At 74.2% G+C, this 47,382-nt stretch carries 40 protein-coding genes, 1 tRNA gene and 1 pseudogene (1 of these 42 cut by a window edge); 17 read left to right on the forward strand and 25 right to left on the reverse strand.

What is annotated here, in order from left to right:
• The 3 genes in view from MXD62_RS38455 to MXD62_RS38465 are tightly spaced (at most 3 nt apart) and all read right to left on the reverse strand, a layout consistent with a single transcriptional unit that may run on beyond the window.
• A protein-coding gene (locus MXD62_RS38455; protein ID WP_248834215.1) for a PP2C family serine/threonine-protein phosphatase crosses the window boundary here: on the reverse strand, positions 1-57 show its beginning. The gene continues 1,347 nt to the left of window position 1, outside the view; the window shows 57 of its 1,404 coding nt (coding positions 1-57); the start codon lies at positions 55-57; its stop codon lies beyond the left edge, outside the window.
• Positions 54-593 (reverse strand): FHA domain-containing protein, encoded by a 540-nt coding sequence (locus tag MXD62_RS38460; RefSeq protein ID WP_248834216.1) that lies wholly within the window; start codon positions 591-593, stop codon positions 54-56. Before MXD62_RS38460 ends, MXD62_RS38455 begins: the two co-directional genes overlap by 4 nt.
• Before the next feature lie 3 nt (positions 594-596).
• Entirely contained in the window at positions 597-2,183 is a 1,587-nt protein-coding gene (locus MXD62_RS38465) for a DUF3662 and FHA domain-containing protein (RefSeq protein ID WP_248834217.1), read from the reverse strand.
• A gap of 160 nt (positions 2,184-2,343) precedes the next feature.
• Between MXD62_RS38465 and MXD62_RS38470 the strand changes: the two genes are divergently transcribed.
• Together MXD62_RS38470 and MXD62_RS38475 are read left to right on the forward strand one after the other, a co-directional pair.
• Positions 2,344-2,426: transfer RNA gene (locus MXD62_RS38470), tRNA-Leu, on the forward strand.
• Between the two features lie 732 nt (positions 2,427-3,158).
• Positions 3,159-3,491 carry a DUF6458 family protein gene (locus MXD62_RS38475; RefSeq protein WP_248834218.1) on the forward strand — a complete coding sequence of 111 codons (333 nt, stop codon included), beginning with the start codon at positions 3,159-3,161 and terminating at the stop codon, positions 3,489-3,491.
• A gap of 70 nt (positions 3,492-3,561) precedes the next feature.
• On the opposite strand, the gene MXD62_RS38480 is transcribed toward MXD62_RS38475, so the two are convergent.
• Entirely contained in the window at positions 3,562-4,296 is a 735-nt protein-coding gene (locus MXD62_RS38480; RefSeq protein ID WP_248834252.1) for an HNH endonuclease family protein, read from the reverse strand.
• Between the two features lie 303 nt (positions 4,297-4,599).
• Between MXD62_RS38480 and MXD62_RS38485 the strand changes: the two genes are divergently transcribed.
• Positions 4,600-5,403: a TetR/AcrR family transcriptional regulator gene (locus MXD62_RS38485; RefSeq protein ID WP_248834219.1), complete on the forward strand. Its 804-nt coding sequence runs from the start codon at positions 4,600-4,602 to the stop codon at positions 5,401-5,403.
• 90 nt (positions 5,404-5,493) lie between these two features.
• Here MXD62_RS38485 and MXD62_RS38490 read toward each other — a convergent pair whose 3' ends face one another.
• On the reverse strand, positions 5,494-7,503 hold the full coding sequence (locus MXD62_RS38490) for a protein kinase (RefSeq protein ID WP_248834220.1): 2,010 nt from the start codon (positions 7,501-7,503) through the stop codon (positions 5,494-5,496).
• 344 nt (positions 7,504-7,847) lie between these two features.
• Between MXD62_RS38490 and MXD62_RS38495 the strand changes: the two genes are divergently transcribed.
• The gene (locus MXD62_RS38495) at positions 7,848-8,012 is read left to right on the forward strand and encodes a hypothetical protein (RefSeq protein ID WP_248834221.1); all 165 of its coding nucleotides are present in this window, start codon (positions 7,848-7,850) and stop codon (positions 8,010-8,012) included.
• Positions 8,013-8,028: 16 nt separating this feature from the next.
• Here MXD62_RS38495 and MXD62_RS38500 read toward each other — a convergent pair whose 3' ends face one another.
• On the reverse strand, positions 8,029-8,427 hold the full coding sequence (locus tag MXD62_RS38500) for a cold-shock protein (RefSeq protein WP_012157590.1): 399 nt from the start codon (positions 8,425-8,427) through the stop codon (positions 8,029-8,031).
• A 393-nt stretch (positions 8,428-8,820) separates the two neighbouring features.
• Here MXD62_RS38500 and MXD62_RS38505 point away from each other — a divergent pair, with 393 nt between their 5' ends.
• Positions 8,821-9,048, forward strand: a complete 228-nt coding sequence (locus MXD62_RS38505; protein WP_248834222.1) for a hypothetical protein — start codon at positions 8,821-8,823, stop codon at positions 9,046-9,048.
• A gap of 22 nt (positions 9,049-9,070) precedes the next feature.
• On the opposite strand, the gene larE is transcribed toward MXD62_RS38505, so the two are convergent.
• On the reverse strand, positions 9,071-10,531 hold the full coding sequence (gene larE, locus MXD62_RS38510; protein WP_308301396.1) for an ATP-dependent sacrificial sulfur transferase LarE: 1,461 nt from the start codon (positions 10,529-10,531) through the stop codon (positions 9,071-9,073).
• Between the two features lie 58 nt (positions 10,532-10,589).
• On the opposite strand from larE, the gene purS reads away from it, so the two are divergent.
• The gene (gene purS / locus MXD62_RS38515; RefSeq protein WP_012157592.1) at positions 10,590-10,853 is read left to right on the forward strand and encodes a phosphoribosylformylglycinamidine synthase subunit PurS; all 264 of its coding nucleotides are present in this window, start codon (positions 10,590-10,592) and stop codon (positions 10,851-10,853) included.
• 50 nt (positions 10,854-10,903) lie between these two features.
• Here the strand turns inward: purS and MXD62_RS38520 are convergent, their stop codons facing one another.
• The 5 genes and pseudogenes from MXD62_RS38520 to MXD62_RS38540 all read right to left on the reverse strand — a co-directional run bounded on the left by MXD62_RS38520 (position 10,904) and on the right by MXD62_RS38540 (position 15,617).
• Positions 10,904-11,254: a rhodanese-like domain-containing protein gene (locus MXD62_RS38520; RefSeq protein ID WP_012157593.1), complete on the reverse strand. Its 351-nt coding sequence runs from the start codon at positions 11,252-11,254 to the stop codon at positions 10,904-10,906.
• Between the two features lie 49 nt (positions 11,255-11,303).
• Positions 11,304-11,510: pseudogene (locus tag MXD62_RS39020) on the reverse strand (zinc finger domain-containing protein); the annotation flags it as partial.
• 1 nt (position 11,511) lies between these two features.
• Positions 11,512-12,393, reverse strand: a complete 882-nt coding sequence (locus MXD62_RS38530; RefSeq protein WP_248834223.1) for a 1,4-dihydroxy-6-naphthoate synthase — start codon at positions 12,391-12,393, stop codon at positions 11,512-11,514.
• Between the two features lie 38 nt (positions 12,394-12,431).
• Positions 12,432-13,373, reverse strand: a complete 942-nt coding sequence (gene mqnB / locus MXD62_RS38535; RefSeq protein ID WP_248834224.1) for a futalosine hydrolase — start codon at positions 13,371-13,373, stop codon at positions 12,432-12,434.
• A 243-nt stretch (positions 13,374-13,616) separates the two neighbouring features.
• Positions 13,617-15,617: an MFS transporter gene (locus MXD62_RS38540; protein WP_248834225.1), complete on the reverse strand. Its 2,001-nt coding sequence runs from the start codon at positions 15,615-15,617 to the stop codon at positions 13,617-13,619.
• A gap of 358 nt (positions 15,618-15,975) precedes the next feature.
• Between MXD62_RS38540 and MXD62_RS38545 the strand changes: the two genes are divergently transcribed.
• Positions 15,976-16,890 carry a DUF3027 domain-containing protein gene (locus MXD62_RS38545; RefSeq protein ID WP_248834226.1) on the forward strand — a complete coding sequence of 305 codons (915 nt, stop codon included), beginning with the start codon at positions 15,976-15,978 and terminating at the stop codon, positions 16,888-16,890.
• Positions 16,891-17,154: 264 nt separating this feature from the next.
• Here the strand turns inward: MXD62_RS38545 and purL are convergent, their stop codons facing one another.
• From purL to MXD62_RS38565, 4 genes are all read right to left on the reverse strand, one after another.
• A complete protein-coding gene (purL, locus tag MXD62_RS38550; RefSeq protein WP_248834227.1) occupies positions 17,155-19,464 on the reverse strand; it encodes a phosphoribosylformylglycinamidine synthase subunit PurL in 2,310 nt (769 codons plus the stop codon).
• Between the two features lie 151 nt (positions 19,465-19,615).
• Positions 19,616-20,641, reverse strand: a complete 1,026-nt coding sequence (locus MXD62_RS38555) for an ABC transporter substrate-binding protein (RefSeq protein WP_248834228.1) — start codon at positions 20,639-20,641, stop codon at positions 19,616-19,618.
• Between the two features lie 172 nt (positions 20,642-20,813).
• Positions 20,814-21,500 carry an ABC transporter permease gene (locus MXD62_RS38560; protein ID WP_248834229.1) on the reverse strand — a complete coding sequence of 229 codons (687 nt, stop codon included), beginning with the start codon at positions 21,498-21,500 and terminating at the stop codon, positions 20,814-20,816.
• Positions 21,501-21,507: 7 nt separating this feature from the next.
• Positions 21,508-22,245: an ABC transporter permease gene (locus MXD62_RS38565; protein ID WP_248834230.1), complete on the reverse strand. Its 738-nt coding sequence runs from the start codon at positions 22,243-22,245 to the stop codon at positions 21,508-21,510.
• 130 nt (positions 22,246-22,375) lie between these two features.
• Between MXD62_RS38565 and MXD62_RS38570 the strand changes: the two genes are divergently transcribed.
• Positions 22,376-23,356 (forward strand): ABC transporter ATP-binding protein, encoded by a 981-nt coding sequence (locus MXD62_RS38570; protein ID WP_248834231.1) that lies wholly within the window; start codon positions 22,376-22,378, stop codon positions 23,354-23,356.
• Between the two features lie 27 nt (positions 23,357-23,383).
• Here MXD62_RS38570 and purQ read toward each other — a convergent pair whose 3' ends face one another.
• The 3 genes from purQ to MXD62_RS38585 form a co-directional block, all read right to left on the reverse strand.
• Positions 23,384-24,103, reverse strand: coding sequence for a phosphoribosylformylglycinamidine synthase subunit PurQ (gene purQ, locus MXD62_RS38575; protein ID WP_248834232.1), 720 nt, complete (start codon positions 24,101-24,103; stop codon positions 23,384-23,386).
• Positions 24,104-24,236: 133 nt separating this feature from the next.
• Positions 24,237-24,941 carry an ATP-binding protein gene (locus tag MXD62_RS38580; protein WP_248834233.1) on the reverse strand — a complete coding sequence of 235 codons (705 nt, stop codon included), beginning with the start codon at positions 24,939-24,941 and terminating at the stop codon, positions 24,237-24,239.
• A gap of 99 nt (positions 24,942-25,040) precedes the next feature.
• Positions 25,041-26,000 carry an NAD(P)/FAD-dependent oxidoreductase gene (locus MXD62_RS38585; protein WP_248834234.1) on the reverse strand — a complete coding sequence of 320 codons (960 nt, stop codon included), beginning with the start codon at positions 25,998-26,000 and terminating at the stop codon, positions 25,041-25,043.
• A gap of 589 nt (positions 26,001-26,589) precedes the next feature.
• Here MXD62_RS38585 and MXD62_RS38590 point away from each other — a divergent pair.
• Both MXD62_RS38590 and MXD62_RS38595 read left to right on the forward strand, forming a co-directional pair.
• Complete coding sequence (locus tag MXD62_RS38590; protein ID WP_248834235.1) at positions 26,590-27,555, forward strand: DUF5926 family protein; 966 nt, start codon at positions 26,590-26,592, stop codon at positions 27,553-27,555.
• A 7-nt stretch (positions 27,556-27,562) separates the two neighbouring features.
• Positions 27,563-28,741 (forward strand): geranylgeranyl reductase family protein, encoded by a 1,179-nt coding sequence (locus MXD62_RS38595; RefSeq protein ID WP_248834236.1) that lies wholly within the window; start codon positions 27,563-27,565, stop codon positions 28,739-28,741.
• 120 nt (positions 28,742-28,861) lie between these two features.
• Here the strand turns inward: MXD62_RS38595 and MXD62_RS38600 are convergent, their stop codons facing one another.
• The 4 genes from MXD62_RS38600 to MXD62_RS38615 form a co-directional block, all read right to left on the reverse strand.
• Entirely contained in the window at positions 28,862-31,273 is a 2,412-nt protein-coding gene (locus MXD62_RS38600) for a MinD/ParA family protein (protein ID WP_248834237.1), read from the reverse strand.
• A 547-nt stretch (positions 31,274-31,820) separates the two neighbouring features.
• Positions 31,821-32,618 carry a nickel pincer cofactor biosynthesis protein LarB gene (gene larB, locus MXD62_RS38605; RefSeq protein ID WP_248834238.1) on the reverse strand — a complete coding sequence of 266 codons (798 nt, stop codon included), beginning with the start codon at positions 32,616-32,618 and terminating at the stop codon, positions 31,821-31,823.
• A 155-nt stretch (positions 32,619-32,773) separates the two neighbouring features.
• Complete coding sequence (locus tag MXD62_RS38610) at positions 32,774-33,715, reverse strand: aminoglycoside phosphotransferase family protein (protein WP_248834239.1); 942 nt, start codon at positions 33,713-33,715, stop codon at positions 32,774-32,776.
• Positions 33,716-33,758: 43 nt separating this feature from the next.
• On the reverse strand, positions 33,759-35,147 hold the full coding sequence (locus MXD62_RS38615; RefSeq protein WP_248834240.1) for a hypothetical protein: 1,389 nt from the start codon (positions 35,145-35,147) through the stop codon (positions 33,759-33,761).
• A gap of 1,024 nt (positions 35,148-36,171) precedes the next feature.
• Between MXD62_RS38615 and MXD62_RS38620 the strand changes: the two genes are divergently transcribed.
• From MXD62_RS38620 to MXD62_RS38650, 7 genes are all read left to right on the forward strand, one after another.
• Positions 36,172-37,161, forward strand: a complete 990-nt coding sequence (locus MXD62_RS38620) for a GNAT family N-acetyltransferase (protein ID WP_248834241.1) — start codon at positions 36,172-36,174, stop codon at positions 37,159-37,161.
• Positions 37,158-38,072 (forward strand): dihydropteroate synthase, encoded by a 915-nt coding sequence (folP, locus tag MXD62_RS38625; protein ID WP_248834242.1) that lies wholly within the window; start codon positions 37,158-37,160, stop codon positions 38,070-38,072. Before MXD62_RS38620 ends, folP begins: the two co-directional genes overlap by 4 nt.
• Entirely contained in the window at positions 38,069-39,082 is a 1,014-nt protein-coding gene (folK, locus tag MXD62_RS38630) for a 2-amino-4-hydroxy-6-hydroxymethyldihydropteridine diphosphokinase (RefSeq protein WP_248834243.1), read from the forward strand. Before folP ends, folK begins: the two co-directional genes overlap by 4 nt.
• Positions 39,079-39,516, forward strand: a complete 438-nt coding sequence (locus MXD62_RS38635) for a DUF3180 domain-containing protein (protein ID WP_248834244.1) — start codon at positions 39,079-39,081, stop codon at positions 39,514-39,516. Before folK ends, MXD62_RS38635 begins: the two co-directional genes overlap by 4 nt.
• A 1,074-nt stretch (positions 39,517-40,590) precedes the next feature.
• Complete coding sequence (locus MXD62_RS38640) at positions 40,591-40,974, forward strand: hypothetical protein (RefSeq protein WP_248834245.1); 384 nt, start codon at positions 40,591-40,593, stop codon at positions 40,972-40,974.
• Positions 40,975-41,117: 143 nt separating this feature from the next.
• Positions 41,118-43,736, forward strand: coding sequence for a helicase C-terminal domain-containing protein (locus MXD62_RS38645; protein ID WP_248834246.1), 2,619 nt, complete (start codon positions 41,118-41,120; stop codon positions 43,734-43,736).
• Positions 43,737-43,905: 169 nt separating this feature from the next.
• Positions 43,906-45,543, forward strand: coding sequence for a DNA repair helicase XPB (locus tag MXD62_RS38650; protein WP_248834247.1), 1,638 nt, complete (start codon positions 43,906-43,908; stop codon positions 45,541-45,543).
• Positions 45,544-45,583: 40 nt separating this feature from the next.
• On the opposite strand, the gene MXD62_RS38655 is transcribed toward MXD62_RS38650, so the two are convergent.
• Positions 45,584-46,177 carry a Uma2 family endonuclease gene (locus MXD62_RS38655; RefSeq protein ID WP_248834248.1) on the reverse strand — a complete coding sequence of 198 codons (594 nt, stop codon included), beginning with the start codon at positions 46,175-46,177 and terminating at the stop codon, positions 45,584-45,586.
• Positions 46,178-46,917: 740 nt separating this feature from the next.
• The coding region (locus tag MXD62_RS38660; RefSeq protein WP_285224324.1) for a TCP-1/cpn60 chaperonin family protein at positions 46,918-47,382 on the reverse strand (465 nt) is incomplete at its 5' end.

The raw sequence follows: 47,382 nt of genomic DNA on the forward strand, positions 1-47,382 counted from the left end.
CCCTTCTCGGACGTGCCCGACATCCGAGCGGACGGCGAAGTGAAGCCTGAGGCTCACCGGTGAAGCTCCAGGACCGTCTTCCCGATCCTGACCGGCGCGCCGAGAGGTACCGGCATGGGACTCGTCACCTTCGTGCGGTTGAGGAATGTGCCATTGGTCGAGCCGAGGTCCTCGACGAACCACTGTCCGTCGTGAGGAACGAGTCTCGCATGCCGTCCTGACGCGAAGTCATCCTCGAGGACCAGAGTCGAGTCCGGTGCCCGTCCGATGGTGATTGCCTCGGGACCTAGTGGGATTGTTGTGCCGGCAAGATACCCTTTTGTGACCACGAGCCGGCTCGGAGCCGGGTTGGTGGGTGGCGCGGGGGCTGGGCGTGGGCTCTGGCGTGGCGTTCTGACACGTTCGGGACGCCCCCCGGGGGTGGGGGACGGTGCCCTCGCGACTACTGGCTGGCGTCGCTGCTGGCGCTTGGTCGGCCCGAACATGTCCAGGCGGACAGCTCGGACGGCGACCAGGACGAACCCCCAGAGCAGTGCCAGGAAGCCGATCTTCACCAGCAGGAGGACGAGCTCGCTCGGCGCGGTCGGATCCATCGGCTACCAGCCCCTGCGGCGGCGGTCGTCGCCGGGATGGTTCGCCGCCCGGCTGGGCAGGCGGGTCTCGGCGTCGTCGAAGCCGTCGAGAGGCTCCAGCGCCTCGAGGCCGTCGTCGGCGCGAGCGGGCGGGCGCTGGCGTGGATCGGTGGACGAGCGGTACATCTCGTCGGCGGGACCGCCCGCGCCGCGCGCGCCAGCACGCGGTGGCTCCCCGCGGTGACCGCGGCCCGGATCGGGCCTGCCGGCCCGCCCGTACTCGGGCCCCCGGCCCGGCCCGGGGGCCCGCCGGCCGCCGTCACCCCGCTCCCCGCCCTGGCGCGCGTTCGGCGGCGGCGTCGGCCCGGGGCGGCCCCGGGCGGGAGCCCCGTCGTCGCGGAAGCGGGGCGAGGGCCCCTCGCGGTAGCCGTCCGGCCGGGGCCCGGCCGGCGGCCGGGCGGGCGGGTCGTCCCGGAAACGCGCGGACGGCCCCTCGCGGTAACCGTCGGGCGGCGCGCCCGGATCGTCGCGGAAGCGGGGCGACGGCCCCTCGCGGTACGCGTCCGGCCGGGGCCCGGCCGGCGGCCGGGCGGGCGGCTCGTCCCGGAAACGCGGAGACGGCCCCTCGCGGTAGTCGCCATCGCGCGGATCCCGGCCGGGGCGGTCGCGGTAACCGGGCTCGCGGCCGCCCGGACCACCCGGCTCCGGGCGGGCATAGCGGTCGTCCGGAGCCGGAGTACCCCGGCGGGTCGACGGAGTCGGCTGGCGCGGGTCGAACGGCGGCGGCGTGCGGTGATCCGCCGGAGGCGGGGTCGGGCGGCCTGGCGGCGGTGACGAGCGCGCCGGGACCGGCGTACGCGGCCCACGTGGGCCGGTTGCGCCGCGGGCCTCCTCACGCCGGAACTCCACGACCGCGGTCCCCAGCTCGATCCGGTCGCCGTTGACAAGCTTCACCTGCGTCGCCGCGCGCCCGTTGACCAGGCTGCCGTTCGTGGAGCCGGCATCCACGTACAGGAACTGCCCGTCAGGCAGGCGGCGGATCTCGCCGTGCCGCCTCGAGACACCCGTGTCGTTCAGCCGGATGTCGCACTCGACGCTGCGCCCGATCACCGTGGTCTCCGCGTCCAGCGGGTACTCCCGCTCGCCGCTGCCCGACCCGCCCGGCGCGCGTGTCGTGATCAGTAGATGCGGGGTACCCGGCACCGCCGGCCGCGGCCGGCGGCCACCGACCACCGCGGGATCCGCGGAGGCCACACTGCTGCGGATCCGGAAGACGCCGATGTCGAGATCGGCGGCCTCCGCCAGTCGGACAGTCACCGGGCCGACGAAGGTGTAGCGCTGCTCCGCGGCATGCTCACGGACCATCTCCGCCAGCTCGTCACAGAGCGCCCGGGTGTAGGGGGCCAGCCGGGTGAAGTCGCCACCAGCCAGCTCGACGGCGAACTCGTTCGGGACGAGGACACGGTTCGAGCTGTTCGCACGCCGGTCGTCGGTCTCGCGAGCCAGGGCGCTGGCGATCTCGACGGGTTCGACCCCGCCTTTGAAGACCTTCGCGAACGCACCCTCGACGAGGCCGCCAAGGCGCCGTTCGAAGCGCTGCAGCACGCCCATGCCCGACCTCCCTTCTCCCGGTCTGTGAGATCGTATGCCCCCAGGCCGGTCCAACCCTCGGCTCGGCAGCTTGACATGCCCCCGCGGCCGGCCGGGGGGCGGCGCAAGCTACCGTCTCCGGCGTGATAGCGTGTCCCACGGCAAGGAGATAGTCCCACTCGGGCGAGTGGCGGAATGGCAGACGCGCACGGTTCAGGTCCGTGTGTCCTAACGGACGTGGGGGTTCAACTCCCCCCTCGCCCACGAGCCGGCCCGTCGTGCTTGCCAGCCCCTTCGGGTTGGCTGCGCGGCGGGCCGCGACGCTTTCCGGGGGGGTGACCCCCGAAACCCCCCCAGAGGGCTGGGGTGTGGTGGTCCCGAACGCTTCGGCTTCTTGTGCGTGGGGCCCAAAGGCTGGTTTTTCGGTTGGGGGCTGGCCGGGGGGCTCGGTCTCGCTTCGCTCGATCTCGGGGGCGTGGGTCTTGCTCCGGAGCGTGTTGTTTCAGCCTCTCCCCGCTGGTCTGGAAACATGCTTGGCATCCCGGCCTGCCAGCTCGAGCCGGGGCTCGGGACAGAGGCCGACGCGGCCAGCCGGCCGGCCACGGGTGGCGGGCGTGAAGCCGGGCACCGCTGATCCCGTTGCCGCCTCTGCGGCGTGCGGAATGGCTGGGGCTGCGAGCAGCGACTCAAGTTGACGGCCCGGCTCAGTGGCGCGCTTCACCCCGGAGAGGTGGCTGACGCCCCGATGCCCGGTTTTAGGCGAAGCAAACCCCCGAGATCGCGCTAAGCGGGATTCGGTCCCTTAACCAGCGCAAGCCAGGGTCAAAACCGTGGTCAGGGCGGGCGGCCATGGGGGGGACCGATGGTGGTCCGGAATGTCTCCCACATCGGGATGAGTACCGGTCGGCGCACCGGGTACTCCGACCCCGATCACGAAGGTCGGAGGTCACCTCGTCAGCGTCCTCCGCCGGACAGGCCCTCGGAGGGAGCAACGCAATGGGAATCGGTGCCGGAGTATTTCTGATGGCGCTCGGCGCGATCCTCACGTTCGCGGTCGACGTGACGATCTCCGGGCTCGACATCGCGGTCGTCGGGATCATCCTCATGCTGGCCGGGGCTGTCGGGCTCGTCCTGGAGCTCGCGGTGTTCGCGCCCCGGCGGCGGCGCGCCCTCGTGACGCGGTCGAATGTGGACGTCTACCCCGAGGCCGGGGCGTACGAGGAGCCCCCGGCCCAGGCCCTGCGGGTGCACCGCCGCACCACCCGGCAGGTGGACGTCCCGGCCGACTATGACGTGGACGGGCGCGCAGGGTACCCGCCGGTGCGTTGACCGGAGTCGTTCGCCGTCCGGCCGGTGGCCCGCGCAGTGGCGGGTCGCCGGCCGGACGGGTGTTCGGTGTTCAGCCGGAGGCCGCGGCCATTCCGAGCGGTGGCTGCTGCGGGCAGGATTGCAGCACCTGCCGCATGGCGTCCGCCTCGGCCTGTTCGACCCAGAGGCCGTAGCGGGATTTCAATCCGACCTGGCGCGCGATGTAGGCGCAGCGGATTCCGGGGCTCGGCGGGAGCCATTCGGAGGCGTCCTGGTCGCTTTTCTGCTGGTTGGTCGGGCCGTCGACGGCCAGCAGGTTCTCCGGGTCGTTCGCGAAGCCGAGGCGTTCCTTCGCGGTCCATTCCAGTGCGCCGGTGCGCCAGGCGTCGGCCAGCGGGATCACGTGGTCGATCTGCACGGCCGACGAGTTGCGCCCGCGGTCGAACCGGATGATTCGGGTGGTGTACGGGTCGCGCAGCTCGCCGGTCAGGACGATGCAGTCGTCGTTGCTGCGGGTGGTGATGCTGCGCAGGTCGCGGTGCAGGATGTCGTTGCGGGTGTCGCAGCCGTTGTGGTCGACATCGCTCCAGGCCGTCCCGAACTCATTGCGTTTGTAGGGCGGGGAGTTGTCCTCCGCGCGGATCGGCAGCGTGCCGAGCACCTGGAGGGCCGAGCCTGCGCCGGGCGGGGCGCCCGCGCCGCTCACCCCGCCGCCGGGTGCGGGCGCGGCGGTCGGGTCTCCCGCCGTGGCGTCGAGGACCTCGTCGCACCCGCCGACCAGCAGGATGATCGCGACCGCGCACAGGGCGCCGGCGGCGCGGACCAGTCGCCCGCGTCCCGCGCCGAGGCCCGCCCCGCCGAGGCCGGCTCCGCCACGGCCCGTTCCGCGGCGGCGCCTGGCGCCAGTGGCGCTCGTGGGCCCCGCGCCGGCCGTGCTCTCGCCCACTGTCGTCCCCGATCTGCTCGGCGTGGCCGGCCCGCTTCGCACGTCCGGTTCCGTCCGTCTACGGCCGTTTGCGTCCGTGACGGCCACCGTAGCCTGCGCCGATGCGGATCAGTGTCCGGTCCCGTCAGCTGGGCTCCGGGAAAGGGCCGGATGGGCGGGCCGATGCCCATACAGTGTTCTGGCATGTACGGCGGGCCAACCGGTGGCGGGACGACTGACCATGATCTGGGCCGGCCGCGTGCCGAGCCGGTGTTCTCGCGCCGGGCCGGTGCGGAGACCGCGCCCGCCCGGCACCTGAGCTCGATCCCGGTGCCGCCCGGGCCGGCGCGGGCGAGGCCGGTCTCCCGGCCGCCCGGCTCTCCGCGGCCGCTGCGCCGCGACGCCGAGCGCAACCGCGAGCGGGTGCTCGTCGCCGCCCGTGAGCTGTTCGTCGAGCAGGGCCTGGACGTCGGCGTCGACGAGATCGCGAAGCGGGCCGGGGTCGGGATGGGCACGCTGTACCGGCGGTTCCCGAACAAGGACGCGCTCATCGAGGCGATCCTCGGCACGGTAGTCGATCATCTGCGCTCGATCGCCGAGGACGTGTTGGCCACCGAGCCACCGACGGTGGCGCTGCGGTCGTTCTTCGTCCGGTCGATCACGACCGAGGTCTGCCAGTGGGCCTTCCTGTCGAGCCGGCTTTGGAGCGGGCGGACCAACGAGCTGCTGTTCGCCGATGTGGTCCCGCTGATCGGCGAGATGTTCACCCAGGCGCAGCAGGCCGGGGCGGTGCGGCCGGACGTCGTGCTCTCCGACCTGATCGTGCTGGTCCGGTCGATGCGGGTCGTGCTGGACCTGACCGACGGTTTCGCACCCGAGGTCTGGCGGCGCCATCTCGATCTCCTGCTTGACGGCCTGCGGCCCTGTTCCGGCAACGCCGTCCTCGACGTCGGGCCGATGCCGTTCGACGCGCTCGCGATCTCGGCGGCGGCCAGGCCGCTCGTCTGACGCCTCCGGGGTTGTCACCGCTGGCCCGGGTCGCTGCCCGTTGGCCCGGGTCGAGGCTGTTGGCCCGGGTCGACGGCGTCGGCCCGGGTGTCAGGGCTTGATGGTGACGCCCTGGCTTTCCGGCCGCTCGTGTAGTTCCACGTCCTGGAGCTTCGCGTCCACGGGTATGTCGAACGGGATCGTGCCGGTGACGGTGGCGCCGGGTTCGATCGTGTCCCACACGCCGTCCTGGAGCCAGAGGCGGGACCAGTAGTCGGCCGTGTGGCGTTCGCCGTCCAGGGTGCGCAGGTACTGGTCGGAGCTGTTCAGCGTCCGCTCTACCGTGCCGACGTTGGTGATTTTGATATCGACCAGGCAGAACTGCCCGCTGGGGTGGCGGGCCAAGATCCCGTCACCGACGTGGTCCTCGCCGCAACTGATCTTGTTCGCGACGAACTCGAGCTGGTCGTCGCGGACCGCCGTGCCCACGCCCCCGCTGCGCGGGGTCTCCGGCTGCTGGGACGGTGCCTCCCGGCCGCCGTTCGACGAGGATGCCCCCGGATCGTCCGAACCGCCCGCGACCGAGCTGATCAGCCAGGCGGCCAGGACGATCGCGAGCGCGGCGGCGCCGAACAGGAGCACGCGATGCCGGGCGGAACGGGGCCGGTGCGGGCCGGGCGCCCCGCCGCCGGCGGGTGCTCCTGGACCGGCGGGGACGGGCGGGTACGGGCCCTGCGGGGGCTGGTGCGGGCCCTGCGCGGGTGGGTGTGCCCCCGGGCCGGCACCCGCGGGGCGGAAGCCGGAGGGGCCGAATCCCGCGGGGCCGCCGCCGGGCGCCGGCCCGCGGGCCGCTCCGGGAGCCCCGGAGAAGGCCGGTGCGCCCGCCGGCGCCGGCACGGCGACGCCGGGCGGCCCCACCCCGCCACCGTGCCCAGCCCCGCCGCCGTGCCGGCCTGGAGGGCCGCCGCCGTGGCCTGCTCGGCCGCCCTGGCCCGTTCCGCCGCCCTGGCCTGGAGCGGCGCCGTGGCCCGCTCCGCCCCGGTGACCCGGTGCGCCGCCGCGGCCGACCGTTCCGCCCAGGCCGTCGCCGTGGCCGGCCGCGGACCGCTCGCTGGCGGACGTCTGCGGGGCGACCCGGGTCGGCGCGAGGCCGGGCAGGGTCGTTCCCCTGGTGAGGTTCAGCAGTTCCTCGGCCTGGCCCACGGCGCTGGCGCTCGGCTGCCCGGTGCCGTCGTCCCGGCCGTCGCCGGACCGGGTGGGTGGCAGCGAGATCAGGTTCAGCAGGAGGTCCCGGGCGCTCGGGCGGGCGTCGGGGTTCTTGGCGAGGGCCGCTGCGACCAGCGCCTTCAGGTCGTGCGGCAGGCCGTCCAGGGCCGGGCGGGAGCCGACGATGCGGGTGCTGAGCTCCAGGTCCGTCCCGGTGCCGAACGGGTGGTGGCCGGTGCCCGCGTAGGCGACCAGGATGCCCCAGGTGAACACGTCGGCCTCCGGGCCGATGGCCTGGCCGTTCACCTGCTCGGGCGCCATCCAGCCGGCGGACCCGAAGCCCCACGCGGTGGGTTTCGCCTTGGCACCCTCGAGCGCCTGGGCGATGCCGAAGTCGATCACCCGGGGGCCGGACATCGACAGCAGCACGTTGCTCGGCTTGAGATCACGGTGGACGAGACCGGAGCCGTGGATCGCGGTCAGCGCGGTGGCCACGCCGACGGCGAGCCCGGTGAGCGTGGAGCCGCTGATCGGGCCGTTCTCCACCGCGTGGTCGAGCCGGACGCCGTCGATGAACTCGGTCACCAGGTAGGGGGCGGTGGCGTCGGGGTCGGCGTCCAGCACCTCGGCGGTGCAGAACGGCGCGACCCGGCGGGCGGCGTCGACCTCCTGCCGGAACCGCCGCCGGAATTCCTCGTCGGCGGCCAGGTCCGGCCGGACGACCTTCACCGCGACCCGGCGGCCGGCGGACTCGGCGAGGTACACCGTGCCCATCCCGCCCGCGCCCAGGCGGCGCAGCAGGCGGTACGGGCCGATCGCCCGGGGTTCGTGCGGGTGCAGGACCTCACCGGGTGGCGCCATGCCACCCGGCTGCCCGCGCGCCGCCGGAGCGACGCGTTCCCCGTTGTGATCCACGATGATGTTCCACCTTCGGTGCCCGGGGTCGCGGCTCTACGCCTGTTCGCAGTCTGCACCAACGCGGCGACGGCTCCGCGCGTGCCGAAGCTATGGCCGGATTCTCCGGCCACGGCGCGGAACGCCCGGCGGGTCGGTGTCGTCGGTGTCAGAGTCGTCGATACCAGAGCGGGCGGCGCTGCGGTGCACCCCGGACCAGTCCGCATCGCGACACCCCCGCACAGGAACATCGCGGATGACCGGTACCCCACCGGACGGGAGCACCGCACCCCCGACGGGAGCACCGCCGACGACCGTTCCGCCCAGACGCCGATGACCGTTCCGCCCGGATAGGAGCGCCGCTGATGACCGAGGCCGCCGGGCCGTGGCTGACCTGCCCCTGGTGCGGCGGCCCGGTGCCGTTGGCGCACCTGGTGCCCTCGGACGAGGAGCCCGGTGCCGTGGTCGCGGTCTGCGCGGGCTGTGGACGCCGGGTGGCGATCACCCCGCCGGACGACCCCCGGGCCTGACCGGGGGTCGCGCCTGTCAGCGCTCGAGCTCGTTGGCGACCGCGTGGACGACCTTGGCCACCTTCTGGGCCGCCCTGCGGTCGGGGTAGCGCCCGCGGCGCAGGTCGCGTTGGACGTCGTCGAGGACCTTGATCATGTCTTCGACCATGCTGTGGAGCTCGTCGGGGCTGCGCCGTGAGGCGTTCGCGGCGGCCTTGGCAACGGACGGAGGAGCACTCAGAATGCGCAGCGAGAGCGCCTGATCGCCCTTCCGGCCGGCGGCAATGCCGAACTCGACCCGATCGCCGGGCTTGAGGCGATCCACACCGGACGGCAGAGCGGCCTTGTGGACGAAGACGTCGGCGTCGCCGTCATCACGGCTGAGGAAACCGAAACCCCTGTCGACGTCGAACCACTTGACTTTGCCGGTGGGCACGGGCGACCTCGTTCTGCGTTGCGGATCGGCGGATTGACACGCGGTGACGGATTCCCAGGCTATCCGGCGCCCGCCTCATGTGTAGCCCCTTCGCGGACGATGACACCGCGTGGCCGGGGCCCGACATCGTCCCCGGATGACCACGCCGATGTTCGTCCGACACCGGACAGTTCGTGGCTGACTGCGGAATATGGAGCGTCTGTCCGGTAAGGCGAGTTCTTCCGGTGCCCAAGGACGTTACAGAAGACGCATCCGGGGCAGGACCGCCGTGCGCGTGACGCGGAACGGTCGCGCTGCAGGACACAAGCGCACACGGCGCGCACCAGCGGACGCACCAGCAGGAGCACACAACGCGCAACCAGAAAGAATCGATCGTTCGGAGGAGTGAGCTCCATGTCGAAGCCCGACCGTGATCTCGACTTCCGCGACGCGGACGCTTTCGCCGAGGCCGAGGACAGCCGTCGCCGCGACGAGAACGCGCACGCCGACGGAGGCACCACCGACGCCGCGGCGATGCGGGAGGCCGACGGCCTCTCGGCGACGCCGAGTGAGGCCGCCGCCTACCGCGAGCACGTCGAGCGGGGCGCCCGGCAGCAGGGCGAGGGCGCCCCGACCTTCTGAGGCGCTGATCCCGATCCGGGTGTCAGGCCGGCTCGGTCTGGCGCCCGGGGGCGGGAAGGAGCTCGTTCATCGAGCCGGACCGGAAGCCCCGGGGATCGACCTCCGCGCGGGCGAAACCGGACTCGACGACCACCGAGACCAGATCAGGACGGGCCACCAGCCCGGCCACGTGGTCGGCATCCACCTCGATCCGGGCGACGTCCCCGAGATCGCGCACCCGCAGGTCGCGGATGTGCAGGCCGGCCGTTGCCGTGGCCACCCGCAGCGCCGTCTCGGCACGCTCCACCCGGGCGAGCCGGGCCGGGCTGACCCGCACCCCGTAGGCGATCCGGCTCGCCAGGCAGGCCGCCGCCGGCTTGTCCCAGGTGGGCAGCCCCCAGGCCCGGGACGCGGCGCGCACCTGGGCCTTGGTCAGACCGGCGTCCAGCAACGGCGTGCGCGCGCCCCGGCTGGCCGCCGCGCCGATGCCGGGCCGGAACCCCGCACGCGCGTCGTCGGCGTTGGTTCCGGTGACCACGTGCGCCAGGCCCAGCTCGACGGCCAGCGGCGCGAGTGTGTCGACGAGCTCGGACTTGCAGAAGTAGCAACGGTCGGAGCCGTTGGCCTGATAGCCCTCGTGACTCATCTCGTCGGTCGCCGGGAACAGGTGGCGCACCCCGAGGCCGGTGGCGAAGCGGCGGGCCGCGTCGAGTTCGGCCGCGGGCAGGGACGCCGACACGGCCGTGGCCGCGACCACGGCATCGGGGCCGAGTTCCCGCGCGGCGGCGGCCAGCAGGAAGGCGGAGTCCGCGCCGCCGGAGAAGGCGACCAGCACCGATCCAAGCTCACCCAGCCGTGCGCTGAGCGTGTCCAGGCGCCGGCGGAGCACCTCGTCCGCCAGCCAGGCCGGGAAGGCCGCCAGGTCGGGCAGGACGACGTCCGCCCCGGCCGCGGTCAGGTCGTCCGGCGGGCAGGGGCCGGTGGGCACCGCGACGGAGGCCGCCCCGCCCGCGCGCGCGCCGTGGACGTCCCCGACGTGGTCGCCGACGAAGACGTCCACGCCGTGCTCCTCGATCGCCGCGCCCTTGGTCTCGGCGAACAGCCAGCCCGCGACGTGGTCCGCTGTGATTCCGATGTGCTCCAGACTGGCCCGGGCCAGCGGCTCGCTCTTCGCGGTCACGACCACGACCCGCCCACCGGCGCTGCGGACCGCCTCGACGGCCTCGGCGGCGTGCGGCATCGCGACGGAGACGGGCACCGCGTGCACCGCGTAGAGCTCGCGATAGCGGGCGGCCCGCCGGGCCACCTCGTCCGCCGGGAACCAGCGGGCGATCTCGTCCTCGAGCGGGGGGCCGAGACGGCGCACGGCGGCCTCGCCGTCGATCGTGACGCCGGTCTCGGCGGCCAGCTCGGCGAAGGTGGCGACGATCCCGCGGCGGGCGTCCAGCAGGGTCATGTCCAGGTCGAAACCGACGACCAGGGTGGATGTTCTCCAGGGGGACACCCGGCGAGCCTAACCAGCCAGGCGGACGGGCCGCCGAAAGCCGGTAAGGTCCGCGGGTGTGACCAGGGTTGTGGTGGATGTGATGCTCAAGCCGGAGATCCTCGACCCGCAGGGCCAGGCGGTGCTCACGGCGCTGCCGCGCCTCGGCGTGGCCGGGATCAGCGGCGTTCGCCAGGGCAAGCGTTTCGAGCTGGACCTGGACGGCGAGGCCGACGCCGAGGCGCTGGCGCGCATCGAGCACCTCGCGTCGACGCTGCTGGCGAACCCGGTGATCGAGGACTATGTCGTCCGGGTGGAACCAGCGCGGGTGGAAGCCGACTAGGCGGAACCGCGCCGCCGCGGTGAGCCGCGGCGGCGGCGGTCAGAGCACGGTCAGAGCACGGTGGGGGCGAGCGGGGTCTCGCTGATCATGGGGCGGCCGGCGGCCTGCCAGCCGATCATCCCGTCCACGAGGTTGCGGGCCTGCCAGCCCTCACGGGCCAGGTGCGCGGTGACGGCGGCCGACCGGCTGCCGGAGCGGCACACCACGACGATCTCCCGCTCCCGGGGGACCTCGCTGATGCGGGCCAGGAAGTCGCCCATCGGGATGTGGACCGCGCCGTCGATGTGACCGGCGGCCCACTCGTCGGGCTCGCGTACGTCGACGAGCAGCGGGCCACCCTCGGCGGGTAGGTGGACGGGAAGCTCCGTCACGTTCACGGTCGGTATCTGCTGGGGACTCACAGCGCCATCCTGCCACCCGCCGCGGGGCTGGGCGGATGCGGCGTGGCGCTCACTTGAGCAACCTTGACATCCGCCGGTCGGCCAGAACCCGCCCGCCGGTCTGGCAGGTGGGGCGGTACTGCAGCGAGCGATCGGCGAACGACACCTCCCGGACGGTGTCCCCGCAGCGCGGGCAGGGTAGCCCGGCCTGGCCGTGCACGTTCAGCCCGAGCTTCTTCTCCGCCTTGAGGTCGCCGGCGGACCCGGCGCGGCTCTGGCTACGCGCCGGTGGCCAGGGCGGTGGCGGTCAGGGCGGTGGCGGGCAGCTCCGGGACGAGGCCGGCGGCGGCGGCGCGCCCGAGCAGCTCCCGGGCGGCGGCGAAGCCCTCGTCCCCCAGATCGAGAGTGAAGTCGTTGACGTAGAGCTCGATGTGGGCGTTCGCGACCTCGGGGGCCATCTCCTGCGCGTGCTCGATCACGAAGGTCGCGCTGGCGGCCCGGTCGGCGAAAGCCGCGGCCACGCTGGCCCGCACGGCGGCCGACAGCGCGGCGGTGTCGAGCTCGCGGCGGGCCACGATGGCGCCGAGCGGAATCGGGAGCCCCGTCCGGCCCTCCCACCAGTCACCGAGGTCCGCCACCGCGGTCAGTCCGTAGGACGGGTAGGTGAACCGCGACTCGTGGATGACCAGCCCGGCGTCGTACTGGCCGTCCCGGACGGCGGGCATGATCCGGTCGAACGGCACGACGTTGATCGAGCCGATGCCGAGCTGCTCGGCCCACAGCCGGAACAGCAGGTAGGCGGTGGTGCGGGTGCCCGGGATGGCGACCGAGGCGCCACGCAGATCCGTCCGCCCGGCGGTCAGGACGAGCGGTCCGCACCCGCGGCCGAGCGCGCCGCCGGCGGTGAGCAGCGAGTAGCGGTCGAGCAGCCACGGCAGGGCCGCGTAGGAGACCTTGACCAGGTCGTCCCGGCCGTCGGCGGCGCGGGCGTTCAGCACGTCGATGTCGGCGAAGGTCGTCGACACCGCCGGGGCACCCGGGACCAGCCCGTGGATGAGTGCGTGGAAGGCGAAGGTGTCGTTCGGGCACGGTGAGATGGCGAGCGTCAGCTGGTCCGGCGCCGGCGCTCCGCCCTCGCTTCCGATCGGCGGTGTACTCATGCGCGACCTCCTGGTCCGTTGCCTCCCGAGGGCCCGGGCTAGCCCGTCGGCCCCGACTCCTTCTCCGCGCGGGGGGCGGGTACCAGGCCCTCCGGGTGTGCCACGAGCGCCGCCGCCGCGGTGCGCAGGCTGCCCAGCGCGGCCTGCATGTTCCACGCCGCGCGGTCCCGCCGGCCGACCGGGTTGCTGACCGCGCGGATCTCCGTCACCGGAACACCGAACGCGCCCGCGGCAATCCCGACGGCGTACCCCTCCATCGCCTCGGCGACCGGGTCCAGCCGTGCTGTGAGCGCCGCGGCCCGCCGCTCCGTCCCGGTCACGGTCGACACAGTGAGGACGGTGCCACTCACGATTCTGCGCCCGGTGATGTCGAGAACGGTCGTCAGCCGCCGGACGAGGTCGGCGTCGGGCTGCAGGGTCGACGAGCCGAGGCCCAGGTCGTCCATGGTCAGGAACGCACCCGCCGCCACCGGGCCCGGCGGCGGGCCGGGCTGGTACGAAGGTGCCCCGGCGGGGTGGAAGCCCAGGTTGCGGTCCATCTCGTTGATCCGGACCGGGGCTGCCGGCTCGGCCGGCTCGTCGAGTCCGGACTCGGCGCCGAGGTCCGCGGCGACCATCCGATCGGCGATCACCAGGTCGCCGACCTCAGCCCAGCCGCGGAAACCGCCTGCGATCCCCATCGAGATGACCAGCCCGAACGGCTCGCCGGCCGCACTCGCGACCGCCAGGGCGACGGCCGTCCCGGCCGCGGACGCCGGACCAGCCGGGCCGGCGGCGAGAACGGTCACCGGACCGCGCCGACGCCCGACGTAGGGCCCGAGGGTCGAGGTGGTCAGCAACTGCCGGTCCCAGTCGGGCGAGACCAGGCCGCCGGGCCCGGACGGAGTGCGCGAGCGGCCGCGCGACCAACTCCCCATCAGACCGGCGCACACCGCGTCCGCCTCGGCGTTCACCGCGGTGACGATGAGGGTGCGGGTCATGACCTGCTCAAGATCATGGTTTGGACGTGTCCTCGTCTTCCGTCGCGCCGTTGGGGCGCCGGTCTGCGACCAGGCCACCGTGCCGGACGGCGCAGTGACGGCACGATCCCTGTGATGTGGTGCAAACCGGACTTAGTTGACGGACCCTAGCACCGCGATCGACCCTCCGTGGTTCCGAGCACCCGCTGTGATCTGGCGCTCACGGTTATCTCCAGGCGCGGCGGGCGGCCTGCCCTGTGGGAGCTATCGTGGCCGGTCGCGGCGCCAGCGGCCGCGGCGGGCGGAGCCGTCCGGAGGGTCGGGATCCTCCAGTGTCCGCGGCACCGCGGGGGTGGGCACACCGGGCTGCTCCTGCCCCGCCGCACCCGGCCCGGGTGTCCCGCCCGCGCCCGGCCCCGGCGGCCTGTCCTGGACCGGTTCCTGCTGGTGCGACTGCTGTCGGCCCTGCCGGTAGCCGTTCCGCTGGCCCGGTTGCCCGGAGTCCAGATGGTAAGGCTGCTGGTAGGCATGGTGCAGCTGCGGTGCCGGGCCGTACGCGCCGCCCGGGCCCTCGGCCGCCGCCGGCTCGGGGACGGGCGGGTGCCCCAGCGGGTTCGTAGCGTCGGGATCGCCGCCGGCCCACTGCCCGCCGCCGGCGGGCCCCCGCCAACTGACCGGGACGTCAGCCCGTGGATCGGGGGCGTACCAGCCGTCCATGGAACCCGTGGGCACCGCACCCGCACCCGCGGGGCTGACCGGTGGGGGACCGACCGCGGTGGGGTCGGTCGCTGTGGGATCGGCGACAGCGTGGTCGGTTGTCGCGTAGCCGGTTGTCGCGTAGCCGGCCGGCGCGGGAACGGTGTCGGCGACGGGCGCGGACGGCTGCGCCGGTGCCTGCGGGCCCGGCCACGGCGGCTCGGCGCCGGTGGTCTCCCGGGCCGTGGACCGGTGGCGCTCGCGGGCCTGGCGGCGGGCCTCCCGCAGCGCCCGGGACTGCAGGACGAGGGCCAGCCCGACCGCCGCCGCGGCGAGCGCGAAGCCGAGCGTGCCCGGCATCTCGATCAGCCCGAACGCGCCGCCGGTCACCCAGCCGAGCTGCAGCGCCGTCTCGGAGCGGGCGAAGGCCGAGCCCCGGGTGTCCTCGACGATGTCGCGCTGGATTATGGCGTCCAGCGCCAGCTTGGCCATCGAGCCCGCCGTCATCGCCAGCAGGGCCGCGACCAGCGAGGTGAACCGGGTGTACGTCACCGCGGCGACGAGGCAACCGCTCGCCGCCAGCAGCAGGCCCAGCATGAGAATTCCCTCGGGACGCCGGCGCCCCAGCCGCCCGCCGATGAGGACGCCGATTCCGCTGCCGAATCCCGCCGTCGCCGCGAGGGCGCCGAGCCACAGGTTGTTGCCGCCGTTCGTCCGCAGCAGGAATGCCAGGTAAAAGGTGAGGAAGCCCACCAGCCCGCGCAGGACCAGCGTCGCCCGCAACGCGACGGGCAGCGCGCCGAGCGCCGCGGCGAACCGGGTGCGCAGGTTGCCCCGCCGGCGCGGTCCGGTGAGCTCGCGCAGCGTCCGCTCACCGGCCGCGGAGTCGACGTGGCCGGGCAGGTTGAAGGCCAGCAGCACCCCGGCCATGTAGATCAGCGCGCACACCCGCAGAACCCACGGGTAGCCGACGAACGGGATGTTGGCCAGCCCGAGGCCGAGCGGGGCGACGACCGCGCCAGCGACGATGTTGACCAGGGAGATCCGGGAGTTGACCTTGACCAGGGTCATCTCCGGCGGCGTGACTCGCGGCACGACGGCGCTGCGGGCGACGCCGAACGCCCGCGACAGGACGAGCAGCCCGAGGGCGAGCGGGTAGACCGCGAGCCCGTCCAGCGCGCCGGCCAGCTGCCAGGCCAGCAGGCACCGCCCGAGGCAGATGGCCGCGAGCGCGGTGCGCCGCCCGTAGGCCACCCTGTCCAGCAGCGGCCCCACGACCGGGGCCAGCAGGGCGAACGGCACCATCGTGATCAGTAGGTAAAGTGCCACCTTGGACCGGGCCTCGCCGGTCGGCACCGCGAAGAACAGCGAGCCGGCCAGCGCCACCGTCACGAGCGCGTCGCCCGCGGCGTTGACGAAAGACAACTCGGTCAGCGAGGACAGCCCGGACTGTTGCGCGCCGTCGCGGCGAATGGTCGCACGCAGGCGGTTGAGTCCTTCGGTGAGCGTGCTTCCCGGCTTCACTCTGCCGAGTGTCCTCGTCAGTACCGCTCGAGACCACGACCACATCGGGCGGGGCGACCGTCGTTGGGTGAGAATACGTGCCGTGGAAGCACTAGAAGTTCGTTCCGAGTCGGCTGGGGCCCGTGGGTCCCGGGGTTCGTCGGATGGTGCCGGCGTTCCCCCCGCTGGCACTGCGACGGATCACAGTGAGGCCACGGCGCCGTCCTCCGCGGACGAGAAGCCACGCCGGCCCGTGCGCCGGTCGTCGCGCCGTACGCGGGCGGCAGCGGCCGAGCCCACCCCCCCGACGCCACCCGACACGCCAGCCTCCGCCGCCGACGCGTCGGGTGACCCGCCCGCCGGTGGGCCGGCTGACGCGTCCGTCGGCGTTCCGGCTGGTGCGGTGTCGGGGCACGAAAGGGCGGTGCCCGGGACATCCGAGCCCGAAACCCCCGCGTCGGCGGCGCGGGCGCGGATCGCGCGGACGGGACGTCTGCTGCGGGAGCCCGTCCTCGACGCGGTGTGCGCCGGTGCGGTGGACCTCGCCCGTGCCGCGGCCGAGGAGGAGGCCGATTCGCCCGCAGAGGTCGGCAGGCACCTCGGTGTCGAGGCCGAGGCGGAGCGGCTCGTCCTGCACCGGTTCGAGTGCCTCTCCCGCGCCTACGTCGGCTGGACCTGGACCGTCGTCGTCACGCGTGCGTCGCGCATCCGGAAGGCGACCGTCAACGACGTCATACTGACGCCGGGCGAGGGCGCGGTGCTCGCCCCGGCCTGGGTGCCCTGGTCCGAGCGCCTGCGGCCGGGTGACGTCGGCGTGGGCGACCTGCTCCCGACGGCCGTGGACGACCCCCGGCTGGCGCTGCGGGCGAGTGACGCGGAGGAGATCGACGACCCCGAGGCCTGGATGGGGCTCGGGATCGGCCGCCCCCGGATGCTGTCGACCTTCGGCCGGGAGGAAGCCGCCGAGCGCTGGTACGGCGGTGACTCCGGGCCGGACGCGTCTATCGCCAAGGTCGCGCCGGCGGCCTGTCTGACCTGCGGCTTCCATGTCCGGCTCGTCGGTGCGCTCGGCCGCCTGTTCGGGGTGTGCGCGAACGAGCTCGCCCCGGATGACGGCCGGGTCACAGCCGTCGACCACGGCTGCGGAGCCCATTCGGAGGCGCTGGTCGCGCCCTCGGCGCATCCGGAGCCGGTCCCCTTCGACGAGGACCCCTCCGACCTGACTCCGACCGACATCGAGCTGGTCGGGGTGGCCGCGCACTCCCCGGGCTCAGTCCCGGACCAGCCCCCCGGCACCGCCGACGCCGACGCCGGCCCGGAGCCCTACGGCCACTCCTGATCTGGTCGGTCGGGCCGGGCGAAATGATGTGTGGCGATTGAGTGAGTCCATGGACTCACTCAATCGCCACGGGTGTTTTTGGGTGTGCGGTAGGGGGTGATTTGTCGGGCTGGCTTGGCTGGGGTGCGGGTGGCGGCTGTTGGTTGCCAGGAAGGGGCTTGTGGGCGCGTTTCTGGTTGTTTTGTAAGTCTTAATTCAATTGTTTGAACCGGACATCGACCGCGCCGCGTCCGGCCCCGCACCGACCGGCGTTCGGGCCGTGCCTCAGGCTCCGCGGCCGAACAGGCGGGGCAGCGTGCCCTCGTGGGCCGCCCGCAGCTCGTCCAGCGGTATGGCGAACTCGCCGGCGACGTTCAGGCTTCCGCCTCCGCCGTCGGTCACGACGCCGATCTGCCGGCACGGCAGGCCCCGGTCCGCGCACAGCCGCGCGAAACGGTCCTGCTCGGCGGCGGGGACGGCGACGACCGCCCGCCCGGCCGATTCGCTGAACAGCTCGACGAACGCGTCCGCCCCGGCGGGCAGCTCGATCCGTGCCCCGTGCCCGCCCCGCAGGCAGGACTCGACCAGCGCCTGGGCGAGCCCGCCCTCGGAGAGGTCGTGGGCCGCGGTGAGCAGCCCTTCGCGGGAGCCCCCGACGAGGATCTCGCCGAGCAGCTTCTCCCGTTCCAGGTCGACGGCCGGCGGCGTCCCGCCGAGATGGCCGTGGGTCGCCCAGGCCCACTCGGAGCCGCCGAACTCGTCCCGGGTGTCGCCCAGCAGGAGCAGCGCGTCGCCCTCGTCCGTGAAGCCGATGGGGGTGCGGCGAGTGACGTCGTCGAACAGGCCGAGCACGCCGACGACCGGCGTCGGATGGATCGGCGCCGAGCCGGTCTGGTTGTAGAAGGACACGTTCCCGCCGGTGACCGGCAGGCCGAGCCGCCGGCAGGCGTCGGCGAGCCCGGCGCAGGCCTGGGCGAACTGCCACATGACCTCCGGGTCCTCGGGGGAGCCGAAGTTCAGGCAGTTGGTCACCGCGATCGGCTCGGCGCCGGCCGCGGTGACGTTGCGGCACGCTTCGGCCAGGGCGAGCTGCGCCCCGGCGAACGGGTCCAGCCGGGCGTAGCGGCCGTTGCCGTCGGTGGCCAGCGCGATGCCGAGCCCGGAGGCCGACAGCCGCAGGACGCCGGCGTCCTCGGGCTGGGCCAGCACCGTGTTGGCCTGCACGTACCGGTCGTACTGCTCGGTCACCCAGGCCCGCGAGCACAGGTTCGGGGAGGCGATCATCCGCAGCAGGGTCGCCCGCAGCGCGTCGCCGGTGCGCGGCCGTTCCAGGGCGGACGGCGCGTCCGCCCGCAGCAGGTCGAGGTCGACCGGGCGGCGCATCGGGCGTTCGTAGACCGGCCCGTCGTCGGCGAGCGAGCCCGGCGGGACGTCCACGACGACCTCGCCGTGCCAGCGGACGACGAGGCGGCCGCTGTCGGTCACCGTGCCGATGTTGGTGGCGATCACGCCCCACCGCTCGGCGAGCGCCAGCACCTCGGGCAGCGCGTCCGGGGTGACGATGGCGAGCATCCGCTCCTGCGACTCGCTGGCCAGGACCTCGTGCGCCTCCATCGACGCCTCGCGAAGCGGCACGAGGCCGAGGTCGACCGACATGCCGCCGGGCTGGCCGGTGGCGATGCCGGCGGCGGTCGTCTCGGTGAGCGCGCAGGTCAGGCCGGCCCCGCCGAGGTCCTGGATGCCGGTGACCAGGCCGCGGTCGAACAGCTCCAGGCAGCACTCGATGAGGATCTTCTCGGTGAACGGGTCGCCGACCTGCACGGACGGCCGCCGGGCCGGTCCGCCGCCCTCGTCGAAGGTGGCCGAGGCGAGCACCGAGACGCCGCCGATGCCGTCCCGGCCGGTCTTCGCGCCGAGCAGCACCACGGCGTTGCCGACTCCGGTGGCGGCGGAGGTCTGCACCCGCCCGACCGGCATCACGCCGACGCACAGGGCGTTGACCAGCGGGTTCCCGCCGTACACCGGGTCGAAGACGACTTCGCCGCCGATGGTCGGCAGGCCCAGGCAGTTGCCGTAGCCGCCGATGCCGGCGACCACGCCGGGCAGCACCCGGGCGGTGTCGGGTGCGTCGGCGGCGCCGAAGCGCAGTGGGTCGAGGATCCCGATCGGCCGGGCCCCCATGGTCAGGATGTCGCGGACGATGCCGCCGACACCGGTCGCCGCGCCCTGGTACGGCTCGACGAAGCTCGGGTGGTTGTGCGACTCGACCTTGAAGGTGACGGCCAGGCCCTCGCCGACGTCCACCACGCCGGCGTTCTCACCCATGCCGACCAGGAGCCGGTCTGTGGCCGGAGTGTCCCGGAACTGGCGCAGGTGCACCTTGGACGACTTGTACGAGCAGTGTTCGCTCCACATCACCGAGTACATGGCCAGCTCGGCGTCGGTGGGGACCCGGCCGAGGGTGGCGACGATCCGCTCGTACTCGTCGTCGGTCAGGCCCAGCTCGCGGTAGGGCTGGCGGTCGACGGTGCCCTCGCCCGGGCCGTCGGCCTGGTCGTCGGGGCTGGTCGTGGGGGCGGAAGGCGTTCCGGTCACGTCCCCATCCTGGCGGATGCGCGCCGGTCGGGTGGCGGCGACGCCGCGGGCGCCACCCCCGGCCCACCACAGAGCCCACGGAAGGGACGGCGGCTCGTCCCGCCGATGCCCGGCCGGGCGCGCGGCTGGTCGGCCGCTGGTTGGTGACCGGTCAGCTGTCCAGCAGGCCCTTCTCGGCCAGGAAGTCGTGCGCGACCTCCTCGGACTTCTCCCGCTCCGCGTCCACCCTCTTGTTCAGCTCGGCCAGGTCCGCCGTCGTGAGCACCGGCGCCAGCGCGTTCAGTGCCGAGGTGATCTCCGGGGCGAGCGAGTCGGTGTTCACGATCGGCACCAGGTTGTCGGCGTTCTGGAGCTTCTTGTCGTCGGTCAGCACGACCAGGTTGTAGTCGTTGACGGTGGCGTCGGTGGTGAGCACCAGGCCGAGCTGCGCGGTGTCGTCCCGTACCGCGGCCTTGGTCTGGGCGGTCGCCACACCGGTCTCGACGATCTCGGAGATCTTGATCCCGTAGGTCTTCTCCAACCCGGGCTGGCAGAACGGGCGGGTCGCGCACTCGGCGCCCGCGGCGAGCTTCACCGTCAGGCCACTGGCACCCAGGTCGGTCAGGGTCGTCAGGTGGTGCTCCGCGGCAAAGGACCTGCTCACCGCGAAGGCATTCTGGTCGACCGCGTCGGCCGGCTCGAGCACGCTCAGGCCCAGCCCCTTCGCGAGGCGGCGCAGCCCGGCCAGCGATGCGTTCAGGTCCGACGACGAGACCGAGGTGGCTCCGGAGCCGTTGACCTGGGAGTTCAGCAGGTCGGCGTAGGTCGCCACATACTGCGGCATGGCGTCGATCTGCCCGCTCTCCAGGGAGGACTGGGCGATCTCGGTGCTCTGCACCGAGGTCCGCTCGACCTTGTAGCCGGCGTTGGTGAGCAGTTCGCCGTACATGTCGGCGAGGATCTTGCTCTCGGTGAAACCGGCGTCGGCGACGGTGAGCGAACCAAGGCTGGCGCCGCCGGAGCCGTCGCCGCAGGCCGCAGTGGTCAGCGCGAGAGCCAGAATGGCCGCCGCCGCGGCGCCCACCCGGCGCCGGCCGGCACGGCGCGGGCACGGGCGGATCCGTCGGGTGCGCCGGTGCACGGCCTGCCCAGCCTCTGCCGCCACCGACGTTGGTTCGCTCACGTTCGCCGACCCCATCCCTCGTACTGTCGCCGTTGTCGTTGGCGTGCGGCCCGGCCCCGCCCCGGGTCACCCTGCCGTGCGACCAGTTGCCAGTGCAACCCAGACCGGCCGTTGTCACCAGGACGACCGCAACTCGGGGAACCCCGGCCGACGGCGACCTGCCGGACGTCCGCGTGGGCCAGGGCCGTCACGCTCCGGCGCGGACCCGCCCGGCGGAGCCGCCGCGGGGGGCCACGAGCCGCTGCGCGCACAGCAGGACGGCGTCCACCGCCAGCGCGAGCACGGCCACCAGCACCGCGCCGCCGACGACCCTGGGATCGTCGTGCTGGGCCAGGCCGTCCACCACGAACCGGCCGAGGCCGCCGCCGCCGATCAGCGCGGCGATGGTCGCCGTCCCGACGACCTGCACCGCCGCCAGCCGCAGCCCGATTATGATCATCGGCGCGGCCAGCGGGAGCTCGACGTCGCGCAGGATCTGCCAGCCGGACATGCCCATCCCACGGGCGGCCTCGCGGGCGTCACCGTCGATCTCCCGGACGCCCACGTAACTGTTCGTGACCAGCGGGGCGAGCGCGAAGAGCGTGAGCGCCGCGATCGTCGTCGTGTCGCCGATGCCGAGCGGTCCGATCGCCAGCAGCACGAGCACGGCGAAGGTGGGCACCGCGCGTCCGGTGTTCGAGATGTTGATCGCCAGGGTGCCGCCGCGGCCGGCGTGGCCGAGGGCTGTTCCGAGTGGCAGCGCCAGGGCGACGGCGATCCCGACAGACGCGCCGCTGAGCACGAGGTGCTCGCCGAGCCGGGCGAGGATCCCCTCGGGGCCGGACCAGTTGGCGCCGTCCGACAGCCACGACGCCGTCTCGGTGATCATGCTCATGTCGGGCTCATCCGCCGCGCGTCCCGTGTGGCCCGGGCGTCCTGTGTGTTCCGTGTGCCGCGTGCGCGCCGTGCGCGCCGTGCCGCCACGGGGTGAGCAGCCACTGCGCCGCGACGAACAGCAGGTCCGCGGTGACGGCCAGGGCAACGCAGAGCACGGACGCGGTCAGCACCTCGGCCCTGAACGTGCTGCCCAGCCCGTCGTAGATGAGGTCGCCGAGCCCGCCGTGCCCGATCGTCGCCCCGACCGTCGTGAGGGCGATCGTCGACACCGTGGCGACGCGCAGCGCGGCCATGATGGACGGCAGCGCGAGCGGCAGCTCCACGGTGACCAGCAGCCGGGCCGGCCCGTATCCCATCCCGACTGCCGCCGCCCGCACCTCGGGCGGGACGGAGCCCAGCCCGGTGAGGAAACCGCGGAAGAGGATCACCAGGGTGTAGGCGACCAGGCCGATCAGCACACTCGTCCGGGACAGGCCGGTGAACGGCAGCAGGATGGCGAAGAACGCCAGCGACGGCACCGTGTACAGGGCGCTGGTGGCGCCGCTGATCCAAACGGCCAGCGCCGGCCGGCGGCGGGCGGCCAGAACGAGCGGGGCGGCGATCAGCGTGCCGTAGCCGACCGCGCTCACGGTGAGGCTGATGTGTTCGCGTAACGCGGCCATGATCTCGTCCGAGCGGGACGACACGTAGTCGCCACAGATCCACGCGTTGCGTTCCAGGCAGCCGTCCGCGAGGAGTGCCACCACTGCACGGTAGCCGTCCACCGGTAGAAAACCCGGGGGAGCGGGATGAGGCGCGGGAGCGGCGCTGTTTGCCCCGGTGACACGGTGGGGGCTGTGGGACGGAGCGCGCGTGGAGACGACGGCCCGACCGATGATCACCTTGGACGGGGTCGGCAAGCGCTACCCGGACGGCACGGTCGCCGTCGCGGACCTGTCCTTCGCGGTCGCCACCGGGGAGCTGATGTGCCTGGTAGGGCCGTCGGGGTGCGGCAAGACGACCGTCATTCGGATGATCAACCGTCTGGTGGAGCCGACGTCCGGGCGGATCACCGTCGACGGCGAGGACGTCGTCCGTTCGGACCCGGTGCGGCTGCGGCGGCGGATCGGCTACGTGATCCAGCAGGTCGGGCTGTTCCCGCACCAGACCGTCTTCGCCAACGTGGCGACGGTGCCGCGGCTGCTGGGCTGGAGCCGGTCGCGGACCCGGGAGCGGGTCGGGGCACTGCTCGAGCTGGTCGGGCTCGATCCCGGCACCGTATCGGTGCGTTATCCGCGGGAGCTGTCCGGCGGTCAGCAGCAGCGGGTCGGGGTCGCCCGGGCGCTCGCGGCCGACCCGCCCGTCCTGCTCATGGACGAGCCGTTCTCCGCGATCGACCCGATCGCCCGCGACCGGCTGCAGGTGGAGTTCCTCCGCCTGCAGCGGGAGATCCGCAAGACGGTCGTGTTCGTCACCCATGACCTGGCCGAGGCCGTCCGGCTGGGTGACCGGGTCGCGGTGCTCGGCCAGGGCGGCCGCCTGGAGCAGTTGGACACCCCGGCCCAGGTGCTGGGGGCCCCGGCCAGCCCGTTCGTCGCCGACTTCACCGGCGCGGACCGCATGCTGCTGCGCCTGTCCGTCACCCCGCTGCGCCGCGCCGACCTGACGGATCCGGCCGATCCGGCGGAGCGCGCCAATGCCCTGGCGGGGGTGGAGGTCGGTGCCTCGCTGCGGGAGGCGCTCGCGGTGATGCTCGCCACCGGGGACGGCAGAGTCGAGGTACGGGAGCGCGGCACGCCGGTCGGTGTGCTCACCCCATCCGCCCTGCACGCCGCCCTGCGGCGTTCGCTGGCCGCCGATCAGGAGAACGGTTGAGTCGGGCCGCCAGCCGGGACCGGCGGGCTAGGCGGCGGGGCGGAGCAGCGCGCCGAGTACCGAGGTGAACATCCGCAGGCCGTCTGTGCCCGGACCGGTGAGCTCCTCGACGGCGTGCTCCGGATGTGGCATCAGGCCGACCACCCGCCGGTTCTCGCTGCACACTCCGGCGATGTCGTCCACCGAGCCGTTCGGGTTGCCACCCACGTAGCGGACGACCACCCTGTCCTGCGCGGCGAGCTGGGCCAGGGTCGCGGCGTCGGCGACGTAGCGGCCCTCGCCGTGCTTGACCGGGACGACGATCTCCTCGCCGGGGGAGTAGGCGCTCGTCCAGGCGGTGCCGGTGGTCGCGACCCGCAACCGCTGGTCACGGCACACGAAATGCAACCCCGCGTTGCGGGTCAGCGCGCCCGGCAGCAGCCCGGCCTCGCACAGCACCTGGAACCCGTTGCAGATCCCCAGGACGGGCAGGCCCGCGCGGGCCGCCTCGACGACGGCGCCGACGACCGGCGAGAACCGGGCGATCGCTCCGGCCCGCAGGTAGTCGCCGTAGGAGAAGCCGCCGGGGAAGACGACCGCGTCCACCCCGGACAGCTCGTCGTCGCCGTGCCAGAGCGGCACCGGCTCGGCGCCGGCGAGGCGCACGGCCGCCGCGGCGTCCCGGTCGTCCAACGAACCCGGGAAGGTAACCACGCCGACTCGCGGGGCGCGTGCCGCGCCGCCGTCGCCGGCAGCTGCTCCCACCATCTGCCCACCACCGTCCTCGACCCGCCCGCCAGGCAGCCGCGGTGACGCACCGCGATGATCTGCCGTGGCGCGCGCCTGGTGCCGCGCGATCCGCGCCGCGGCCGGGGTCTCAACCTACCGGCAGCGTGCCTCCTCAGGCGCCGTCCGGGGCGGGGTCGCGGGGCTGGCCCGACCAGGGCCCACGGCTTGAGCGCACCTGGCCGAGCTGGGCGCCGGGGGCGCTCTCATCCCAGGTAAGCAATTTCTCAAGATGCACCCGGGTGCCCGGGTGTGGTCCGTCCACGGTGTGGAACTGCACGTGATCCATGAGTGCGCGCATCAGGAAGATCCCACGGCCCTGTTCCGGGACGGCGTCGGTGGGCACCTGTTCGAGCCACTGCTGGTCGGAATACGGCTGGTCGGGATTCGACTGGTCCTGCCGCGGCTGGCCGGGACTGGTGCGCGCTACCCAGGCACCGGTGCGCGAAACCGCCCCGTCCGGAGTCGCGTCGCCGGGATTCGCCTCATCTGAGTCGACGCCGTTGTGAAACGCGACGTCGACGTCCTCCCGGACAGGGATTCCGCTGCCGTCGAAGGCCGCCAGGGCGTCGAAGCCCCCGCCGTGGTCGACGACCTCGATCGCCGCGACCTGGTTGTCCACGCCGACCGACACCTCGTACTCGTCGTCCGCCGTGGCGTGGAGGAGCACGTTCGCACACGCTTCGGTCAATGCAAGCTCGACGTCGTCGATGCATTCTTGTGAAACGCCGAGAACCTTCAGTGCCTGTGTGCAAATACGACGGACGATCGGAATGGAGATCTCATCACGGGGGAGCGACAGACTGAGTTTGATCTCCATGTCGCTGGGTGTACCCCGCCTACCGGACATCAATCGGAGGCATTCCGCCGGCGCGGCCCGGCCGGGCGTTCGCGCGGGATCATCCGACCGCCTCGGCGATCACCCGACGGCCTCGGCGATCGCCCGGGCGAGCTCGGTGCCCGACCGCCAGGCGGACTCGACCCGGGGCTCGCCCCAGCCGTCGCCGGCCAGCCCCACCCGAGCCTGGCCGAGGAAGTAGGTCCGCTCCCGCGGTTGCTCGGGGCGAGCGAACGTCCAGCGTTGGACGTATGTCCAGGCCGGGTCGGTGGGGATGCCGAGGAGCCGGCGGAGGGCCGCGGTGAGGTCGCCGGCGGCCGCTCGCGGGTCCGTCAGTCGGCCGGCGGCGAACTCCGTGGTGGAGTGCGCCACCAGAACGGGCGCGTTGTCGCCGCGCCGGCGGCCGTCATCGGCGATCCAGGCGACGGTCGGGTCGCCGTGGACGAAGGCGCCGTCCAGTGGGGGCCACCCTCGGGCCTCCCAGCCCGCGAGCAGGGCGAGCGCAGGGGACCACCGCCGTCCGATGAGCTCCGTGCGCTCCGTGTCGAGATCGGGGTCGAGGTGGCGCAGGGCCTGCGGATCGGGCATCGCCAGGACGACGGCGTCCACCGGTTCGCCGTCCACCACCGGCCCCGGGCGCACCATGCTGATCGGGGACGACTGCGAGACCCGCAGGCCGCCGCGGGTGGCGAGGTCGACGACCAGCGAGCGGATGCCGTGCGGGGCGGCGTACCGCAGCGGGCCCGGCACCGGCTCGGACAGCGTCGCCGACGGGCCGTCGATCACCGGGAAGCGGTGCGTCCAGGGGCGGACGAGACCACGGGTGAGCCAATCGTCGACGACCTCGAGGAACTCGGGGCTGCGCGCGGTGAAGTACGACGCCCCGGTGTCGACGATCCGGCCGTCGATCCAGCGCGAGGCCATCCGGCCGCCGATCACCCGGCCGCGGTCGCGCACCTCGACACTGACGCCCCGCGCCCGCAGCTCGCGCGCGCACGCGACACCCGCGATCCCGCCACCTGCAACGATGACCTTCGCCACCCGTCAACCGCCCTGTGTGGTTCGCCTGTGTGCCTCATATGGACGCTGGTCGTCCGGTCCGGCGATCCGCGTTGGAGGGCCTGTGCCTCCATCGTGCCCTCACCGGCCCGGCCCGAGACCTCGCAACCACCTCCACGCATGCTGATCGAAGGGAAAACTCCCAGGTCGGAGAGGGTTAACTCGGAGGAGTAGGGGTTGAACCCCCACGTCGGTCACCTAAAGCGACCGGTTGAATACCTGGATTGACGCCGTTCGGGTGGAACGTCAGCGCAGCGGGCCTGTCTGCGTGAACGCGTCGGCACGCACACGGAATGTCGCCGGTGGTGGCCGCTGGGTGGGAGTCGCGCGCACCGGCGGCGCATGTCGAACGTGACACCGGCCGTGCATGCCCTAGCCTTACCGCACGAATAACCGTCGGCGATCCTCGCCGCCGGCCGCGCCGGCGCCCGCGCCGACACACGCACCGACATCGTCATCGACCCGCCCCGCACGGCGCTCGGCGCCTCGGGCCCGACCCCGGAGGCTCGCGATCGCCCGCCGAACGACACCCAGCCGTCCCGGATCCGCCACCGCCACCGCTCTCGCTGACGTGCCGGCGGTCGGCCCCCGCCAGCCCTGCCCGTGCGGCTCCGGCCGCCGGTACAAGGCCTGCCATGGGGAGCGCCGCCGGGCGGCCCCGGTGCTGCGCCCGTTCGCGGGCCGCGCGGACGAGCCGGACCTGGTCGCGCTGCGCGAGTTCGTCCCCAGCGCGACCGCGCCCCTGACCCTGTCGGCGGAGCACCTGGCCGCCCATCCCGGCCACGCGGACCGGCGGATCATCCTGGGCACGCTGCTGCCGCAGGCCGCGCCCGCGGTGGTCCGTGACGACGGCGAGATCCTGCTGGCGATGCAGACCCTCGTCGGCGGTCTCGACGCCTCGGCGGACGTCGCCGGCGCGCTGATCGCCGCGCTCGAGGCGAAGCCCGGCACGGTGGTGGACGGCGGGCCGGCGTCCGCGCCGCAGGCGGTGGAGCGGCTGCCCGGGGGCCTGGCGGACCTGCCCCGCCTCGCCGACCTGCTCGACCCGGCGCCGCTCGAGATCACCGTGCATCCCGGGTTCACCTGGTGGGTGCCGTCGTCGGAGGACGCCGAGCCGAGCGCCGACGTCGTGGCGACCCTGGACCGCGCGAACGCGACGGTCGTGCCGACGACCCGGTTGACCTCCGTCCCGGCCGCCTACTGGTGCAGCCCCGGAGACCGGCTGCACCTGCGCTGGGTGCTGCCGCTCGACGCCGACCGGACGGAGGAGGCCCTCCTCGACGCCCTCGCCCGTCTCGCCGCCGCCGGCAGCCTCAGCGTCGGCGAGGGCTCGCGGTTCGTCGGGTCGTTCCGCGCCGACGGTCTTGTGGTCCCGGTGTGGGATCTCGCGCCGGGCGCCGCCGCGGACTCCTGCGAGAAGCCCGCGGCCCAGCTGTGGACGGCGCTGCGCGAGACCCTCGACGATCAGCGGGAACTGACCGCGCAGGAGCGGCGGGTCCGCGCCGGCGTGGTCGGGCGCACGCTCACCCTCCGATAGGACAGCCGTGCCACCGGAGCCACCATCGCCGGTCTTTGACGTGGTCGTGCTGGGCGCCGGGCCGGCCGGCACGAGCGCGGCACGCGCGGCCGCCGAGGCCGGCGCCCGGGTGTGCGTGCTCGAGCGGATGGCCGTGCCGCGGTACAAGACCTGCGGCGGCGGCCTGGTCGGCCTGTCCGTCGACCACGCCGGGATCGATCTCGCTCCACTCGTCCGGTCGCGGGTGGACGCGCTCACGATGACCCTCGACGGCCGGCACCCGGTCACCCGCCGCCGCCAGGACGGCCGTCCGCTGCTGTCGATGGTGATGCGCTCGGAGCTGGACGCGGCGCTGCTCGACTCGGCGAAGGCGGCCGGCGCGGAGGTCCGCACCGGTGTGCACGTGACCGGGCTGCGCGAGGAGGGCACGGCCGAGCCCGGGCGTGGCGAGGTGGCTGTCCAGGTGCGGTCCGGGCCGGCGGTGCGGGCGCGGGTGGTGGTCGGCGCCGACGGCACCTCGGGCCGGGCCGGCACGCACGTCGGCGTCACCTGCGACCAGGTGGACGTCGGCCTCGAGGGCGAGTTCGAGGTGCCCGCCCCGGTGGCCGGCGAGTGGTCCGGCCGGATGCTGCTCGACTGGGGCCCGGTGCCCGGATCGTACGGGTGGGTCTTCCCGAAGGGCGACGTGCTCACGGTCGGGGTCATCGGCGCCCGGGAGCACGGGCCCGCACTGCGCCGCTACTACGACGCGCTCGTCGAGCGGCTCGGCCTCACCGCCGCCCCCCGGCTGCACGACTCCGGCCACCTGACGCGGGTGCGGGCCGCCGGCTCGCCGCTGCGGCGCGGCCGGGTGCTCCTCGCCGGCGACGCGGCGGGCCTGCTCGACCCGTGGACCAGGGAAGGGATCTCCTTCGCGCTGCGCTCCGGCCGGCTCGCGGGCATCAGCGCCGCCGCCGGCGCGGCCGGTGACCCGACGGCCCTCGACCGGTACCCGGCTCGGATCGAGGGCGTGTTCGGGCCGGAGATCGCCGCGGGCAGGTCGGTGCTGGCGGTGTTCACCCGCCGTCCGGCGCTCATGCACACGATGATGACCCGGGTACCGGGCACGTTCGGGCTGTTCGGCCGGATCATCGAGGGCCGTTCCACGATCGCCCGCCAGCTGCGCCGGCCCGGCGTGGCCGCCGCCATCGCCGCGCTGGGCCGCTGACGCCCGGCAGGGCATCCCACACGGTGCCCGTCACGACGGCGACGGGCCTGACCGGCGGCTCTCGCGGTGGCCCACCCGGCGGCGCTCCGGACGGCTCCCGGGTGGCCCGCCACCGGCGGGTCAGCCGAAGCGCTCGGCCACCGCTCCGGCGATCTCCTCGTAGGCCCGGCGGGTCTCCCGCCGGAGCTCGTCGAGGACGATGTGCCCGCCGCTGGCGAGATGCGGGTCGAACGGCACCCGGACGACCTGGCGGGTCCGTGACGCGAAGTGGTCCTCGAGCGCGTCGACGTCCACCGTCTCACCCTGCTGGGGGAACATCGAGATCACGGTCACGGCTTCGCTGACGTGGTCGTTGTAGCCGTGCGCGTCGAGCCAGTCCAGGGTGGCGCTGGCGCTCGCGCCGCCGTCCGCGCTCGCGTTGCTCACGATCACCAGCGTGTCGGCGAGCTCCAGCACCCCGTGCATCGCGCTGTGCAGCATGCCGGTGCCGCAGTCGGTCAGCAGGATCGAGTAATGCCGCTGCAGCAGGTCGTCGACCGCCCGGTAGTCCTCGTCGGCGAAGGCGTCCGAGATCTCCGGATCGCTGGCGGAGGCGAGCACCTCCAGCCGTGACGCCGACTGCGACAGGTACCGGCGGACGTCCACGTAACGGTGCAGCTGATCGGCGTCGGCGAGCAGATCGCGAACGGTGTGCCGGGTCGTCCGCTCGACCCGGACGCCGAGCGTCCCCCGATCGGGGTTCGCGTCGATCGCCACGACCCGGTCGCCGCGCAGGCTGGCCAGGGTGGACCCGAGCGAGACCGTCGTCGTGGTCTTGCCGACGCCGCCCTTGAGGGACAGCACCGCGATGCGGTGGCAGTCGTCGAGGGGGGTACGGATCCGGGCGAGCAGGCGCCGGTAGCGGGCCTCGTCCGGGGAGGGGCCGGGATTGAGCGCGCCGGCCGACACCTGGTAGACCAGCCGCCGCCAGCCACGGGACGCGGTGTCCGGCGACGCCGGCAACAGGGCGGCGGGGGGCAGCCCCGTGCCGGACCGCGGGTCGTCGTAGCGCGGGTCACCGCGCGGCCCGTACTCGTCGGGTGGCCAGGTCTGCTCCCGCGGCCAGGACCTGTCGTGGACGTCGTCCGCGTCGACCCGGTCACCAGGCATCGGGCCATGGCGCATCTCGATGCCGTGCATCTCGGCAGCGTGCATTTCGGCACTGCGCACGTCGACGCCGCGCATTCCGGCGCTGTCGATCTCGGAGCCGTGGATCTCGGAGCCGTGGATCTCGGCACCGTAGGCCGGGCCGCTGTGGAACCCGTGGCCCCAGCCGCGGCCGGCTTGGTCCGGGGCGCCGTCGTGGTACAGCCCGGGGCCGGTGCCCGCCGGGCCGGGCGGCGAGGCCGGCGGGGCCGACTGCGGGCGCGCCGGCGGCAGCGCGGGTGGCCCCACCGGATCGCGCAACCAGGACGCGACCCGGCCGGAGGTTTGCGGGTCGGTTCGCGGGATCGGCGAGGCCCCGGTGGCGCCCGGCGGCGGGGGCGGAGCCGGGTAGAGCGTGGACGGCCGGTACTCCCCGGTCGTCTCGACCGGGGTGGGGCCGGGTCGGGAAGCGGTGCCGGGGGCCGGGGGAAACCGGTCGTGGATCGGGTCGAACGTCCGGGTGGCCACGCCGTCGATCACGTGGCCCGGCCGGGGCGGCTGCTCTGCCGGGGGCGGTGGAGGAGTCGGGTCGCGGAAGGCCGGGCGGATCGACGGCCAGGTGTCGATCCCCGGCGCCGGCGGCCCGGGGAGCGACCCGAGCGGCAGTCCCCCCGTGGGGGGCGGGAGCGGCATGGCCTCGGTCGCCGGCCCGAGCGACATGGCCTCGGTGGGCGGGGGTGGCGGCCGCATGGCCTCCGTGGGCGGAGGCGGGGGCCGCATGGCCTCGGTGGGCGGTGGCACGGGCGGCATGGGCGCCGCCGGGCGGTCGCCGCGGGTCTGCTGCCATGATCCGGGTCGCTCCCGGCCGTACGACGGCGCGGGATCGGCGCCGCCCCGCCAGGGATCGACGGGCACCGCCGCGGGCGGCGGGTCGCCGGCCCAGATCTGTCGCCCGGGATCGACGGCGGGCGGCGAGCCCGGTGTCTGGTGCTGGCGCTGTGCCCACGGCGGCGAATCGTCGAAGCCTTCCGGGCCTCCGACCTCGATGGCGTCGTCCGGACCACCAACGGACCACCCCTGCGGCCGGGCGTCACGCGAGTGGTTGCCGTACGGCGGTCTGTGCCGGGCCGCTCCGTCGTGCGGTCCGCCGTCGTACGGCCCGCTGCCGGGCGGCGGTGAGTGGATCGCCGACACGTCGTAGGACGAGGCTCCTCCGTAGGAGGCGGCCGCGTCCCGCGGGTGAGCGTCCCGCGGGTGAGCGTCCTGCCGGTGAGCGCTCTGCCGGTGGGCGTCCTGCCGGTGGGCGTCGTGTCGGTGGGCGTCCTGCGGGCCGGTCACCTCGACAACGGACATGCCGTCCCGAGGCGACGGGCGGTCCCCGCCACCGATGTCGTCAGTCCTGTTCATGATCGAGTACTCATGATCCCGCCTGAGATGAACGGCCGCCGTGCGGCGAAATCACACGGTCGACCCTGCCCCGGCACACTGTCCAGCCCGGCTCCTCCGTTCGGGCCGTCAACGACGAGAGTCGGTCCAGGATGACATGAGTCGGAGGGCCGTGACGGCACGGCCTGTCACGGTCGCGTTCGGGAGCCGGCAGTGCGTCGGCATTTGCGAAGGGCCTCGCCGTTGGTGGCCGCGTCGTCGGGCCGGCGGTGTGTGCAGAAGTCCTGGGGCCCTGGAGGCGATGGATGTGCACGCCGGCCAGGTCCCTGCGCACGGTGCCGAGCTACCGCGGCGGTTGAGTGACAGCCAGGACTCACCCAGCCGCCACGCATCGTCGGATGGCGGTATCCCGCCTGCACAGGGCCGCACCCGCCTGGTCCGTGTCCGGGCCGCGCCGCGGGCTGCCGACGGCCCTGGGCCCCGGCACCGGCCCGGCGGCTCGGCTCGGCACCGGGCCGAGAGGAACAGGCGAGAGTGGTCGTGGCGCCGAGTCGGTTCCGGCTGGGTACTAGGCCCGGCGGGCGACCCGGGCGGCGAACAGGCCCGCGCCGAACCCGTTGTCGATGTTGCACACCGCGATGCCTGGTGCGCAGGAGGTGAGCATTCCCAGCAGGGCCGCGAGCCCGCCGAAGCTCGCGCCGTACCCGACGCTGGTCGGCACGGCCACCAGGGGCACACCGACCAGCCCGCCGATCACGCTCGGCAGGGCGCCCTCCATCCCGGCGATCACGACCAGGCAGTCGGCGCTGTCCAGGACCGGCCGCGCGGCCAGGACGCGGTGCAGGCCGGCGACACCGACGTCGCGGACCATCTCCACACCCGCGCCGGCGGCCTCCGCCGTCATGGCGGCCTCCTCTGCGACGGGTGCGTCCGAGGTGCCGGCGGCGACGATCACGACCCGGCCGCGGGGCTCCGGCAGCGGGCCGACGACCACCGTCGCCGGCCGCTCGTCGCCCGAGGCCGAGCCCGAGGAGCTGACCCGCGTGTCGGGCCAGCGTTCGCGCAGCGCCGCCACGGTGGCCGCTCCGGCCCGGGTGACCAGTGTGGGCGTCCCGACTCCCGAGGCCCGGCGGAGCGTCTCGACGATGCCGACCGTCTCCGCCGCGGTCTTGCCCGCGCCGTAGACCACCTCAGGATCACCGGTGCGGATCCCGCGGTGGGTGTCCACGCGCGCGTAGCCGAGGTCGGCGAAACCCGAGCCGTCGCCGCCGAGCGGCCCCGCGATCAGCGCCGCGGCGGCATCCTCGGGATCGACCTGGCCGCTCGACACGGCCTTCAGCAGCGTCCGGAGGCGTTCGGAGTCCATGGCCCGATGCTGCCAGGGCAACGGCGGGCAGCGGTCCGCCGCCGGGGGCGGACCGCTGCGGGTGACGGTCGGTCGCGGGTGACGGTCGGTCGCGGGCGGCCGCGCCGTGTTGCCGCTTCCGAGGCCCTCCACCAGCGCTGGCACCGGCGTTGAGGTCAGCGATAAGGGGTCCAGACCGTCTGGTCGGAGCCCGAGCGGAGGCTGCCCACCCTGACCGCGAACTGGGCTGCGGCCGTCGGGCTGCTGGCGAGGATCGGGACGACGCTCGTCACCAGTTTCAGCTCGCGCACGGAGCGCAGCACCCCGAACCCCTCCCAGGCGGTGACGTCGAATCCGTAGGCGCGGGCCAGCTCGAGCTGCGGCGTGGGCGGGCGGCCGAAGCGCAGCGCGCCCACCGCCACCGGGACAAGATCCCACTCCGCCGGCCCCTGGCAGGTCGCGTCGAAGTCGCAGATCACGACCTCGCCCGTCGCCGACCGGATGAGGTTGCCCAGGTGCGCGTCCCCGTGGACGACGGTGCGCGGCAACGCGTACCGCACGGTCGCGAGCGCCTCGTCCACCCGCAGCGCGAGGTCCTCCAGGAACCGCCGGTCGTCGACGCCGAGCCCCTCGGCGTCGGAGAGTCGCCGCCGGACGTCGTCGAGCGGGTCCCACACCGGCAGCGGCGGATCGGGCGGTGGCAGGGCGTGCATCCGGCGCAGGATGGCCGCCAGATCCCGGGCGCCAGCTGCTCCACCGGCCCCGCCGGGAGCCGCGGGCACGCCGGTGGGAGGGGCCGCGTCGACCCAGACGGTGGCGACGTGCCCGTCCACGGTGACCGGGGCGGACAGGCCGGGGAACAGCCGGACCGCCGGCATCTCGTGCTCGGCGAGCCAGCGCGCGACCCGCACGACCTTCTCGACCCGGTGGTTCATCGCGGTGGAGCTGGCGATGCGCACGACCGCCGCCTCGCGGGGCAGCCGGTACACCGCGTTCACGGTCAGCTTGATCGGCTCGGCGTCGCGGTCGTCCAGGCCGACGCTCGAACAGATGCGACCGAGCGCGCTCCGCGACCGCTGCGCGCTGAAGCGGCCGGCGACACCTGGTTCGGGATCCACGGATCGGCCTCCGAGCGCGGGCCGGCCACGCCCGGCACCAGTACTAGAGATCCAGTGTCGGTGCCGGGACGGCGCCGGGATCAGGGCGCTGGCCCGATGCCGAGCGCTGCCATTCCCGCACGAGTGCGGCCAGCTGCCTGACCTGGCGCACCTCGCCGTGCGGGGTGGTGGCGGCGAGCAGTTGGTCGGCCCGGCTGGAGACCGAGGCGACCGTGCGCCCCCAGGAGATGCCGATCGCGTCGGTCGCGAGCTCGCAGACGCCGTCGAGCTCGAGCCGGCCCTGGCGGGCCATCGCCAGGGCGAGGTCGAACCGGATCACCGACCGGAAGCCGGGCGCGTTCATCGCGTCCAGCTTCGGCAGCGCCAGCTCGGCGTGCTCCTGGGCGGCACGCGGCCGGCCGAGCAGGCAGAGCGCGGTGGTCGCGTTGTAGGAGACCTCGACCGGGTGGAACGTGTCGAAGCTGGGTCCAGGCCGGCCCCAGCGGTCCGCCGGGATGGCGTCGGCCAGGTCGTAGGCGTGGTCGAGGCTGCCGGCCGCGCCGCGGACGTCCCCCATCGCCGCCAGCGCGCGGGCCTCCTGGCACACCAGACGGGCCCGGACGGGACCGGAGCCCACGTGCCGCAGGCCGTCCCGGGCGAGGCGCAGGGCCTCGTCGGGACGCCCGCCGTAGAACTCGTTGACGGCCCCGACCTCGCGCGCGGAGCCGCACAGCGGGCCGTCGCCGGCCTCGAGGCCGGCCGCGTAGCCGTCGGCGGTGAGCTGGCGGGCGGAGGCGACGTCGCCCTGCTTGAAGGCCGCGTCGGCGCCGAGCACCGCGACCCGGCCGGCGAGCACGAGCAGCCGGCGGGAGTCCTCCGTCGCCATGGACCGGCGGCCGAGCCGCTCCAGGCCGCGCCGGAGCCGGGCCGCGCGCGCGCGCACGTGGGCGGGGGGGACCACCTCGTGGGTGTTCACCAGTTCGCCCAGCGCCTCGTTCGCGCGCTCGAGGGCGAGCTGTACCGGGCTGGCCGCGAGCACGTCCGCCACCTCCATGATCTGGCTCTGGGCGAGCAGCGCGCCCACGACGGCGGCCCCCGCGCACCGGTGGAACTGCCTGCGGTCAGCGGTGGCCCCCGCCACCTCACGCTCGCCCGCGGAGCTGACCTCGCCCGCGGAGCTGACCTCGCCCGCGGAGCTGACCTCGTCGGCCGAGCTGACCTCGTCGGCGGAGCGGATATCGCCAGCTGGGGCGGGGGTCGGGGGCGGCGGGGCGGCCGCGCGGAGGCGCCCGGGGAGCTCTGGGTGCTCGGCCGTGTCCTCTGGCGCCTGCCGGCGCGGGGGCTCGGCCGGGTAGTCCTCGGGCCGGTCGTCCGGGGGAGTGCGGGCCGGGGGGATGAAGATCTCGTCGAATGCCGGCGCTGCCAGCGGTGGGAGTCCGTCCGACTGCGGCATGCCCTGATCCCTCCTGTGCGTCACGATGGGCGTTCGTGACCTTGCACTGTCAAGCTAGTGACAGCAAACCGACCGCGGCGAAGCATCGATGCAAGGGCACCGGACGGACCACGGTGATCGTGCTCGTCGTCCTGGGTGCGGGGCCGCGATCACCCGGGGCCGGGTGGCCGGCGGGCTGGTGCTCATCACGTGCGAACGCCGATGCTCGTGCGGATGGCCGTCCAACGATTGCGTCGTGCGGATGACATCGCCGGACGGCGGGTGCGGTTGTCGGGTGCACATGCCGATGCTACGGCGCTTGCGTGTCAGAAAGTGACGACCTTGCGTCACAGACATGTGGCTTGGTCGGCCTGTGCGAGGAATGTCCGAAACATGGGAGTTTGTGGGGCGAGTTGAGCTGGCCCGCCGTGGAGGCTTCCGGCGAAGGATCTACTCTGGGGATCGGCCCCCGCATGATGTTCTTTCCCTTGGGGGGCATATATAACGTTTTATCTTCGTCCGTGATCGGTCTGTCGGCCGGTCGTTGGGTCGGGTCGGTCGGAGCCCACTGAGCGCCCCCGGCCGCTCGCGCGTGTCCAGGAGTGACGAAGCTCCCGTTTTCTGAGTGTGGGTGGGACGCATGGCGATCGGTCGTCTCCGGACGGACCCGCGCGCCGCGCCGGCGGCCGTCGGCGCGGCGACTTCGCGCGGTCCGGTGGCCTCGCGCGGGCGGGCGGGCTCTGTGGCACCGGCCGAGCGGCCTGCCAGGCCGTTTGTGTCGTCCAGGACCCCCGCGATGCCACTCGGAGTCGCTGTGCCGCCGCTCATCGTGGCGCCGGGGCGTGCCGGCGGGCCGATGATGCCGTCCGCGTCGGCGGTGGTCCCGTTCGGGGGAGCCGGCTCGGTAGCCTCATCCTCGTGGTCGAAGTGTCCGCGAGGTGGCCTCGAGGTGTGCCGGCGTGCCCGTCCGGTGTCTCCGGCCACCCGGAAACGAGAACCCGTCGCGCGGCGGGCGCGCCGGGGTGGCTGCGCGTCCGGGGGCCCCGTGACCGCTGATCCGGCGAGTGCCGCGGGTGGCGATGCGCTGGTCGCGCCGAAGCGCGTGCTGCCCCCGGAGGACGTCGAGCTGGCCCGCGAGCTTGAGGAGGTCGCACACCGCGCCTGGCCGCCGCTGCGCGAGCGGACCCACGGCGGGTGGGTGCTGCGGGAGTCTGCGGGCTCCTCCCGCCGGGGTAACTCGGTGTGGGCCCGCGGCGACGTCCCCGACCTGGCCGCGGCGCTGCGCACGGTCCACTCCTTCTACACGGCGGCCGGCCTGCCGCCGACGTTCCAGATCACCCCGGTGGTCCGGCCCGCCGGCCTGCTCGACGCACTGGACGCCGCGGGTTACGACGACGGCGGCCCGACCGACGTCTGCGTCGCTCCCCTGGCCGCCCTGCGCGCGCCCCGACCGGGCGCCGCGGAGCACCGCCCCGGGCCGGCGGGCGGGCCGGGCGCCGACCGCCGCGTCGAGTCCGCCGCCGCCGACCTGCCCGACGAGCGCTGGCTCGCGGTGGCGGGGGACGTCCTGGCCACGTTCGCCGGCCAGCGCGTCGGCACGCTCGCGGTGGTTCGCGCGATGGCGCTGCCCCAGCGCTACGTGACGGTCTTCGTCGACGGCCGTCCGGTCGGCGTCGGGCGCGGGGTCCTGGACGGCAGCTGGCTCGGGATCTACAGCATGGCCACCCTCCCGGCCGCCCGCGGCGCGGGCGTCGCCGGCCGCACGCTCGCCGAGCTCGCGCACTGGGCCGGGGCGCGGGGGGCCGAGCGCGCCTACCTCCAGGTCGAGCGACACAGCGTGGTGGCGCGCGGGCTCTACGCCCGGCGCGGGTTCCGTCCCGTCTACGGGTACAGCTACCGGCGACTGCCGGCACCGTCCGGGCTCCAGCGCAGCGCCGTGGCGCCCCGCGCGGCGACGGAAAACGTGGCATCGGAAAACGTGGCATCGGCGTGGCCTGCGGCCGGCCGGGCCGGCGGCGGGACGGCCAGCCGATGACCGGACCCCATGACGACCTGTTCGCCCCGGACGCACCGACCCGGGTGATGGGCGTCGTCAACGTCACACCGGACTCGTTCTCCGACGGCGGCGCCTACCCGGATCCGCACGACGCCGTCCGGGCCGCGCAGCTCATGATCGAGCAGGGCGCGGACGTCATCGACGTCGGCGGCGAGTCGACCCGTCCCGGAGCGCCGCGCGTGGTGGCCAGCGAGGAGCTGCGCCGGGTGCTCCCGGTGGTGGCCCAGCTCGCCTCCGCCGGCGTCCCGGTGAGCGTGGACACGAGCCGCGCCTCGGTCGCCTCCGCGGCCGTGGACGCCGGCGCCCTGCTGGTCAACGACGTCTCCTGCGGCCGGAACGCGGAGCTGCTGCGCATCGTCGCCGACCGCGGCGTCCACTACGTGCTGATGCACTCCCGCGGGTCCAGCACGGACATGGCCGCCCACGCGGTCTACAACGATGTGGTGACCGACGTGGTGGGCGAGCTCGCCGCCCGGCTGGACGTCGTCCTGGCGGCCGGCGTGGCGGAGGACAAGGTGATCATCGACCCGGGCATCGGGTTCGCGAAGACGCCGGCGCACAACTGGGCGCTGCTGGCGAACCTGGGCGCCGTCGCCTCCCTCGGCCGGCCGCTGCTCGTCGGCACCTCGCGCAAGTCGTTCCTCGGCGCGGCGGTGAGCGGCCCGGGCGAGCTGCCCCGCCCGCCGGACGAGCGCGACGACGCCACCCAGGCCACGACCGCTCTGCTGGCGGACGCCGGGGTCTGGGCGGTGCGGGTGCACGCGGTCCGCCCCGCGGTGGACGCCGTCCGCGTGGTGCGGGCCTGGCAGCAGGCCGCCCGCGCCTCCGGGGCCGGCCGGCCCCGCGCGGCCGTGTCCGGCAGCGCCCCCGCGGCTGGACCATCCCGATGACCGCTCCGACGGGCGGTGTCCCGGCGGGCGGTGCAGCGGCGGACGCGGCCCGGCTCGACCGGATCGCCCTGACCGGCCTGCGCGTGCACGGCCGGCACGGGGTGCTGCCCGCGGAACGGGAGCTCGGGCAGTTCTTCGTCGTCGACGCCACGCTCTGGCTGGACACCGGCCCGGCGGCGGCCACCGACGACCTCACCCTCACCGTGCACTACGGCGAGCTGGCGCAGGCCCTCGCCGACATCGTCGCCGGCGAGCCCGTCGAGCTGATCGAGACCCTGGCGCACCGGCTGGTCCGGGCCTGCCTGGCGGCCGACCCGCGGGTGGCCGCCGCCGAGGTGACCGTGCACAAGCCCGCCGCCCCGATCACCGTCGCGTTCACGGACGTCGCCGTGACGGTGGCCCGCTCCCGGGACGTCGCCGTGACCACGGGCCCTTCCCGTGAGGTGGCAGCGACGCGCTCCCGGGACGTCGCCGCGGCCGCCGGGCCGTCCGCCACGGGCGCGGGCGCGGGTGCGGGGCACGCGGTGGTCGCCATCGGTTCCAACATCGGCGACCGGCTCGCCCACCTGCGGGGCGCCGTCCGCGACCTGGACGCCAGGCTGGGCGTGCTCGCCGTCTCCGCCGTGTACGAGACCGAGCCGGTCGGCGGCCCCGAGCAGGACGACTACCTCAACGCGATCGTCCTGGTCGGCGCCGCGCCGCCGCACGACCTGCTCGCCGCGGCCCGCGCCGCCGAGCGGACCGCCGCGCGCGAGCGCACCATCCGCTGGGGCCCCCGCACGCTGGACGTCGACATCATCGCCTGCGGCGACACCCTCAGCGACGATCCGGAGATCCTGCTGCCGCACCCGCGGGCGCACGAACGCCTGTTCGTCTGCGTCCCCTGGCTGGACGTCGAACCGGACGCGATGCTGCCCGGGCACGGCCGGGTGGCGGACCTGGTCGCGCGCCTCTCGGCGGTGCCGGGAGCGGCCGCGCTCCGGCGCACCCCGCACGGGCTCGGTCGGTGAGACCGACCCACATCCGTGATCTCCTCGCGATCGCGGTGGCGGTGGGGGCGGTCGTCTACGCGCTGTTGTGGTGGAGCTACCAGTCGCTCCCGCAGCTGCCGGCGACGGCGTCCGTCTCGGTACTGCTGGTCGGGCTGATCGAGCTGCAGACCGCGTCGCTGACCCGCCGCCGCCTCGCCGGCCGGCCGGGCACCCGCCCGATCCTGCCGCTGACCGTCGCCCGCCTCGCGGCGCTCGCCAAGGCGACGTCGGTCGTCGCCGCGGTGCTGGCCGGCGGGTGGACGGCCCTGCTCGCCTACACCGCCCCGCGGACCGACGAGTTCGGCACGGCGGGCGGGGACGCGCTGGCCGCCGGCCTGGGCCTGGGCGCGACGGTGGTCCTGCTGGCTGGTGGGCTCGTCCTCGAGCGCGTCTGCCGAATCCGCGACCGCTGAGCGGACAACTCACTTCGGCTCACTTCGGCGGTGACCCTGCCGGGTTCCGTCGCCGGTTTCGCCGGCCGTAACTCGCTGTTGCCTGGGCGCTTGTCCATTGTGTGATTGGCCGGGCTACTCTGGGATGAGGTTGCTCGGATCTACCTCGACCAACGGCGTGCGTAGCTCGACTTGCCCAGGGTGCGGCAGAACCTGTCCTGAGTGTCCCTGAGTGTCATGGTGGTGGATGTCACCGTCATCGTCGGTCTCGTCGTCGTGGCTACGTTGTCGGGTTCGCGTGATGGGCGTGGCACGGCCGAGGTTGAACGGATCGACCAGGTCGGGGGCGTCTGACGGGAAGGTGCGGGCGTGGTCGCTCAAGGCCGGGGTTCTCCCGCCGAGCCCGGTGCGGGCCGGGCCGGTGCAGGTGGCGGCACGGACCACGTCCCCTTCGAGGACGATCCGCGGCCTGGGGCGAGCCGTTCCGGGGGGGCTGTCAGTGGTCCCAGGCAGTCGGTCGGGGTGGGCCGTCCGCGGCAGGCCGGCGCCCGCCTGGTGACCTTCGGGAACCTGCGCACCGGCGGCCCGCGAACAGACCCGGGCGCGGCACCCCCGCCCGTTCCGCCGCAACCGGCCGCCCCGAGTTCTTCCCGCTTCTCGCCGGACGGCTTCCCGCCGGGTTACGGCCCGCCGGCTGATGGCCCGCCAAGCCACGGTCCGGTCGGTTATGGTCCGCCGGTTTACGGCTCTCCGGGAGCCGGTCGTACCGGCGGCGATCCGTCCGGATTCGACCCCGCGGACATGGTGACCGCTCCGGCTACGGACGGCCCGGTAAGGCCGGCCCCCGCCGGCCCGCGCTCCGCCAGGCCGCAGCCCCCCGGACCCCGGCGTGACCGGACGCCGCCGCCCTTCTCGTCCGGGGTGGACGACGACGAGCTCACGACGCGGCCGTCGGTGGGCCGGCCGCCGGGCCCCGCGAGGCCGTCCGGGCTGGAGCACGCGAGAGCGGCTGGACCAGCGCCCGTGAGAGCGGCTGGACCAGCGCCCGTGAGAGCGGCCGGGCCGGCGCCGCGGAGGGTGGCCGAGCTGGAGCCCGTGAGCACCACGGGCTACCAGGAACGGGTCGCCGACCATCCCCCCGACGGGTACTCCGTACCGGGCGCGGGGTACTCCGTGCCGGGCGCGGGGCACCGCGGGGTGCCGGACGAGGGCTACCGCCGGCCGGGTGAGCTGCACGAGCCGCCCCGCAGGTTCGGCCATGATCCCGACGAGGCGCCCGCGCCCGCCCCCCTGCGCCGCCGGAACCCGGTGCTGACGCTGGTCAAGATCGTCCTGGTCGGCGCGATGATCGTCATCGGCGTCTCGGTGGGCCGTGTGCTGGCGCTGCCCGGCGATCAGGGCAGCCTGTCCCGCATGGCGGACTGGGCCCGCGACAACCACCTCTCGGTCGTCGTGGACCAGGTCGACCGCCTGCGGTGACCGATCCGCGAACGGACCCCCTCGATCCAACCGGCAGTGCCGCTGAGCTGTGGGAAACCGTCGGCACGCCAGGCTCCGGGCAGGCGGCCTCCGGGCAGGTCCGCGCTTACACCCCGTCCGGTGAGGCGGCTACCGTCATCAGGATGTCCCCGTCGACAGGCCGCGTCCCGGGCCCGCCCGGAACGCTCGCCCACTGGCTGCGCGCGCTGCCGGACGACACCCTGGTCCGGCTGTTCAGACTCCGGCCCGATCTCGCCACCCCGCCCCCGCCGGACTTCGACATCCTCGCGGCGCGGCTGGAGATCCGCGGCAGCGTGAGCCGGGCGCTGGAGCGGCTGGACACCTTCACCCTCGAGGTCGTCCAGGCGCTGACGCTGCTGCCGAGCCCGGTCTCCGTGGCCGAGCTGACCGCCTTCTGCGGCGGGCTCGACCTGCGTGCCGCCCTCGAGAGCCTGCGGGAGCGGCTCGTCGTCTGGGGCCCGGACGAGGCGTTGCGCCTGGTCGGCGTCGCCTTCGACCTGCTGGGTGAGCGTCCGCTCGGGTTGGGGCGGCCGGTGCGGGCGTGCCTGGCCGGCTACCGGCAGGCGCAGCTCGCCCGGGTGGCGGCGGCCGTGGGGCTGCCCGACGCGGTGTCCGACGGGTTGTCCGCCAGCTCGGGCGGCCTCGGCGACTCGGACGACTCCGATCTCGACTCCGAATTCCACCTCGGTGCCGGCAGCCATCCCGTCCGGCGCGAGAGCATGATCGAGATGGTGTCGGCCGCCTTCGCGGACCCCCACCGCGTCGCCGCCCTGCTCGACGGGTGCTCGGCGCGGGCGCGGCGGCTGGCCGAACGGCTCGCTGCCGGCCCGGCGCTGGGCGCCACCAGCGACGCCGAACGTCTGCTGAGTGTGTCCTCCGCCCGCAGCCCCGTCGAGGAGCTGCTGGCCCGCGGGCTGCTCATCGGCATCGAGCCGGGCACCGTCGAGCTGCCCAGGGAGGTCGGCCTGGTGCTGCGCGGCGCCGACCAGGCCGGGCCGCTGCATCCCGAGCCGCCTGAGGTCACCGGCCGCGAGGTGGGGGCGGGCGCCGTCGACCCGGCCGCCGCGCTGGCCGCCGACGCGCTGGTCCGCGCGGTCACCACGCTGCTCACCGCCTGGGGGAGCACCCCGGTCACCCCGCTGCGCACCGGCGGGCTCAGCGTGCGCGACCTCAAGAACAGCGCCCGGCTGATGGACGTCCCCGAGACCGAGGCGGCCGTCGTCATCGAGGCGGCGGCCGCGGCCGGGCTGGTCGACCTGACACCCGGCACCGACGTCCAGTTCGTGCCGACCAACGTCTACGACCGGTGGTGCACCGAGACGGTGGCCATGCGGTGGGCCGTCCTCGCCGAAGGGTGGCTGCGCTCGCCGTCGGCGGCCTGGCTGGTCGGCGGGCGCGACGAGCGCGGCCGGCAGATCGCCGCGATGTCCCTCGACGCCCGCCGTCCCGGCGCCCCGGACCTGCGCGCCGATGTGCTGCGCGCCGTCGCCGCCGCGCCGGAGGGCGTCGCGCCCACCCCCGAGTCGGTGCGCGCCCGCCTGGCCTGGCGTTCCCCGCGCCGGACGGGCCCGCTGCTCGACGGGATGATCGGTGGGACGCTCACCGAGGCCGAGGTGGTCGGGTTCACCGGGCGTGGCGCGCCCAGCGCCCTCGGGCGGCTCGTCGCGCGCCGGCTCGCCGCCGCCGAGGCCGACGACCCGGGACGTGGCTCCGGCAGGTCCCCGGCGGCCGACGAGGGGCTGTGTCGCCTGCTCGCCGACGCGATGGCCCCGCTGCTGCCCGAACCCGTCGAGGAACTGCTCATCCAGACCGACCTGACGGCCGTCGCCCCCGGCCCGCTCGTGCCGCGGGTCGCCGCCGAACTGTCCCGGATGGCCGACATCGAGTCCGCGGGCGCGGCCACCGTGTACCGCTTCACCGAGAGCTCGCTGCGGCGCGCGATGGACGCCGGCAGCTCCGCCGACGACCTCCACGACCTGCTGGGCCATCTCGCCCGTGGCGGCGTCCCGCAGTCGCTGACCTACCTGATCGACGACACGGCCCGCCGGCACGGGCGGCTGCGGTCCGGGCCGGCCGCCTCCTACCTGCGCTGCGACGACACCGCGCTGCTCACCGAGGTCGTCGCGTCCCGGCGCACCCAGGCCCTCGCGATGCGCCGGGTGGCCCCGACGATCGTCATCTCCTCCCTACCGGTGTCCGACCTGCTGGAAGGACTGCGCGCGGCCGGTTTCGCCCCGGTGGCGGAGGCCCCGGACGGGCGCATCGTGCTGGCCCGCCCGGAGGTGCACCGCACCCCCGCCCGCGCTCGCCCGCCCGCCGCGGAGTCCGTCCCGACCAGGTCGAACCAGCTGCGCGACGTCGTCCGTCTGGTGCGCCGGGGCGACGACAGCACCCGCGCCGCGCGGGCGGCGCAGGACGCCGCGGGGGCGCAGCTCGGGCTCGCACGCTCCGCCCCGGTGATCCTGGTGATGCTGCAGGGCGCGGTCCGGGACCGCCGGCGCGTCCTGCTCGGCTATGTCAACCAGCAGGGGACTCCCAGCGACCGGGTCGTGCGCCCGACGCTGCTGGAGGGCGGTTGGCTCACCGCGTGGGACGAGCGCAGCGAGGCTCCCCGCCGCTTCGCACTGCACCGGGTGACCGGGGTGGCCGACATCGACGACCCGTTCGGCGGACCGCCGGTGCCCGACGTCGGCGACTGGGTGGTTCCGCCGGCGGCCGACGACCTGCCCGGCCCGCGCTGACCGGTCGGGTTGTACCCGTACGCTGGTGGCGGGCCCGTGGTGACTGCGCGGCGGGCTGGCGGAGGGTACCTGCCGCCGCCGGTTTGTATCGACGGGTGCCGGTCGTACGACGGGTGCCGGTTGCACCGACGGGCGCGGTGGCGCGGAACACGCGGAAGGCGGTGGCGGCTTGCCGGATGGTCCCCTGATCGTCCAGTCGGACAAGACCCTCCTGCTGGAGGTCGATCACCCGCTCGCCTCGGAGGCACGGGCGTCGATCGCGCCGTTCGCGGAGCTGGAGCGCTCGCCCGAGCACGTGCACACCTACCGGGTGACGCCGCTCGCGCTGTGGAACGCCCGCGCGGCCGGGCACGACGCCGAGCAGGTCGTCGACGCCCTCGTCCGCTACTCGAGGTACGCCGTCCCGAACGCGCTGCTGGTCGACGTCGCCGACACGATGGACCGTTACGGGCGCCTCCGGCTGGAGAACGACCCCGTGCACGGCCTGGTGATGCGCGCGCTGGACAGGGCCGTCCTGACCGAGGTGACCAGGGCCAAGCGGGTAGCGCCCATGCTCGGTGCCCGGGTCGACGACGACACCGTGGTCGTGCACCCGTCCGAGCGCGGCCGGCTCAAGCAGGCACTGCTCAAGGTCGGCTGGCCCGCCGAGGATCTCGCTGGCTACGTCGACGGCGAGAAGCACGAGATCGTGCTGCGCGAGGAGGGGTGGTCCCTGCGGGACTACCAGAAGGGCGCGGTGGCCGGCTTCTGGGAGGGCGGCTCCGGTGTCGTGGTCCTTCCCAGCGGCGCGGGCAAGACGGTCGTCGGCGCCGCGGCGATGGCCCGCGCCGGCGCGACCACGCTGATCCTGGTCACCAACACCGTCGCCGGTCGGCAGTGGCGCACCGAGCTGCTGCGGCGGACCACGCTGACCGAGGACGAGATCGGCGAGTACTCCGGCGAGCGTAAGGAGATCCGTCCCGTCACCATCGCCACGTACCAGGTGATGACGGCCCGCCGGAAGGGCGAGTACCTGCACCTGGAGCTGTTCGGCGCGCGTGACTGGGGTCTGATCGTCTATGACGAGGTCCACCTGCTGCCCGCCCCGGTCTTCCGGATGACGGCGGACATCCAGTCCCGCCGTCGCCTGGGGCTGACCGCCACGCTCATCCGCGAGGACGGCCGCGAGGGGGACGTGTTCTCCCTCATCGGGCCGAAGCGCTACGACGCTCCGTGGCGCGACATCGAGGCCCAGGGCTGGATCGCGCCGGCGGAGTGCACGGAGGTCCGGGTCACCCTCACCGACGACGAGCGGATGACCTACGCCGTCGCCGAGCCGGAGGAGCGGTACAAGGTCTGCTCCACCGCGCACAGCAAGAGCCTGGTCGTGCGCCGGCTCGTCGAGCGCCATGCCGACGACCGGGTGCTGGTCATCGGCGCCTACCTGGACCAGCTCGACGAGCTGGGGCGCCTGCTCGACGCGCCGGTGATCCAGGGCTCCACTCGCAACAAGGAACGCGAGCGGCTCTTCGAGGCCTTCCGGACCGGCGAGATCACGACGCTGGTCGTGTCAAAGGTCGCCAACGTCTCCATCGACCTGCCGGAGGCGGGGGTGGCCATCCAGGTCAGCGGCACCTTCGGTTCCCGCCAGGAGGAGGCCCAGCGCCTCGGCCGGGTGCTGCGGCCCAAGGCGGACGGCCGCTCCGCGCACTTCTACACCGTGGTCTCCCGGGACACCCTCGACCAGGAGTACGCCGCACACCGTCAGCGCTTCCTGGCCGAGCAGGGCTACGCCTACACCATCGTCGACGCCGACGACGTGGCCTGACCCACGTCGGCCGGCCGACGTGGCCTGACGGCCGGGATGGTCAGTCGTCGGGCGGGTCGATGAGCTCGGCCGGGGTCACCGTCACCGGGAACGGCCGCAGGACGCTGAGTTCCTCGTCGCCGCACACGATGCCGGCCGGCACGTAGTCGCGGCCGACCAGCTCGAACGCCTCGATCGTCGCCGAATCCGGGTCGACGAGCCAGCACACGGGAACCCCGTGCTCCCGGTACACGTCGAGCTTCAGCGTGCGGTCGTAGCGGCGGGTGCTGGCGTCGGCGACCTCGACCACGCCGAACGGCGTCTCGGTGATCCGCCGCCGGTCGGGGTCGCCGACCGCGACCACGACCACGTCCGGCACGAGCAGGCACCGGGGCGACAGCTCGACCTGGACGCCGGTGAACACCTGTGCGCCCGAGGTCGCCGCCTGGGCGAGCAGCGCCCGCAGCCGATCGGTGACCCGGGCCCGCAGCGGAGTCGGCCAGGGGCGGGTGACACACAGCCCGTCGAGCACCTCGACGCGCGCGTCCTCCAGGGCCGTCGCGTCGAGATCCGCGACGGACACCGGCGGGGCCGGCAGCGTAAGGGTCGGGCGGTGGGATCGCAGTGGGGTGGGAGCCTGAACCACAGTGCTCATCGTGCCCGTTGCTCCGTCCGCTGTCGAAGGTGTGGGTGTCGACCCGCCGATGACGCACGTCGGCGCGCCGGGGCGCAGTCGTCCGGTTGTCGTCTGCCAGTGCTCCCCCGATGATCCTCCGTGGACGGACTTGCGGCCGCGCGGCGAGGTTGGGACGCCCACGGATTGTCCGGGTCGTCCGGGCCGGGCGCTTCGGACCGCCGAGCACCCGATGGTGCTTGCCGCACTGGCTCCTTCGGTGTGGGAGAAGCGGTCCGATAACGGGGCCTAAGTCCAGAAAGGCCGATTTCATACCGTGATCTGTGTCCTGGTGAAGCGCCGACCTCTTGTTGATCTAATTACTCCCTGGTAACTTCACGTCCAGTCGATCAGGGCTGGCTCGTCCGGCCCGGGACCGACCGGGGCGACTCTTTGCGGTATCCCTTCTCCGGCCGCCTGGGAGCGGCTGGAGGGAGATTCCGTGGGAGATGCCTCGCACCGCGGGAACTGACCGCGCCGGCTCCGTCCCCAATCGGCGCATCCCGCGGGCGGTCACCCGCCGCCGTGGCACCTCCCACCCGGCGGCCGGGTGACCGACTACCACACCCCCGGACCACCACGCTCCCGGACCACCGTCCCGGCTCGAGTTTCCGGGCTGCCGGCGGAAGAAGCCCCGGGCTGCCCGGAAACGCCGAAGGGCGGCCCCGGCCGTGGCCGGGACCGCCCTTCGGTGCTCGCCAGAGAGCGTGGGGGAAGAGGACTCAGAAGTCCATCTCGCCGCCGCCGCCCGGCATGGCCGGGGCCTTGTCCTTCTCCGGCTTGTCCGCGATGACGGCCTCGGTGGTGAGGAAGAGGCCGGCGATCGACGCGGCGTTCTGCAGCGCCGAGCGGGTGACCTTCGCCGGGTCGATGATCCCGGTGGCGACCATGTCGACGTACTCGCCGGTCGCCGCGTTCAGGCCGTGCCCGGTCGGGAGGTTGCGCACCTTCTCGACCACGACGCCGCCCTCGAGACCGCTGTTGAACGCGATCTGCTTGATCGGCGCCTCCAGGGCGAGACGGACGATGTTCGCACCGGTGGCCTCGTCGCCGGAGAGGTCGAGCTTCTCGAAGGCGCTGGTCGCGGCCTGCAGGAGCGCGACGCCACCACCGGCGACGATGCCCTCCTCGACCGCGGCCTTCGCGTTCGAGACGGCGTCCTCGATGCGGTGCTTCTTCTCCTTGAG

Source organism: Frankia sp. Mgl5 (assembly GCF_023242985.1).
Lineage (GTDB): Bacteria > Actinomycetota > Actinomycetes > Frankiales > Frankiaceae > Parafrankia > Parafrankia soli.

What these genes read in the sequence shown, in the direction of transcription:
- MXD62_RS38460 (WP_248834216.1), bottom strand. Translation starts at nt 593, where the DNA reads ATGGATCCGACCGCGCCGAGCGAGCTCGTCCTCCTGCTGGTGAAGATC.
- MXD62_RS38465 (WP_248834217.1), bottom strand. Translation starts at nt 2,183, where the DNA reads ATGGGCGTGCTGCAGCGCTTCGAACGGCGCCTTGGCGGCCTCGTCGAG.
- MXD62_RS38475 (WP_248834218.1), top strand. Translation starts at nt 3,159, where the DNA reads ATGGGAATCGGTGCCGGAGTATTTCTGATGGCGCTCGGCGCGATCCTC.
- MXD62_RS38485 (WP_248834219.1), top strand. Translation starts at nt 4,600, where the DNA reads ATGTACGGCGGGCCAACCGGTGGCGGGACGACTGACCATGATCTGGGC.
- MXD62_RS38495 (WP_248834221.1), top strand. Translation starts at nt 7,848, where the DNA reads ATGACCGAGGCCGCCGGGCCGTGGCTGACCTGCCCCTGGTGCGGCGGC.
- MXD62_RS38505 (WP_248834222.1), top strand. Translation starts at nt 8,821, where the DNA reads ATGTCGAAGCCCGACCGTGATCTCGACTTCCGCGACGCGGACGCTTTC.
- MXD62_RS38530 (WP_248834223.1), bottom strand. Translation starts at nt 12,393, where the DNA reads ATGAGTACACCGCCGATCGGAAGCGAGGGCGGAGCGCCGGCGCCGGAC.
- mqnB (WP_248834224.1), bottom strand. Translation starts at nt 13,373, where the DNA reads ATGACCCGCACCCTCATCGTCACCGCGGTGAACGCCGAGGCGGACGCG.
- MXD62_RS38540 (WP_248834225.1), bottom strand. Translation starts at nt 15,617, where the DNA reads ATGTGGTCGTGGTCTCGAGCGGTACTGACGAGGACACTCGGCAGAGTG.
- MXD62_RS38555 (WP_248834228.1), bottom strand. Translation starts at nt 20,641, where the DNA reads ATGGGGTCGGCGAACGTGAGCGAACCAACGTCGGTGGCGGCAGAGGCT.
- MXD62_RS38560 (WP_248834229.1), bottom strand. Translation starts at nt 21,500, where the DNA reads ATGAGCATGATCACCGAGACGGCGTCGTGGCTGTCGGACGGCGCCAAC.
- MXD62_RS38570 (WP_248834231.1), top strand. Translation starts at nt 22,376, where the DNA reads ATGATCACCTTGGACGGGGTCGGCAAGCGCTACCCGGACGGCACGGTC.
- purQ (WP_248834232.1), bottom strand. Translation starts at nt 24,103, where the DNA reads ATGGTGGGAGCAGCTGCCGGCGACGGCGGCGCGGCACGCGCCCCGCGA.
- MXD62_RS38580 (WP_248834233.1), bottom strand. Translation starts at nt 24,941, where the DNA reads ATGGAGATCAAACTCAGTCTGTCGCTCCCCCGTGATGAGATCTCCATT.
- MXD62_RS38600 (WP_248834237.1), bottom strand. Translation starts at nt 31,273, where the DNA reads ATGAACAGGACTGACGACATCGGTGGCGGGGACCGCCCGTCGCCTCGG.
- larB (WP_248834238.1), bottom strand. Translation starts at nt 32,618, where the DNA reads ATGGACTCCGAACGCCTCCGGACGCTGCTGAAGGCCGTGTCGAGCGGC.
- MXD62_RS38615 (WP_248834240.1), bottom strand. Translation starts at nt 35,147, where the DNA reads ATGCCGCAGTCGGACGGACTCCCACCGCTGGCAGCGCCGGCATTCGAC.
- folP (WP_248834242.1), top strand. Translation starts at nt 37,158, where the DNA reads ATGACCGGACCCCATGACGACCTGTTCGCCCCGGACGCACCGACCCGG.
- folK (WP_248834243.1), top strand. Translation starts at nt 38,069, where the DNA reads ATGACCGCTCCGACGGGCGGTGTCCCGGCGGGCGGTGCAGCGGCGGAC.
- MXD62_RS38645 (WP_248834246.1), top strand. Translation starts at nt 41,118, where the DNA reads ATGTCCCCGTCGACAGGCCGCGTCCCGGGCCCGCCCGGAACGCTCGCC.
- MXD62_RS38655 (WP_248834248.1), bottom strand. Translation starts at nt 46,177, where the DNA reads ATGAGCACTGTGGTTCAGGCTCCCACCCCACTGCGATCCCACCGCCCG.